This window comes from Micromonospora sp. NPDC049523 (assembly GCF_040676775.1).
GTDB lineage: Bacteria > Actinomycetota > Actinomycetes > Mycobacteriales > Micromonosporaceae > Micromonospora_G.
Genome location: NZ_JBFAPP010000034.1, coordinates 1 through 51,788, shown reverse-complemented (window position 1 = coordinate 51,788; position 51,788 = coordinate 1). Strand labels below are relative to the sequence as shown.

Here is a 51,788-nt window from a genome sequence, read left to right as displayed (position 1 = left end):
CCCGATACGACAAACTCGCCGTCCGCTACCAGGCCGTCCTGACCATCACCGCCATCGGCGAGTGGCTCCGACCGGACTTATAAAACGCGCCCTAGCGGGAACGTCAGTCCCAGTTGTCGATTTTGACGTCGTGGGGATCCGGCGCGCCTTTCCCGGTCTCGATCAGGGACTTGAGGCTCATCAGGTAGAGCGCCCACTTGGTGCTGCAGTGGTGCATGAATTCCACCGGCTCCTTCCAGCCCTGATGCTTGAACAGGACGACGGCGTAGTCGTCGGCCTGGTCGAGGCCCCAGTCCACCTGGGTGCCGATCCATTCCTCGGGTCCGTCGACCACCTCCCACAGCACCCGCTTGCCCGGGTCGAGTTCGAGAACCTTCATGTCGAAACCACCGGCGCTGAACCGGAACTGAAGCAGGCCGCCGAGGTTGTCGCCGTCGCTCTGGGTGTTGGTCGTCCACCAGCCGGCGAGCCCCTCGGCGGTCGTCAGGGCCTCGTAGACCTCGGCCGCCGACGACCTGATTCCGACCCGGTGCAGGATGTCCACCATTTCGATCCTTCTTCCGGTGTTGGCTTTTGATTTCACTGCTGTGAACCGCGCTGCTCCGTGCCGCGCTGGATGGCCTCGGCGATCCGTTTGATGCGCCGGAGCCTGGCGTCCCACGCCGCCCCCACCGAGGACAACTGCGCGACCGCGCGGGCAAGCTGCGCCTCGTCCACCCGGTAGCGCCGCTCGCGCCCGGCCGGCGTGGCGTGCACCAGACCGACACGGTCGAGCACGCCGAGATGTTTCGCGATGGCCTGCCGGGTCACCGGCAGTTGCTCGCTGAGGCTGGTGGCCGTGCCGTCGCCATCGGCCAGGAGCAGGTCGAGCATCCGCCGACGGGTCGGATCCCCGACCGCGGACCACAGGTCGTCGTCGACCGCAGTGGTCACGGGGTCGACACCAGCCGCGCGAGGTACTCCCCGAGCCGGGGAACGAAGGTGTCCCAGCCGTGGATGTGGTCGTCGTAGTGCTCCGCCACCTTCGCGGCCTCCCAGCCCATCTCCCGGAACCCGGTTTCGGTGAGTCGAATCCTGGTGCCGGTGCCCGACGGGGTGAGCTCGAACGTGATCAGCAGCGAGTTCGCGGAATCTTCGACCGTTCCCTCGGGGTAGCACCAGCGGAACGAGAACAGTCGGGGCGGCTCGGCGGTCACCACCCGCATCGGGACGACCGTCGCCCGGTCGCCCCAGACGAGTTCACCGACCGTGCCGGGAGTCACGTCGAACTCGGCGTCGTCAGTCCACCACTGCGAGATGTGCTCGGGGCTGCTGACGACCTCGAAGACCACCTCGGGTGGGGCGTCGACGTGGATCTCCCGTTCGATGCTGCCGTACTCCATGCTGGTCACTCTTCCTCGATGTGCAACGTTTGGTTGCGCATTACGCTAGCCGTCCGCCCAGCTTCCCGCAACCATCGGTTGCCTATCGAGTCGGCCGGAGCGCCGAGCCCCCTGATCGAGGTCGACCGGCGCGGCTAGTGCGAGCGAGGGGAGACGCTGCGGGCGTGGGACACGCTGGGGCACGCGCACCGGCACCCGGCTGGCCCGGCGGCACGACCGGCCCGTGCCGGCGGAGTTGTTCGCCCAGCTCGACGGCGTGCTGTGAGCCTGGGCGGATCCGGGGACCCGACGGACGGAAGATCACCGTAGGGTACGGCGAATGGGTGCAATCAAGCCGTGGCATTTGGTCTTACTGTCGATCGTCTGTCTGCTGCCGCTGTTCGCCGCGACGCTCGGCGGCGTGCTCTGGGCGATGTCCCGTCGCCGCCGCAACCGTTGACCCTGGTAACCGACAGAGGGACGGGGTGATGTCGTGGGCCGTCGAACCCCACCCGCCGAGATCGCGGAGTTGACGGTGGTCCGGCACGGGCAGAGCACCGCCAACGCGGCGTTCGCCCTGGCCGAGGCGGCGGGCAGGGACGAGTCCGGGGTCACCGGGCGGGACGCCGACATCACGCTCTCGCCGCTCGGGCAGGCGCAGGCGGTCGCGCTCGGGCACCGGCTCGGGGCACTCGCGGTGCAGCACCGGCCGCAGGTGGTGCTCTGTTCGCCGTACCTGCGGGCGGTGCAGACCTGGCGGCTGGCGGCGGACGCGGCGCGGGCGGAGGGCGGCCCGGACCTGCCGGCGCCGCGGGTCGACGACCGGCTGCGGGACCGGGTCATGGGCGAGTTGGAGTTGCTGACCGGCGCGGCGATCGCCGCACGGTTTCCGGCCGAGGCGGCCCGCCGGGCCGCCGTCGGCGAATTCCACTGGCGTCCGCCGGGCGGCGAGTCATTGCTGGACGTCGCCGCCCGCCTCCGGGCACTGCTCGCCGACGTACGCCGGGAGCACGCAGGAGTACGGGTGCTGCTGGTGGCGCACGACTCGGTGGTGTTGATGTTGCGTCACCTGGTCGAAGGGCTGTCGCTGGCGGACCTGGAATCGGTCGTCCGGGGCGGGATGGTCGCGAACGCCTCGATCACGCGTTGGGCGGGCGGAACCGGGCGGTTGGTGCTGGCCGAGTACAACTCGGTGACGCACCTGCGCCCGGAGTGAGTCAGCCCCTCGGCGCCTGGGGGCGCAGGCCGTCGAGGGCCATGTCGAGCACCCGGTCGAGCTGGCTGGGCTCGCTCACCTTGATCATCGTGATGCCGCTGACCAGCCGCATCACGTCGTCGATGTTGGTGTCGGTGCGCACCACCCCGGCAGCCTGGGCGCGTACGAGCAGCGGCCGGCCGGCGTCGTATACCTCGGTACGGCACCGCTGGAAGATCTCGGAGTCGTGCAGCAGTTCCTCGGCCAGCGCCCGCTTGGTGGCGATGTATCCGACCAGCCGGTGCAGCCAGTCGACCAGTGCCTCCCACGGCGGTGCGTCGGCCAGGTCGTTGGCGGAGCGGGACAGTGCCTCGACCTCGTCGACGTAGACGGCTTCGAAGAGGTCGCGGCGGGTCGGGAAGTGTCGGTAGAGCGTCCCGATGCCCACCTGTGCCCGCCGGGCGATGTCCTCCAGCGAGGCCGACGACCCGTGCTCGGCGAAGGCGTCGCGCGCGGCGGAGACCAGGTTCTCGTAGTTGCGCAGCGCGTCGGCCCGCTTCGGGCGTCGGGAGAGGGTCTCGGGTACCTGTGCGGCGCTCGTCACAGCCGGGTCTCCCTGCTTCCGTTGCGACCGGAGGTATCCCTCCGGTAATGTTTTCGGAGGCACCCCTCCGGTAACGTCCGGAGGGAACCCTCCACATACTTTACCTCCCCGTCGGAACGGGGTGGGCGTAGCACGTTCGCTCGATGTCCGCCCGCCGGACGACCAGGCGCGCCGGTCGGGCCATCGGCAACATCTATCCCAGCTACTTCGTAAGGAAGTTCTCGTGGCATCGACCACCAGACGTACCCCTCGGCAGTTGACCTTTGCCGTACTCGCGGCCGGCGCCGGCTTCTTCGCGATGATGCAGTCGCTGATCAGCCCGGTGCTCTCCACGATCCAGCACGACCTGCACACCTCACAGAGCACGGTCACCTGGGTGCTGACCGCGTACCTGCTCTCCGCCGCGATCTTCACGCCGATCCTCGGCCGGGTCGGCGACATGGTCGGCAAGGAACGCATCCTGGTCCTCACCCTGGTCGGCCTCGCGGTCGGCTGCCTGCTGGCCGCGATCGCACCGAACATCACCGTGCTGATCATCGCCCGGCTCATCCAGGGCGTCGGCGGTGCGGTCTTCCCACTGTCGTTCGGCATCATCCGAGACGAGTTCCCGGCGTCGCGGATGTCCTCCGCGATCGGCGCGATGTCGGCCATCATCGCGGTCGGTGGCGGCCTGGGCGTCGTGCTCGCCGGGCCGATCGTCGGCCTGCTCGGTTACCGGTGGCTGTTCTGGATCCCGCTGATGATCGTGGCGCTGACGGCGCTGGCGGCGTACCTGCTCGTGCCCGAGTCGCCGGTCCGCAACCGAGGCCGGATCAACCTGCTCTCCGCGGCACTGATGTCGGGCTGGCTCGTCGCGCTGCTGCTGGCGGTCAGCGAGGCACCGAAGTGGGGCTGGACCTCGACGAAGGTGATCGGGCTGCTGGTCGTAGCGGTCGCGGTCTTCGCCGCCTGGGCCGCCACCGAGGTCCGCTCGACCAACCCCCTGATCGACATGCGGATGATGCGACTGCCAGCGGTCTGGGCCACCAACCTGGTCGCGCTCCTGTTCGGCGGGGCGATGTTCGCCCTGTACGGCTTCCTCCCGCAGTTCACCCAGACCCCCGCCGCGGCCGGCTACGGCTTCGGCGCGAGCGTCACCGAGGCTGGCCTGCTGATGCTGCCGATGCTGGTCACCATGTTCGTCGCCGGTCTGCTCAGCGGGCGGCTCGAAGGGGTCTTCAGCGCGAAGGCGCAACTCGTCACCGGGTCGGCGTTCAGCGTCGTGGCCTGCGCCGCGCTCGTCGTGGCACATGACGAGCGTTGGCAACTCGGAGCGGCCGCCGCCGTCTTCGGCCTCGGTATCGGCCTGGCCTACTCGGCGATGACGAACCTGATCGTGAAGAGCGTGCCCGCCCACCACACCGGTGCCGCGGTCGGGATGAACGCCAACATCCGTACGATCGGCGGCGCGATCGGCGCGGCCATGATGAGCAGCATCGTGACCAGCAACCTCCAGTCGAGCGGACTGCCCCGGGAAGCCGGCTACAGCCACGGGTTCGCCCTGCTGGCCGGGCTCTCCGTGCTGGCCGTCGCGGCGGCGCTGCTCGTACCGACCATCCGGCGTACGCCCCGCCCGGTCACCGACCAGACGCCGAACCCGCTGGTATCGCCCACACCGATCGGCGCCGGCAGCCGGTAGACACCGGTGGGAGGGACGAGAAACCGGCTGGCCGTACTACACGGTCGGCCGGTTTTTCCGTACCCGAACCCGGCAGCCGCGGGGATCCCCGTCTACCGCACACCCCGCGCTCGGTACGCCGACGGGCACCTGCCAATGTGGATCGTGGTCAGGAACCGGCCGGGCGGGAATTATGGAACCACCGCCGGACGCCGGGCGGCCACGATCGCCGAGGAGGTCGCCATGCGGACAGCAACCGGGTACCGATCCGGGCGGAGTGCGGGACTGCTCGGCCTGGTCGCGGTGCTGGTGGTCACGCTCGCCTGCGCGATCGGACCCGGTACGACAGGGGAGGAGCCGGCCCCCGCTCCGGCGCCCTCGTCGGGTGAGCCGGTCGACGGCTCGGGCACCGTCGAGGAGTTCGAGCGGGACATCCCGGGCGCGGTCCGGCTCGCCGAGCTGTACTGGGACGCGCGGTTCACCGAGTCCCGGCAGCAGTTCCAGCCGGTGCGACGGGTGTTCGCGTACTCCCGCGACGGCGAGGTTTCCTGTGGTCAGCAGCCGCTGCCACGCAACAACGCGGTCTACTGCCCGGCCGGGGACTTCATCGCGTACGACGTGAACTGGGCGGTGGCCGCGTTCCGGCAGATCGGGGACGCGTTCCTGTTCTTCCTGCTCGGCCACGAGTACGCCCACGCGATCCAGGCGCGGCTCGGCATCTCGCACCAGTTCACCATCCAGGCGGAACTCCAGGCCGACTGCATGGCGGGGGCGTACATCGGTGACTCGGTGCAGGAGCGGCAGCTCGACCTGCAGGACGGTGACCTGGACGAGTTCCGGACCGGGCTGGTCGCGGTCGGCGACGACCCCGACCAGCCGTGGTTCGCCGAGGGCTCGCACGGCACCGCCGAGCAGCGGATCGATTCCTTCTTCCGCGGCTACGAGCGCTCCTTCGCCGCCTGCGATCTGACCTGAACCCGCCCGCACCCTGAGGGATCGGCCACAGTTCACCCCGAGTACGCGCACCGCCCCGACCCGTGCTTGGCATGATCGGGGGATCAGCGCTCGTACCCGGGAGGATCCCCTGACTGGCCAGCATCCAGCCGCCGTGCTCTTCGACATGGACGGCACGCTCGTCGACAGCGAGAAGCTGTGGGACGTCGCCCTGCACGAACTGGCCGCCCACTACGGCGGTCGGCTCTCCGAGCCCGCCCGGATGGCGATGATCGGCTCCAGCATGGCCAGCTCGATGGCGATCCTCAACACCGACCTGGCACAGGACCGGGACCCGGCGTACGGCGCGGCCTGGCTGGAGAAGCGGATGGCCGAACTCTTCGTCGCCGGTCTGCCCTGGCGTCCCGGCGCCGTCGGGCTGCTGGACCTGGTGCGGGCCGCCGGGATACCGACCGCGCTGGTCACCTCCACCGCCCGGCAACTGGTCGAGGTCGCCCTCGAAACGCTCGGACGGGACCGGTTCGACGTGGTGGTCTGCGGCGACGAGGTGCTGGCCACGAAACCGGATCCGGAGCCGTACCTGACCGCCGCCCGGATGCTCGGGGTGCCGATCGAGCGGTGTGTGGCGATCGAGGACTCTCCGGCCGGGGTAACCAGTGCGGTTGCCGCCGGTGCCGCCGTACTCGCGGTGCCCAGTGAGGTGCCGCTGGGCCGGGTGGACGGCGTACACCTGTTGGAGAGCCTGACCGGTGCGGACCTGGACCTGCTCGCCCGCCTGGTGGCCCCGTTGGACCTGCCCACCTCGCCGGCCTGAGACGTGCGGTGGGGGGGGGGGGGCCCCCCCCCCCCCCCCCCCCCCCCCCCCCCGCGCGGGGGGGGGGGGGGGGGGGCGCCCCCCGCCGCCGCCCCACCACCCCCATTCCCCCGGAGCGGCTATTCGTGCGCGATCGCGCCCAACACGTTGATCCGGGCGGCGCGGATCGCCGGCAGCACCGCCGCGACCACGCCGACCACCGCCGCCAGCCCGATCAGTACGCCGAGCTGTGCCCACGGCAGCACCAGATCGGTGATGCCGTCGTCGCGTAGCGCGCGGACCACCGCCGCGCCCAGCCCGGTGCCGACAGCCATCCCGAGCAGCGCACCGAAGACCGAGATCACCACGGCCTCCACGGTCACCATCCACATGGTCCGGGCCCGGTTGAGCCCGATCGCCCGCAGCAGCCCCAACTCGCGGGTCCGCTCCAGCACCGACAGCGCCAGCGTGTTCACGATCCCGAGTACGGCGATCAGGATCGCCAGCGCCAGCAGGATCTGGATCATTCGGAGCAGGGTGTCGAACTGCCCGGTCTGCTGCTCGATGAACAACGCCCGGTCCGCGACCGACACCTCGGGACTGTCCGCGAGCAGCGATTCGACCGCCGGCAGCACCTGCCCGACCGACGTACCCGGATCCAGTTGCAGGTAGCCCTGCGACGGCCGGGGGATGGCGAAGTCCTTCGTCGCGCCGGGAGGCAGCAGGAAGCCGCTGTACAGCTCCGACTCGGCGTAGATGCCGCTGACCGTGTAGGTGTGCGGGTCGCCCCGGGACAGCTGCACCGGTACGGTGGCGCCGACGGTCAGGCCGAGGTCCCGTGCGGTGTCGGCGTCGATCAGCACCTGGTCCGGGGTGAGCGCGTCGACGCTGCCGGCGGTCGCCTTCACCCCGTAGATGTCCCGCACCGCCGCCACGTCGTTGGTGGCGTTGACGAATTCGCGTTGGCCGTCGACCAGCGCCATGTCACCCCAGAAACCGGCGACCGCCTTCACCCCGGGCAGGGCGGCGGCCCGCTCCAGGACCACCGGGTCGAAGGTCGGCGGCCGGGGCCCGGACTGCGCACCGGAGATCACCAGGTCGGCGCTGATGGTGTCCTCGGCCAGGCCGGAGATGCTCGACTTGGCCGAGTCCAGGATGATCGTCACGCCGGTGACCAGCGCGATGCCGATCATCAGGGCGGCGGCGGTGATCGCCGTCCGGCGCGGGTTGCGGCCGGAGTTGAGCCGGCCGAGCTTGCCCGGCACCGACCAGGAGAAGATCCGGCCGAGCAGGGACACCACCGGTCGGCTGATCACCGGGGTCAGCAGGGCCACCCCGATGAACGCGAGCAGTACGCCGCCGAGGATGGTGCCGAGGATCGCGTCGCCGGCCGTACCGGTCAGACCCAGGGCCAGCAGCCCGGCGCCGAGCACCGACACCACCGCTCCGGCCACGGTGAGCTTGGTCAGCGGGCGGTCCGGCGTGGCCACGTCCTGCATCGCCGCGATCGGCGGGATCCGGGACGCGCGCATCGCCGGGATCAGCGCGGCGACCACCGTGATCAGGATCCCGACCGCGAACGAGCTGATCACCGCGGTCGGTGGCACACCCACGCCGGCCAGTTCCAGGCCGCCGCCGAACTGCCCGAACGCGTACGCCAGCAGCGCACCGACCCCGATGCCGGCGCCCAGGCCCAGGATCGAGGCGACCAGGCCGATCGCCACCGCCTCGACCAGGACCGAACGGATCACCTGCTTGCCGCTGGCCCCGATCGCCCGCATCAGGGCCAGCTCACGGGTGCGCTGCGCCACGATGATCGAGAAGGTGTTGAGGATCAGGAAGGTACCGACCAGCAGCGCCACCCCGGCGAAGCCGAGCAGGATCTGGTTGAAGAAGGCGAGTCCCTCCTTCAGCCCGGCAGAGGAGTCGGCGGAGAGCTGCTTGCCGGTCTTCACCTCGTACCCGTCGCCGACCGCCGCCGCGACCCGGTCGCGCAGTGTGGCCTGGTCGACCCCGTCCTGGGCGCGTACGGAGATGTTGGTGAAGACGTTGGTCTCCCCGAGCATCAGCCGCTGGGCGACCGGGTCGGTGAACGCCACCTCGTTGACCCCGCCGAGGCTGTCCCGGTCACCGCTGTAACCGAAGACCCCGACCAGGGTGAACTCCTGTTTCGGGGCCAGGTCGACCAGTACGCCGACCCGGTCGCCGACCTTGACCTTGGCCGCCTTGGCCAGGCCGGCGTTGATCACGATCTCGGTGTCGGCGGTCGGCGCGCGGCCCTCGCGCAACTTCACCAGGTCGTCCTCGCCGGTCCAGTTCTCGCCCAGTTGCGGCGGCCCGAACGAGGTGACGACCTTGCCGTTGCTGCCGATCAGGCGGGCACCGTCGGTCGCCACCACCCCGGTGGCCTCGGCGACACCGGGCACCTTCCGTACGGTGTCCAGCGTCGCCGCCGGCAGCGGGTTCGCGAGCTGTTCGCCCTCGAACTCGTTCACCGCGATCTTCGGTTTCGCCGCCACGTTCACGTCGGTGTTGGCGTACGCGTCGCTGAACACCGAGTCGAAGGAACGCCCGAGCGTGTCGGTGAGCACGAACGAGCCGGAGACGAACATGACGCCCAGCACCACGGCCAGCCCGGACAGGATCAACCTGACCTTGCGGGCGAGCAGGCTCTTCAGGGTTGCGCGCAGCATCAGAGCGCCGCCTCGGCGAGCCCGTCGAGCTTCTTCATCGTGTCCAGCACGGTCTCCGGCGTCGGTTCGATCAGTTCGGAGACGATGGCGCCGTCGGCGAGGAAGATGACGCGGTCGGCGTAGCTGGCGGCGACGGGGTCGTGGGTGACCATGACGATGGTTTGGTGGTGGTTGCGGACGCTGTCGCGGAGGAAGGTGAGGACTTCTGCGCCGGCTCGGCTGTCGAGGTTTCCGGTGGGTTCGTCGGCGAAGATGACGTCGGGTTTGGCGACGAGGGCGCGGGCGCAGGCGACGCGTTGTTGTTGGCCGCCGGAGAGTTGGTTGGGTCGGTGGTGGAGTCGGTCGGCTAGTCCGACGGTTTTGATGACGGTGTTGTACCAGTCGGGGTCTGGTTTGCGGCCGGCGATGGAGAGGGGGAGGAGGATGTTTTCTTCGGCGGTGAGGGTGGGGAGGAGGTTGAATTGTTGGAAGATGAAGCCGACTTTGTCGCGGCGGAGTTTGGTGAGTCCGTTGTCGTTGAGTCCGGTGACGGTGGTGTCGCCGATGTGGATGGTGCCGCGGGTGACGGAGTCGAGTCCGGCGAGGCAGTGCATGAGGGTGGATTTGCCGGAGCCGCTGGGTCCCATGATGGCGGTGTAGCGGGCTTGTTCGAATTCGGCGGTGACTCCGCGTAGGGCGATGACCTGTGCTTCACCGCTGCCGTACACCTTCCACACTTCGTTGGCACGCGCAGCCGCCTGCGTATTCTGGCCTACCGTCGCGGTCACTCGAATTCTCCTTCGATGAAAGTCTGATCCGTCCGGGCACCCTGGTCCGGCCGGCAGTCTCCATCGTCGGTGCCGCCAAAGCCCGACTCGTCCACCCCTGGGTGGAGCCACAGCGGATATTCCGCTGCGGGTCGGCCCGGATGCCACACTCAGGGTTGCCCCTGACTGCTAGCGACCCATTCCGATCGCCCTACCGGATCTTTCCGCAACAGAGCGCTTCGTGTGGTGATTTGACCGGATCGCCGACCGTGCCTCACCCGGTCATCCAGCGCCTTCCAGCGACAGAGACGGCAGTGCGGGGCGGGCGCGAACGCCCACCCCGCACTCGTACCGCCGGTTGTCTACTCGTACGAGATCGCCTGCAGCACGTTGAGTCGCGACGCCCGCCAGGCCGGCCACGCGGCGGCCAGCACCCCGGCCAGCGCGGCCGCGACCAGGAATCCGACGAGCTGCAGGTACGGCAGCGCGACGATCGAGATCGCGTCCAGGTTGCGCAGCACCTCGGTGACCGTCACCCCGAGCGCCACCCCGAGTCCGACCCCGAGCAGGCAGCCGAAGACGGCCATCAGCAGTGACTCCACGCCCACCATCGCCAGGATCTGCGGGCGGCCCATGCCCACCGCACGCAGCAGGCCCAATTCCCGGGTGCGTTCGTAGATGCTCAGCACCAGGGTGTTGATGATGCCGAGGAACGCCACCAGTACGGCCAGCGCCAGCAGCACGTAGAAGATCACCAGCAGTTGGTCCACCGCCGAGGTCTGCTGCTTGATGAAGCTCGCCTGGTCGACCACGCTGACCAGCGGGTAGTCGGCCATGAGCTGCTCGACCTGGCGGGTCACCGCGGCCACGTCGGTGCCCTCGGAAACCTGGACCAGGCCCTGGAAGGCCAGCGGCCCGGCGAAGTACTGCACCTGCGACGGCGGCAGGATCACGCCGTTGGCCACCGCCGTCCGCTGATAGATCCCGGCGATCGTGTACGTCCGGTCGCCCCCAACCGGCATGGTGACCACGAAGGTGCTGCCGAGCTTCCAGCCGTTGGTCTCCGCGGTGCCGTCGTCGACGATCGCCTCGTTGTCCCCGCTCGGGGTCAACGTGCCGGACACCTGCTCCATCGACATCAGGGACCGGGCGGTGGGCAGGTCGGCCGCCTGGACGTACGAGTTCGCGTTGCCGTCCAGCGGCAGCACCGCGAGATGGGTCGCGAGTACCTGCGTGACGCCGGGAATCCGGGCCGCCTGTTCCAGCCGGGCGGGGTCGAACCCCTCCTTGCCGCTCGGTGGCGCCACCACCCCCGTGGTCACGATGACCGCGGCGCTCAGGTCGTTCTCCACCAGGTCCGTGACGCTGGCCTTCAGCGACGCGCCGATCACGCTGACCGCGCTGACCAGGGTCACGCCGACCATCAGCGCCGCCGCGGTCACCGCGGTCCGGCGCGGATTGCGCAGCGTGTTGCGCCGGCCGATCCCGGTCGCGGCGCCCCAGCTCACCAGGAGGCCGATCGTGCCGGCGACCGGGCGGGTCAGCGCCGGGGAGAGCAGCGCCACCCCGACCACCGCGAGCAGTACGCCGCCGCCGAGCGCGACCGCGGTCAGCCCTTCCACCCCGACCAGACCGATGCTGAGCAGTGCGATGCTGATCGCGGTGATCACCCCGCCGGTGATGGTCAGCGCGCGCAGCGATTTGTCCGGCCGGACCACGTCGCGCATGGCCGCGATCGGCGGCACCCCGGCGGCGCGGACCGCCGGGACCAGCGCCGCGATCACCGTCATCACCACGCCGACCAGGTACGACGCGATGATGGCGGTGCTGCTGACGGTGAGTCCACCCTCCGGCAGCGGGAAACCGGCGGCGGAGGCGAGCGCCTGTAGCCCGGCCGCGACCGCGATGCCGGCGCCCAGCCCCAGGGTGGACGCGATCACGCCCACCACCAGCGCCTCGACCAACACGCTGCCGGTGACCTGCCGCCAGCTGGCGCCGAGCGCCCGCAGCAGCGCCAGCTCCCGCGACCGCTGGGCAATGATGATGTTGAAGGTGTTGAAGATCAGGAACATTCCGACCAGCAGCGCGATCAACGCGAAGCCGAGGAAGAACCAGTTCACGAACGTCAGTAGCTGCTTCAGCTGGGAAGCCTGCTCGTCGGCTGCCTCCTGGCCGGTGATCGCCTCGAACCCGGTCGGGGTGACCGTGGCGACCCGCTGCTTCAGCGTCTGCTGCGACACCCCCGGCTCGGCCTCGAGCTGGGCGGCGCCGAACACCCCGGTGGTGCCGTAGAAGAGTCGCTGCGCCTCCGGCACGGTGAAGCCGACCATCGTCTCGCCGCCGAGCGATGTCCGCCCACCGGAATACTCCAGCAGACCGACGACAGTCCACTCCGGGCTGGTCGCGCTCCGCGGCACGTAGATCTTGATCCGGTCACCGATCTGGTGCCCGGTCTGCTCGGCCGTGTAGCGGGTCAGGGTGACCTCGCTGTCGGCCTGTGCCGCCCGACCCTCCGCCACGTGCAGCAGGCCGTCGGCGACGAAGTCGTCGTCGGCCAGCCCGATGCCGAGGTGCGGGGCGCCCGCCGGCAGTGCCTTGCCGTTGTCCTTGCGGAACGGGGTGATCCCCTCCGAGCTGGCGTCCCCGGCGACCGAGCGGACCCCGTCCACCGCGGCCAGCCGATCCAGGTCGGCCTCGGTCAGCAGCGGCGGGGTCACCTCCTCCTGCGCCTCGTCGGTGGCCTGCACCTGGACCGCCACGTCCTTGTTGAGGGTCTGGAACAACTGCTCGAACCGGCCGCCGAGGCTGTCGGTGAGCACGAAGGCACTGGCCACGAACATCACGCCGAGGATGATCGCGAAACCGGACAGGACCAGCCGGAGCTTGCGCGAGAGCAGGCTCTTCAGCGTGGCACGCAGCATCACGCCACCTCGGCCTGGTGGGCCAGCACGTCCAGGTGCTTGAGGGTGTCGAGCACCGCTTCCGCCGTGGGATCGGTCAACTCGTCCACGATGGCGCCGTCGGCGAGGAAGATGACGCGGTCGGCGTAGCTGGCGGCGACGGGGTCGTGGGTGACCATGACGATGGTTTGGTGGTGGTTGCGGACGCTGTCGCGGAGGAAGGTGAGGACTTCTGCGCCGGCTCGGCTGTCGAGGTTTCCGGTGGGTTCGTCGGCGAAGATGACGTCGGGTTTGGCGACGAGGGCGCGGGCGCAGGCGACGCGTTGTTGTTGGCCGCCGGAGAGTTGGTTGGGTCGGTGGTGGAGTCGGTCGGCTAGTCCGACGGTTTTGATGACGGTGTTGTACCAGTCGGGGTCTGGTTTGCGGCCGGCGATGGAGAGGGGGAGGAGGATGTTTTCTTCGGCGGTGAGGGTGGGGAGGAGGTTGAATTGTTGGAAGATGAAGCCGACTTTGTCGCGGCGGAGTTTGGTGAGTCCGTTGTCGTTGAGTCCGGTGACGGTGGTGTCGCCGATGTGGATGGTGCCGCGGGTGACGGAGTCGAGTCCGGCGAGGCAGTGCATGAGGGTGGATTTGCCGGAGCCGCTGGGTCCCATGATGGCGGTGTAGCGGGCTTGTTCGAATTCGGCGGTGACTCCGCGTAGGGCGATGACCTGTGCTTCACCGCTGCCGTACACCTTCCATACGTCATTGGCACGCGCCGCTGCCGTAGCGCCGGCCGCGGGTGTAGTCCCCGTCACGATCTCTCCCTCGTTCGATGACGACGGTTGCCGTCCTGGGTCACGCTAGGTGGCCGGGGCAATCCGGCCATCCTGCCGACGGAGGGTTTTGCGGTACGACCGTCGTACCCTCCGGCTCCGACCACAGGAGGGTACGGGCTCGGCACGCTACGTCGCACGACCGTTATCGGTGCGTCACGCGCCCGGACGGATCAATCCCGATTCGTACGCCAACACGACCGCCTGCACCCGATCCCGCAGACCGAGTTTGGTGAGTACGTGTCCGACATGCGTCTTGATCGTGGTTTCACTGATCGACAACGTGCGCGCGATCTCCGCGTTGGACAGTCCCCGGGCAATGTGCACCAGCACCTCACGCTCCCGATCGGTGAGCACGTCGAGCGCCTTCGGCGGGGTTGCCGACGGGTCGGGCAGCACACCGGCGAACTGGTCCAGCAGCCGCTTGAGGATGCGTGGGGCGACCACCGCCTCACCGGCGGCCACCGTACGGATCGCGGTCACCAGGTCGTCGGCCGGTACGTCCTTGGCCAGGAAGCCACTCGCACCGGCCCGCAACGCCCCCACCACGTACTCGTCCAGGTCGAACGTGGTCAGGATGAGCACCCGTACCGGCAGCCGGGACTCGACGATCACCCGGGTCGCCGCCACCCCGTCCATCCGTGGCATCCGGATGTCCATCAGCACCACGTCGGGCAGCAGCCGACGGGCCAGGTCGACCGCCTCGGCACCGTCACCCGCCTCGCCCACGATGTCGAGGTCACTCTCGGCGCTGAGCACCATCCGGAACCCGGTACGCAGCAACGGCTGGTCGTCGGCGAGCAGGATCCGTACCGGACGCGCACCACCCCGCGTATAGCCAACCTCGCGGTGCTCGGTCACGCCGTCTCCTCGTTGCTCGGTACGCCGAGGCGTTCCATCGGTACCTTCGCGTACACCCGGAAGCCGCCGCCCGGGCGGGGGCCGGTACGCAGGGTTCCACCGTAGAGGGCGACCCGCTCCCGCATCCCGACCAGGCCGTGTCCGGCCAGGTTGGGGTCGAGCGAAGGGCCCCGCCCGGTGTCGAGGATCTCGACCACCAGCCAGTAGACGCCGAAGGTCAGCCGGACCTGTGCGGTGGCCGTACCAGCGTGCTTGAGCGCGTTGGTGAGCGCCTCCTGCACGATCCGGAAGACGGTCAGGGCGAGGCTGGGCTCCAACGGTGCCGGCACGCCGTCGATCCGCAGGGTGACCGGCAGACCCGCCTCGCGTACCTGGTCGACCAGCGACTCGAGGCCGGCGAGTCCGGGCTGAGGGGTGAGGTCGGCGGCCGGCTCGGCGTCGGTACGCAGCACGTCGAGCAGCCGGCGCAGCTCCCGCAGGGTGGTCCGGCCGGTCTCCGCGATGCTGTCCAGGGCCTCGTCCGCGGCGGCCGGGTCGCGGGGCAGCACCCGCCGGGCGCCGGTCGCCAGCACGCTCATCACGCTGACGTGGTGCGCCACCACGTCGTGCAGCTCCCGGGCGATCCGACGCCGCTCGTCGGCGACCGCCTGGTCGGCCATGGAGCGCTGGTTCTCCTCGGCGACCCGGGCACGTTCCTCCAGCGCCCGGATGGTCGCCCGGCGGGCGTGCACCGTACGTCCGACGAAAAAGCAGACCAACGCGATCAGCACGTTGGTGAAGAGCAGGTAGCCGCCGGAGACCCCGATCTGGTCCCGAGCTACGGGCAGCGCCAGGGCGGTGACCAGGATCGGCACCCAGAGCGCGGTGGCCACGAGTATTGCCCGGCGCAGGGTGAGCCCGGCCGCCGCGGTGTACGTCAGCAGGATGAACGCCACCACCGCGGTCAGCGGTTGGTGCCCGTCGACCACCGCGGCGGCAAAACCGGTCAGCGCGAGTGCCACCGCGGCCGGCAGCCACACCCGGTGCAGCACGATCGGCACCGCGCAGACCAGACTCCAGGTGATCGTTCTCGGCCATCCGTCGGTTACGGCCCCCGGTGGTCCGGTCGCCACCAGCAGCACCTCTACCAGCACCACCAGTCCCGCGAGCAGGACGTCGCGGCCGAGCACGACCGGGTCGTACCCGGTGGGAAGCAGGCCCCGCCAGCGGCCGGTGGGCGGGGGCGGCCCGGCGTCCGGCGCGGTCCGACCCGGCGGCCGGTCGAGGGCGGCCGGGACGTCGATGCGGGTCATCTCCGCACGGTAGCCGCTGTCGGGGCGGTGTCGTCCGGACCCGGAGGTGGAGCGCGCCTCCTCCTCCGGGAGGAGGGCGCCCCGTCCCGGGAGGAGGGCGCCCCGTCCCGGGAGGAGGGCGCCCCGTCCCGGGAGGAGGGCGACCCGTCTTGGGAGGAGGCCTACTCGTCCACGGCGGGCCCTGCGGCCCGGCTCGGTTGCTCCGGCACGACCGCGGTGATCGTCAGTTCCGGGAACGGCGGCGGCGTGCCGCCGAAGGCGGGACAGAGCGCTTGGTGGCTGCACCAGTCGCAGAGCCGGCTCGGCTTCGGCCGGAAGTCCTGCTTCGCGGTGGCCTGCTCGATCGCCCGCCAGAGGGCGACCAGTGTGCGTTCGAACCGGGCGAGTTCGTCGGCGTCCGGCGCGTAGTCGCAGATCTCGGCGTCCTTGAGGTAAAGCAGCCGGAGCACCTTCGGCACCACCCCGCGGGTACGCCAGAGCACCAGCGCGTAGAACTTCAGCTGGAACAGCGCACGTGCCTCGAACGCCTCCCGGGGCGCGCCGCCGGTCTTGTAGTCGACCACCCGCAGCGCCCCGTCCGGGGCGACGTCGAGCCGGTCGATGTAACCCCGGATCAGCAACTCGTCGTCGACGACCGTGGAGATCAGCGTCTCCCGCTCGGCGGGCTCGAGCCGGCGCGGATCCTCCACGGTGAAGTAGCCGTCGAGCAGCCGGCGGGCCGAGCCGAGGAACTCGGTCACGTCGATCGCCGCATCCTCGGGGAACAGGTCGGTCAGCTCCGGCTCCCGGGCCACCAACTCGTCCCACTGCGGTATCACCAGGTCGCCCGCGGCCGCCGGCGTGCGGTCCACCGCGGGCAGGTCGAAGAGGCGTTCCAGCACCGCGTGCACCAGGGTGCCGCGGATCTGGTCCAGGCTGGTCCGCTCGGGCAGCCGGTCGATGCTGCGGAACCGGTAGAGCAGCGGGCAGGTCTTGAAATCCGCCGCCCGCGACGGCGAGAGGGAGGGCCCGGGGGGCCGCTCGGTCACCGGGGATCGCCCGGCCGTCTGCTTCGTCACCATCTCCGCCACCATGACCGGAAGGCTAGGCCACCGGTACGACGGTTACGCGGGCACGGGGCCCGCAAGCATGCCGCGGGCGAGCTTGCTCCGCGCAGTTACGTAGCATCGACACGGTGCAGCAGAGTTCAAGACGGCAAACCCGGCCGGACCGCCGTCCCGGCCTCGCCGTCGGGCGGGTGCTCGGGGTACCGGTCTACGTCAACGCCTCGATGGTGCTGCTGGCCGTCCTGGTGACCGTGGTGTACGGCGAGTTCGTCCGTCGTGAGCTGGAGCTGTCGCAGGTCACCGGCTACCTGGTGGGCTTCGGATTCGTGGTCTGCCTGCTCGGTTCGGTGCTGTTGCACGAACTCGGCCACGCGGTGACCGCCCGCCGGCACGGCATCGGCGTACGCGGGATCACGCTGGAACTGCTGGGCGGCTACACCGAGATGGACCGCGACGCCCCGACGCCCCGGGTGGACCTGCTGGTCTCGCTCGCCGGCCCGGCCGTGTCGCTGGTGCTGGGCCTGGCCGCGGTGGTGGCCACCGTACTGTTGCCCGATCGCACGCTGCCCGACCAGTTCGCCCTGCAACTGGCGGTGAGCAACCTCATCGTGGCGGTCTTCAACATCCTGCCCGGTTTGCCGCTCGACGGCGGCCGTGCGTTGCGTGCCCTGGTCTGGGCGGTCAGTCGGGATCGGCACCTCGGCACCGAGGTCGCCGGCTGGGCCGGCCGGGCCGTCGCGGTTGTCACCGCTGTGCTGGTCGGCGTACTGACCTGGGTCGGGCTGATCGCACCGCTGGGGCTGGCCCTGATGGTGCTGGTTGCCTTCACCCTCTGGCAGGGTGCCGGCCAGTCCATCCGGATGGCCCGGATCAGCCGTCGGTTCCCCCTGATCGACCTGCACCAACTTGCCCGACCGGTGTTCCGGGTGCCCACCGGAACACCGCTGGCCGAGGCCCAGCGGCGGGGCTTGGACGCCGGGCCGGCGCCGGTGGCGCTGGGCGTCGACGACTCGTCGGGTCGGCTGGTCGCCCTGGTCGACCGGGCCGCCGCCGAGGCGGTGCCGGTGGACCGGCGGCCATGGGTCGCGGTCGACACGGTGGCCCGTGGCCTGGACGGACTCCCGACCCTCCCGGTCGGGCTGGACGGCGAGGAGGTCATCCAGGCCGTGCAGACCGACCCGGGCGCGCAGTATCTCGTGACGTCAGGCGAAGATGTCGTCGGCGTTTTGCACATCGCCGATCTGGCGCAGCTCCTGGAGCCGAAACGAAAGATGACTCAGTGACCGCACAGCCCACCACCGCCCACCCCACCGACGCCGAACCGGTACCGGCCCACCGTGGCCCGTTCCGGCCGGGTGACCGGGTGCAGTTGACCGATCCGAAGGGTCGGATGCACACGATCACGTTGGAGGGCGGCAAGTCGTTCCACACCCACCGGGGTGCGCTCGAGCACGACGACCTGATCGGGCTGCCCGACGGCAGTGTGGTCACCTCCGCGGGCGGGACCGCCTACCTCGCGCTGCGTCCGCTGCTCTCGGACTACGTGCTCTCGATGCCCCGTGGCGCCCAGGTGATCTACCCGAAGGACGCCGCGCAGATCGTCGCCATGGGCGACATCTTCCCCGGTGCGAAGGTGCTCGAGGCCGGTGCCGGTTCCGGTGCGCTGGCCTGCTCCCTGCTGCGTGCGGTCGGCCCGACCGGTGAGCTGCACTCGTACGAGTTGCGCGACGACTTCGCCCAGATCGCCCGGCGCAACGTGGAGGCCTTCTTCGGCGGCCCGCACCCGTCCTGGCACCTGACCGTGGGCGACGTGGCGACCTGCCAGGAGCCGGAGTTCGACCGGATCATCCTCGACCTGCTCGCCCCGTGGGACGTGCTCGACCTGGTGGCGCGCACGCTGGTGCCCGGTGGTGTGTTCATCGGTTACGTGGCCACCACCACCCAGCTCTCCGACCTGGTGGAGGCGTTGCGTGAGCGCGGCGGCTTCACCGAGCCCCGGGCCTGGGAGTCGCTGGTGCGCGACTGGCATCTGGAGGGGCTGGCGGTGCGCCCCGACCACCGGATGATCGCGCACACGGCGTTCCTGGTCTCCGCGCGCAAGCTGGCACCCGGCGTGACCGCGCCGCCGCGGCGTCGCAAGCCCAGCAAGGGCGTCGAGGCGTACGCGGCGCGCAAGGCGGGACTGCGGGCGGCAGAGCAGGCCGCTCGGGACGCGGAGTCGGCGACGCTCGCCCCGGCGGGTGGCGTGGACGAGGCGGGGTAGAGGGACGTGCAGTGATCATCAACCTCGGGAGGTCCGCATGAGCAGGCCCACCTTCGGCGGCGGGGACCTCCCCGCCGTCTTCCCGGACTGGTCGCCGTACCAGGACCTGGAGTCGGCGGCGCGGGCGTACCTCCGCGACCCCGAGGTGGCGCTGGAGGCGTTGGGCGGCGTGCTGCGTGGCGCCTCCGTGCTGGGTTTCACCCTGGAGCGGTTCGTCAACGAGGTGAACGGGGTCTGGCAGGAGGTGGCGGTCTGCGACGGCAGCCGGCTGATCCTCTGGCACGGCGAGGACATCCCGCCGGACGACGGCCCGGCCGGGTCGATGACCTCGTCGCTGCGGGTCGTGCCGGTTTCGACGGTGACCGAGGTGGGATGCCGGCGGCGGCTGACCCGGACCCCGAGCGGCGGCGTACGCGTCGACAGCATCGACGTGTACCTGCTGCTCAGCTCGTTGGACGAGGGGGTGCCGGCGGACGAGGTGGTGGGTTCGCCCCGGCACGACGCACTGCGTTTCGGCAAGACGTTCGACGACGGCGGTGCGGGGCAGATCGCCCGGCTCGAGGAGTTTGCCCGACTGGTCGCGTCGGTGCTCGGTCGTCCCATGCTGTGACCGGTCCGGCTGGGTGTTTCCCCCGGCCGAGCCGGCTAGAACCGCCGGATCCCGATCCGCCGCGCCGCGCGGTCGCGCGCCCGGGTCGGTGAACCGGTCGTCCGCGCCCGGATCAGTCCTCGGCGTCCGGACCGGCGACCTCGACGTCGTCCCGGCTGCGCAGCACGTGGATGCAGTCGCCCGGGCACTCCTTGGCCGCGTCGATCACGTCGAGCCGCAGATGGGCGGGTACGTCGACCCGGCTGCCCGGGGCGAGCAGCATCTCGCCCGAGCCGTTCTTGACGTACGCCAGGCCGTCGATGTCGAACTCGAACACCTCCGGGGCGTACTGGACGCACAGGCCGTCGCCCGTGCAGAGGTCCTGGTCCACCCAAACGCGCAGCTCATCGGTCTCGGTCTGGGTTACCACGATGACCCCTCCATCCGTTCGTCCGGCACGTACCCGACGGTACCCGAACGCCCCCGTACGACCCCAGCGGCGTCCCCCGTGACGATCAAGGTTCGGTGACGAGGGTGTTGCATGGGACCGAATCGGCGTCATAGCGGCTAGTGTTAGGGCAGAACGTTCAAGCCCCCCGGGGAGGTGGGACGTGGCACGCAGCGACGACGCGGACTCGCGCGCCGCACGGTGGGAGAAGGAGGCCCACGATCTCTCCACCCAGGTCGCGTTCCTTCAAGAGGAACTGGCCTTGGTGCGGCGCAAGCTGACCGAAAGCCCCCGACACGTCCGGCAGCTCGAGGAGCGACTGGCGGCTACCCAGGCGCAGCTAGCTCGACTGACCGAGAACAACGACCGGCTCGTGAGCACCCTCAAAGAGGCACGGGCCCAGATCGTCACGCTCAAGGAAGAGATCGACCGGCTGGCTCAACCACCCAGCGGGTACGGCGTCTTCCTCGCGCGGCACGACGACGGCACGGTGGATGTCTTCACCGGCGGTCGGAAGCTGCGCGTGGCGGTATCTCCGTCACTGGAGGTCGACGAGCTACGACGTGGTCAGGAGGTCCTGCTCAACGACGCGCTCAACATTGTTGACGCGTTCGGCTTCGAGCGGGTCGGAGAGGTCGTGATGCTCAAGGAGGTGTTGGAGAGTCCCACCGGCGGTCCGGGTGACCGGGCCTTGGTGATCTCCCACGCCGACGAAGAGCGGATCGTGCATCTCGCCGAGACACTGATCGGCTCGTCGATTCGAGCCGGCGACTCGCTCATGATCGAACCGCGCTCGGCGTACGCGTACGAGCGCATCCCAAAGAGCGAGGTGGAGGAACTCGTCCTCGAGGAGGTGCCCGACGTCGACTACAGCGACATCGGTGGCCTCCAGTCCCAGATCGAGCAGATCCGGGACGCGGTCGAGTTGCCGTTCCTGCACGCCGAGCTGTTCCGGGAGCACCAGTTGCGCCCGCCGAAGGGCATCCTGCTCTACGGTCCGCCGGGCTGCGGGAAGACCTTGATCGCCAAGGCGGTGGCAAACTCGCTGGCGAAGAAGATCGCCGAGCGGCGTGGTGAGCAGAAGCACACCAGCTACTTCCTGAACATCAAGGGTCCGGAGCTGCTCAACAAGTACGTCGGCGAGACCGAGCGGCACATCCGGTTGATCTTCCAGCGAGCTCGGGAGAAGGCCGGCGAGGGCACTCCGGTGATCGTGTTCTTCGACGAGATGGACTCGGTGTTCCGCACCCGCGGCTCCGGTGTCTCCTCGGACGTGGAGAACACGATCGTTCCACAGCTGCTCAGCGAGATCGACGGCGTGGAGGGGCTGGAGAACGTCATCGTGATCGGCGCCTCCAACCGGGAGGACATGATCGACCCGGCCATCCTGCGCCCGGGCCGACTCGATGTGAAGATCAAGATCGAGCGGCCGGACGCCGAGGCGGCCCGGGACATCTTCTCCAAGTACATCCTCACCGGGCTGCCACTGCACTCGGACGACCTCACCGAGCACGGGCAGGATGCCCAGGCGACGGTGGCGGCCATGATCGAGGCCGTGGTCCTGCGGATGTACTCCGAAACCGAGGAGAACCGGTTCCTCGAGGTCACCTACGCCAACGGTGACAAAGAGGTGCTCTACTTCAAGGATTTCAACTCCGGCGCGATGATCCAGAACATCGTCGACCGGGGCAAGAAGATGGCGATCAAGGAGTTCCTCTCCTCCGGACGCAAGGGGCTGCGCCTGCAGCACCTGCTCGACGCCTGCGTCGACGAGTTCCGGGAGAACGAGGACCTTCCCAACACCACCAACCCGGACGACTGGGCTCGGATCTCCGGCAAGAAGGGCGAGCGGATCGTGTACATCCGTACGCTCGTCTCCGGGGGCAAGGGCGCCGAGGCCGGCCGCTCCATCGAAACCGCCAGCAACACCGGTCAGTACCTCTGACCTGATCAGCGATGAACGGGGGGCGACGCAGCACGCGTCGCCCCCCGTTGCCGATCGTGCCGGTGGTACCCGGACTCAGCCGAGCTTCCGGTCCGCCGCCGTCGCGGTCGGGTCGCGGAAGACCCAGGCCCGGTAGACGACGAAGTTGAGCGTGGTCAGCACCACCAGCGCCACGCACTTGGCCACGAGATAGTTCAGCCCGAGCCCCGCCAGCGCCGCCACCATGAGCACGGTGAGCACCCAGTTGACGCCGACCAGGATGAGGTAGCGGACGAGCTGCCCGCCGGCCCCGCCGGTCGAGGAGAAGACCCAGCTCCGGTTGAGCAGGAAGTTCAGCCCGGTCGAGGTCACCACGCCGACGAACGTCGCCAACGGCAGCCAGACGTTGAACGCGCCGTGCAGGAGCCACAGCAGGCCGGTGTCGAGCGCCGCGCTCCCACCGCCCACCACCAGGTACCGGACGAAACCGGTGTTGAGGAGTCGGCGTACCAGGCCGCTCGGCCGGGTGGATCCGGACGCGGGCACCCGGGTGTCGGGAGTGCTCTGGTCGGCAGTCGTCGTCACGACCGGTGAGCATAGCCGCGTACGCGCCGCGGTGCGCTTGCACCCGAACCCGCTCGTGGCCGGACATCGAGTACCCTCGGCACCCGTGACCACCCCCATGGCCGCACCCGTACGGCCACACCCGTCAACCCGGCATTCCACAGGTCTGCTACTGCGGGTGATGCTGCCGTTCGCCGGCTTCTTCCTGTTGTTCGCGGCCTGGGCTGTCGCCACGCCCTACGACGGCACGCCGGACGAGATGCGGCACATCCAGCACGCGTACGGGGTGGCCTCCGGCGACATCGCCCCCGCACCGGCGAAAGAGGGCAAATTTCCCGGCGCCTACCACGAGGTGCCGAAGAGCCTGATCCGGAGCAACTGCTTCGCGCACCACCCGGACCAGGACGCGAGCTGCGTCCGGGGGCCCGGCGGCGACGACACCCTGGTCCGGGTGCTCACCCCGGCCGGTCGCTACAACCCGGCGTACTACCTGACCGTCGGCTGGCCGCTGGTGCTCTCCCCGAACATGGCCGGCGTCCTGCTCGCCCGGCTGGTCAGTGCCGCCCTGGTGGCCGCCCTGTTCGCCTGGGCGACCTCGGTGGCCCTGACCCTGCGTCACCGCCTGGCGTTCGGCGGCATCCTGGTCGCGGTCACCCCGATCACCGCGCACCTCGCCGGAGCGGTCAACCCGAACGCGATCGAGATCGCCGCAGGTGCGGCCATGGTCGTGGGACTGATCGCCGTCCTGCTGGAGCCGGACGGTGCCGGCCGGCGACGGTCCGCCTGGTGGCTCACCGGCGTGGGCGGCGCGGTGCTGCTCACCGTACGGTCGGGTGGACCCGCCTGGTTCGCGGTCATCGCCGCGGTTCTGCTCGTCGGGCTGAGCCTGCCGGCGTACCGCGCCCTGCTGCGGTCCCGGCGGTTCTGGATCTTGTCCGGCGCGCTCGCCGCGACCGGGATCGCCTCGGTCGGCTGGACCCTCTGGAAGAAGACCGCCGAGATCACCCCGAACGGCGTGGGTAGTCGGCACCTGAGCCTGGTCGGCGCGATGAAGATCGAGATTTTCGACCGGTGGAACAGCTACATCCAGGAACTGGTCGGGGTGCTCGGCTGGCTGGACACCCCGCTGCCCATGCTGATCAACCTCGCCTGGTACTTCTCGGTCGGCACCCTGGTCCTGCTGGCGCTCGCCCTGGGTGGGAACGCCGCCCGCTGGCGGGTCGCCGGACTCGGCGCGCTGGGCATGCTGGTGCCGAGCGTGATCGAGGCGATCAACGTCAACGAGTACGCGTTCATCGGCCAGGGGCGGTACTTCCTGCCGCTGCTGGTCGGGGTGCCGATCCTGGCCGCGTACACGGTGGCCGAGAGCGGCCTGGTCGACCCGTTGCGCAAGCTGATCCGGCTGTTCGTCGTCCTGCTGGTCCCCGCCCACCTCGGCGCCCTCGCCTACACGATGGTGCGGTTCCAGAAGGGGTTGCCGCCCCGGCGAGGGGTGATCTCGTTCAACGTCCTGGGCGGTGAGTGGCACCCGGCGCTCGGATCGGTCACCCCGATCCTGCTCGCCATCGTGGCCGGCGCCATCCTGATCGCCTCCCACTGGCGTCTCACCGCGCCGGACCGGGTGCTGCCCGCCGGCCCCGCCGCCGAGCCGGTCGGGCTCCGACCCGATCTGCAGCCCGCGGAACGGGAGCTGGTCGACGTCGTCACCGCCCCGCGTGCGCGAGAGGAACGGACCAACTGATGCGACTCACCCTGCTGACCGGAATCACCGGGCTGGTCCTGCTGGTGGTCGTGGTCGAGTTGATGCGCCGCCGCCAACTGCGGGAGAAGTACGCCGCACTCTGGATCGGCGTCGCGCTGGTGGCGCTGCCACTGGCCTTCTTTCCCCGGCTTCCGGACGAGATCGCCGGCGCGCTCGGCGTGGTCAGCGGTGTCAGCCTGGTGCTCTTCGGCGGCGTGGTCTTCCTGCTCCTGATCAGCATCCATCTGAGCTGGGAACTCAGCCGCCTGGAGGAGGAGACCCGGGTGCTGGCCGAAGACGTGGCGCTGCTGCGGGCCGAGGTCCGCCGGGAAGAGGTGGAACGGTGATCGCGGACCAGCGGATCCTGATCGTCATCCCGGCCTGGAACGAGGCCGGCTCCATCGCCGACGTGGTACGCGAGGTCGGCACCGCCCTGCCCACCGTCGACGTGCTCGTGGTCGACGACGGTTCGCGGGACCGGACCTCGGCGCAGGCCCGGTCCGCCGGCGCGGCGGTGCTGCAACTGCCGTACAACCTCGGAGTCGGTGGGGCGATGCGGCTCGGCTACCGCTACGCCCGCGACCACGGTTACGACGTGGCCATCCAGGTCGACGCGGACGGCCAGCACGACCCGCTGTTCGTGCCCGAACTGGTGGCTGCCCTGGACCACGCCGACCTGGTGATCGGCGCCCGGTTCGCGGGGGTCGGCGACTATGCCGTACGGGGTCCACGTAAGTACGCGATGTCGTTGCTCGCGGGCGTACTGAGCCGGATCACCGGGTCGCGGCTGACCGACACCACCTCCGGGTTCCGGGCCGCCAACCGTCAGGTGATCGAGCTGTTCGCCCGCGCCTACCCGGTGGAGTACCTCGGCGACACCGTCGAGACCGTGGTGCACGTGGCCCGGGTCGGCCTGCGGGTGGTGCAGGTCCCGGTCGCCATGCGGGCCCGGATGGCCGGTACGCCGAGCCAGTCCGTCGCCAAGGCCTCGTTCTACCTCGGACGGGCGATGGTGGTGCTGGGCCTGGCACTGGTGCGCCGCTACGAGCCGATCCCGACGCCGACGCCCCGCCCGCTGGTGCCGAGCCAACGGCAACCGGTCGACGCGGAGTCGTACCCGGTGCCTGTTCGGGGCGAGTAGCGCGGACCCGGCTCCCGGCGGCGGTCCGCAAGGGCGCACAACCGCGCGCAACGGGGTGACACCGGCCAATAGGTGCATTCCGCGGCCGTGTCGTCACATCGGGCGAACGGATGAGCCTGAAAGCGGACTACGCTCGCCTCATGGAAGAGGAAAGTGGGGCAGCGGCATGAGCGTACGGCGGATCATGGGCGCCGAGGTTGAATACGGTATCTCGGTTCCCGGGCAGGCCGGGGCCAATCCGATGGTCACCTCGTCACAGGTGGTCAACGCCTACGGCGCACGTCCCGAGCTGACCCGTGGCGGTCGTGCTCGGTGGGACTACGAGGAGGAGTCACCGCTGCGCGACGCGCGCGGTTTCACCTACTCCGGTGCGGCCTACGACCCGGCTGAGGCACTCGCCGACGAGGACCTGGGCCTGGCCAACGTGATACTGACCAACGGTGCCCGGCTCTACGTCGACCACGCCCACCCGGAGTACTCGACTCCCGAGGTGACCAACCCGATGGACCTGGTCCGCTGGGACAAGGCGGGGGAGCGGGTGATGGCCGAGGCGGCCCGGCGGGCCGAGACGATTCCCGGCACCCACCCGATCCATCTCTACAAGAACAACACCGACAACAAGGGCGCCAGCTACGGCGCGCACGAGAACTACCTGATGCGCCGGCAGACCCCGTTCGCCGACATCGTCACGTACCTCACCCCGTTTTTCGTGACCCGGCAGATCTTCTGCGGGGCGGGCCGGGTCGGTGTCGGTCAGGACGGTTCGCAGCCGGGCTTCCAGATCTCCCAACGTGCGGACTTCTTCGAGGTCGAGGTCGGCCTGGAGACCACGCTGAAGCGGCCCATCATCAACACTCGCGACGAGCCGCACGCGGATGCCGACAAATACCGCCGGCTGCACGTGATCATCGGCGACGCCAACCTCTCCGAGATCTCGACGTACCTCAAGGTCGGTACGACCGCCCTGGTCCTGACCATGATCGAGGAGAAGGCGCTCAGCCCCGACCTCGGCATCGCCGATCCGGTGGCGGAGTTGCGCTCGGTCAGTCACGACCCGTCGCTGTCGCATCTGATGCGACTGCGCGACGGCCGCCGGCTCACCGCGCTCGACCTGCAGTGGGCGTACTACGAGCGGGCGCGCGCGTTCGTCGAGGACCGGTACGGCGCCGACGCCGACGAGCAGACCCTGGACGTGCTGGAACGTTGGGAGGGTGTGCTGGACCGCCTCGGCCGCGACCCGATGCTCTGCGCCGGTGAGCTGGACTGGGTGGCGAAGCTGCGGTTGCTGGAGGGCTACCGGGAGCGGGAGAAGCTCGGCTGGGCCTCGCACAAGCTGCAACTGGTCGACCTGCAGTACTCCGACGTACGTCCGGAGAAGGGCCTCTACCACCGGCTGGTGGCCCGGGGCTCGATGGCCACGCTGCTGCCCGACGAGCAGACCCGCCGGGCGATGGTCGAGCCGCCCGAGGACACCCGCGCCTACTTCCGTGGCCGCTGCCTGGCCCAGTACGCCTCCGAGGTGGTCGCGGCGAGCTGGGATTCGGTCATCTTCGACGTCGGCCGGGAGTCGCTGGTCCGGGTGCCGATGATGGAGCCGGAGCGGGGCACCCGCAAGCACGTGGGGGCGTTGTTCGACCGCTGCGCGAGCGCCAAGGACCTGTTGGAGACCATCACCGGCAACTGAGCGGATGCCCGTCGGGCGACCCGGCGGCACCGGACCGAGGTCGCCTGCCGGTCGCCGTGCACGTCGTCCACCCGGCCCGGGCCCGATCGCCGACCGCCCTCGGTGGAAGCGGCCTCCGTCGTGCCCGTGGCGCCGGACGCGAATCGGGCAGGCGAGCGGTAAAGGTCGCGGTCGTCGCCCCGTACTGTCGCTCTTCCGAGGTAAGTTTCTTGCAAGCGATCGTGGAGGAGGCACCAGATGGCTACCCGTGACACCGGCGGTCAGTCCCAGTCCGGCAAGGCGCGCCGCGACGAAGAGGTCGAGGACGTCACCACCGAGGCGAATCCCGAGGTCGCGGAGCGGCATGCCGAGATCACCGAGGACGTCGACGACCTGCTCGACGAGATCGACTCCGTACTCGAGGAGAACGCGGAAGAGTTCGTCCGGGGTTATGTCCAAAAGGGTGGCGAGTAGCCTCCGGTCGGGCTCCGGTAAGCCGCCCGCGTACGTCGCACCACGCCGGTACCGCGATCATCGCGCGCGCCGGAGGCAGACGATAGTCTGCTTCAACCGCAACGGTGGTCGTGGCCGGTTCGGCGGCGGCGCAGGGCGTTGGGCATTGGCGATCACGTACTGAGAGGAACCACGTGGCAGCGGGTTTTGATCCATCCGGGCGGCTACCAGATGTGTTCACCAACGCGGGGACGTCCTCCTTCACACAGTTCCTGAGCAAGGTGGCACCCGAGCTGCTGCCGGGCCGTCGGCCGCTGCCGCCGGGGCTGGCCGCCGACATAGCGCCGCACGCGACCACCATCGTGGCCATCACCAGCGCCACCGGCGTCGTGATGGCCGGTGACCGCCGGGCCACCATGGGTAACATGATCTCCAGCCGGGACATCCAGAAGGTCCACCCGGCGGACCGGCACTCGCTGGTGGGCATCGCCGGCACCGCCGGCATCGGCATCGAGATGATGCGACTGTTCCAGGTCGAACTCGAGCACTACGAGAAGATCGAAGGCGCGGTCCTCTCCCTCGACGGCAAGGCCAACCGGCTCGCCTCGATGATCCGCGGCAACCTCGGTGCCGCGATGCAGGGGCTGGCCGTGATCCCGCTCTTCGCCGGCTTCGACCTCGCCGTCGCGGACCCGGCCAAGGCCGGCCGGATCTTCAGCTTCGACGTCGCGGGCGGCCCCTACGAGGAGACCGGCTACGACGCCATCGGGTCCGGATCGCTGTTCGCCCGTTCCGCGCTGAAGAAGCGCTACCGGCCCGGTCTGAGCACCGACGAGGTGGTCCGGCTCGCCGTCGAGGCGCTGTACGACGCGGCCGACGACGACACCGCCACCGGCGGCCCCGACCTCACCCGCCGGATCTACCCGGTGGTGATGACCGCGACGGCCGAGGGGACCAACCGGCTCACCGAGGCCGAGACCGCGGCGGTCGCCGAAGCGGTCGTCGCGGCCCGGATGGAGAACCCCGGCGGCTGAGGCCGACCACCGACCAAGCCGTACGCCGTCAGCTCGTTACCTCGCCAGACCAGCTTGTAAGGAGAACCGCCGCCGTGGCCATGCAGTTCTACGCCTCGCCAGAGCAGATCATGCGCGATCGCTCCGAGCTGGCCCGCAAGGGCATCGCCCGGGGTCGTAGCGCGGTGGTACTCAGCTACGAGGGTGGGATTCTCTTCGTCGCGGAGAATCTTTCCAGCGCCCTGCACAAGGTCAGTGAGATCTACGACCGGATCGGCTTCGCCGCCGTCGGCCGCTACAACGAGTTCGAGAACCTCCGGCGCGCGGGCGTACGGATGGCCGACCTGAACGGGCTCAGCTACGACCGGCGGGACGTGACCGGTCGGGCCCTGGCCAACGCGTACGCACAGACGTTGGGCGCGATCTTCACGGAGCAGTCCAAGCCGTTCGAGGTGGAGATCTGTGTCGCCGAGGTCGGGGTCACCCCGGGCGACGACGAGATCTACCGGCTCACCTACGACGGCTCGGTCAACGACGAGCCGGGCCGGATGGCGATGGGTGGGCAGAGCGAGGCGATCACCGCCGCGCTGCGCGACAACCACCGCAACGACATGTCGCTCAGCGAGGCCGTACGGCTTGCGGTGCAGGCCCTGCGCAGTGTCGGCGGCGAGAACGGTGCGGCCAGGACGATCGCGGCGAACCAGCTCGAGGTCGCGGTGCTGGACCGCAACCGGATCGGGCGTACCTTCCGCCGGATCACCGGGGCGGCCCTGACCAGCCTGCTCGACGGGGAGGCGGAGCCGAAGGGCTCGGAGGCCCCCGAGCCCACCCCGGCCGGCCCGGCGACTCCGGCCACCGGCCCGGACAAGCCCGCCGTGTCGGCAGCCTCGGCCGACCTGGAAACGAAGGACACCGAGCAGCCAGAGGGCTGACCCGGTGTCCGGCGGGGCGGGTGGTGTCAGACCCAGCGTCGAACCACCCGCCAGTACGCCGACATCACCACGTTCAGCACGCCCACCCCGGGCGGGCTGATCAGCGGAGTGTTGAACCGGTCGGTCAGCACCCGCATCCAGACCCGGTCCGGCACGGTCCGCTCGGTCTGCAACTGCCGGCGGCGTTCGCCCAGGTGCCGCCGGTGCCGCCAGAGCCAGCCGTAGCCGCGCAGCTTGTCCCGGAACCAGCCCTCCTTCAGCGCGAGCAGCAGCATGACCAACTCCAGGGCGAGCAGCGGCGGCGCGAGCAGCAGCAGCGAGCGGCGACCCCAGAGGGTGGACACGAACATCAGGCGGTTCCGCTCGACCAGGTAGTACTTGAAGCTGTTGCGGCTGAACTCGTAGCGGTGCAGGGCGACCGCGTCCGGCACGTTGAGGACCCGCAGACCCACCCGCCAGGTACGGATGGAGAGGTCGGCGTCCTCGTGGTACGCGAAGTAGTGCGGGTCGAAGCCACCCAGCCGGTCCCAGTGGCTGCGTGAGGTCACCAGGCAGGCGCCCATCGCCCCGGCGGTCTCGGTCGGTTCGGACCGGGTTTCCCGCTCCCGGAAGCCACCGATCCAGCTCACCCCGAGCACGTGCACCTCGTTGCCGGAGGAGTTGAGCAGGTCGGGCTCGTCGGCCAGGCGTATCGCCCCGGCGGCGATGCCCACGTCCGACTGGTCCACCACCTCGACCAGCCGGGCCAGGGTGTTCGGCTCGACGATCGCGTCCCCGTTGACCAGGGCGACGTAGTCTCCGCTGGCGGCCGTCACGCCCAGGTTGCAGCCGGCGGAGAAGCCGATGTTCTCACCCTCGCCGACCACTACCACGCCGGGCAGCTTCGCCAGCACCTCGACATCGTCGGTGGTGCAGCCGTTGTCGACGAGAACCACCTCGACCTCCACCTTCGCCGAGGCCAGCAACGTCTCCACGGAGCGGCGAAGCAGTGGCTCGGCCTTCCAGGCGAGCACGATCGCGCTGACCCGCGGGAGGCGGGAGTGTTCGACGAAGGAACCGGCGTTCGGGTCGTGCATGTCGGCGTGGTCTCCCGGGGTCGGATTTCGCTCGGCAGTGCGGGATGGAATCAGGCTGCGCGATGAATTGCGCGGGACGGATCAGGTTGCGCAGGATGGATCAAGCGGTGGGGATCGATCAGGTGGCCGGGACGAGGCCCCGGTCGGCGAGCGCCCCACCGAGCATCTCGTGCCAGTCTGGCATGGGCGCCAGGCCCGCCGACCGCCACCGATCGTGTCCCAGCACGCTGTAGGCCGGGCGGGGCGCCGGCAGGGGGTAGTTCTCGCTGGTGGTGGGCCGGACCCGGTCCGGGTCGAGGCCGCTCAGCGCGAACACCGCGCGGGCCAGGCCGAACCAGGTGGTCTGGCCGGACGCGGTGCCGTGGTAGATCCCGGCCGGCGCGGCACCGGCGCGGGCGGCGTCACCCAGCTCGACCAGCCGGGACGCCAGCGCGTAGGACCAGGTCGGCTGGCCGAGCTGGTCGTCGACCACGGTGAGCTGTTCGCGCTCGGTGGCGAGCCGCAACATGGTGTTGACGAAGTTCCGGCCGTGGGTGCCGTAGAGCCAGGCGGTACGGACCACGTAGCCGGTTTCCGGGAGCAGCCGGGTCACGGCCCGCTCGCCGACGAGCTTGCTGCGCCCGTACGCGTTGATCGGGGCGGTGGGGGCGTCCTCCTGGTAGGGCTGGCTGGCGTCGCCGGGGAACACGTAGTCGGTCGAGACGTGCAGCAGCCGTACGCCGGCCTGCGCGCAGGCCCGGGCCAGGTTCTCGACGCCCGCCCCGTTGACGGCGGTGGCCTCGTCCTCCCGGGTCTCGGCGCCGTCGACGTCGGTCCAGGCGGCGGCGTTGATCACTACGTCGTGCCCGGTCACCGCGGCCCGCACTGCTTCCGGGTCGGTAAGGTCCAGCTCTGCCCTGGTGGCTGCGGTGAACCGCCGGGCGGGATCGGCACCGAGGACCGTCACCAGGTCTTGGCCGAGCATGCCGCCAGCGCCGGTGACCAGCCAGTTGCCGTTCTTGTCGGTCATTCCCCGCCTCGCTTCGCCGGCCGAACCCCTGGGATCCGGCCCGTCGACGGGGGATCCGTACGGGTTGGTGAGTCTACGCGACGAGTGGGCGGAACAAGCCGGCACGTGGGCGCGCCGCCATCACCGAAAGTCGGTACTCTCCCCGAGTGCGTGGAATCCTGCTCGCCGGTGGCACCGGCTCCCGACTCTGGCCGCTGACCAAGGCGGTGTCGAAGCAGCTGATGCCGGTCTTCGACAAGCCGATGATCTACTACCCGCTCTCCACGCTGGTGATGTCCGGCATCCGGGAGATCCTGGTCATCACCACGCCCGACGACCAGGACCAGTTCCGACGTCTGCTGGGTGACGGGAGCCAGTTCGGCCTGCGGCTGGAGTACCGCGCCCAACCCCGACCGGAGGGCATCGCGCAGGCGTTCGTCCTCGGCGCCGACTTCATCGGCGACGAATCGGTGGCGCTGGTCCTCGGCGACAACATCTTCCACGGCGTCGGTCTCGGTCGGCAGCTCGCCGAGCAGAACGACCTGGTCGGCGGGCGGGTCTTCGCCTACCAGGTGGCCAACCCGGAGGAATACGGCGTGGTCGACTTCGACGAGCACGGGCAGGTGCTCTCGATCGAGGAGAAGCCGGCCACCCCGAAGTCCCGTTACGCCGTGCCCGGCCTCTACTTCTACGACAACCGGGTGGTCAAGATCGCCCGCGACCTGCGTCCCAGCGACCGCGGCGAGTTGGAGATCACCGCGGTCAACGAGGCGTACCGCGAGCTCGGGGAGCTGAGTGTGACGGTGCTCGACCGGGGGACCGCCTGGCTCGACACCGGCACCTTCACCTCGATGATGCAGGCGGCCGAGTTCGTCCGGGTGATCGAGGAACGCCAGGGCATGAAGATCGGCTGTGTGGAGGAGGTCGCCTGGCGGGCCGGCCTGATCGACGACGATCAGCTCCGCACGCTGGCCCTGCCACTACTCAAGAGCGGGTACGGCGAATACCTGCTCAATCTGCTCCGCTGACGTACCCGCATCAGCCGTTCCGCGGGGAGTTTCGGCGCCGACGCGCGGAATGTGCGACCCGAGGGCGACCATTCCGCGCCTCCGGGCGGCTAGTGTCTGTTCATGGAGCGGCGAATCTTCGGTCTCGAGACCGAGTACGGCGTCACCTGCACCTACCGCGGTCAGCGGCGACTCTCCCCGGACGAGGTCGCGCGCTACCTCTTCCGTCGGGTGGTGTCCTGGGGACGATCCAGCAATGTCTTCCTGCGCAACGGAGCCCGGCTCTACCTCGACGTCGGGTCCCATCCGGAGTACGCGACGCCGGAGTGCGACTCGGTCACCGACCTGGTCGCGCACGATCGGGCCGGCGAGCGGATCCTCGAGGGGTTGCTCGTCGACGCCGAGAAACGGCTGCACGACGAGGGCATCGCCGGTGAGATCTACCTGTTCAAGAACAACACCGACTCGGCCGGCAACTCGTACGGCTGCCACGAGAACTACCTGGTCTCCCGGCACGGGGAGTTCGGCCGCCTGGCCGACGTACTGATCCCGTTCCTGGTGACCCGGCAGTTGATCTGCGGCGCTGGCAAGGTGCTGCAGACCCCGCGTGGCGCGGTGTACTGCCTCTCCCAGCGGGCGGAGCACATCTGGGAGGGTGTCTCGTCGGCGACCACCCGGAGCCGGCCGATCATCAACACCCGGGACGAGCCGCACGCCGACGCCGAACGCTACCGCCGGCTGCACGTGATCGTCGGCGACTCCAACATGAACGAGGTCACCACCCTGCTCAAGGTCGGCACCGCGGACATCGTGCTGCGGATGATCGAGGCCGGGGTGGTGATGCGGGACCTGTCGCTGGAGAACCCGATCCGGGCGATCCGCGAGGTGTCGCACGACATCACCGGCCGGCGCAAGGTCAGGTTGGCCTCCAACAAGGAGGTCAGCGCGCTGGAGATCCAGCAGGAGTACCTGGCCAAGGCGACCGAGTTCGTCGAGCGTCGAGGCGGCGACCAGACCGCGAAGCGGGTCGTGGAACTCTGGGGCCGGGTGCTGAACGCGGTGGAGAGCGGCGACCTCGAACCGGTCTCGCGGGAGATCGACTGGGTCAGCAAGCTGAAGCTGATCGAGCGCTACCAGGCCAAGCACGACCTGCCGCTGTCCCACCCCCGGATCGCCCAGATGGACCTGGCCTACCACGACGTCCGCCGGGGCCGCGGCCTCTACGGGCTGCTGGAGCGGCGCGGCCAGGTGGACCGGATCGCCACCGACCCGGAGATCTTCGAAGCCAAGGAGACGCCTCCGCAGACCACCCGGGCGCGGCTGCGCGGCGAGTTCATCCGGCACGCGCAGGAGAAGCGCCGGGACTTCACCGTCGACTGGGTACACCTGAAGCTCAACGACCAGGCGCAGCGCACCGTGCTGTGCAAGGACCCGTTCCGGGCGTACGACGAGCGGGTGGAGCGGTTGATCGCGAGCATGTGAGCGGGGCCGGAGCCGGCGTACGCGGCGACGCCGGCTCCGGGTAGTCTCGGGGGTGTTATGACACCTCCTGACCCTTCCGCCGAAGAGCCGCCCGAGCGCAACGTCGACCAGGTGCGCCAGGGGTGGGTCAACCGGCGCCGCGAGAAGATCGTCGAAGAGATCGCGCGCAACCGGCGGGGCGAGTACACCGTACCGACCTGGGTGCTGGTGACGGCGCTGGTGCTGCTCGTCGCCGGTTGGATCTCGGTCGTGGTGTTCAGCTAGGTCGGCTGGTACAGGCTCACCCGACGAGGGTGACCGCGTGCCGGCCGGCCGCCGCCGCGGCGAGGAAGTAGGCGTGGTCGGCGTCCAGTCCCCGGCCCATGGTCGACAGCGTGACCGGGGCCGCCCGCAGTGCGGCGTCCAGCCCGTCGGTGTCGACCCGGATCACCCGGTGCCGCCGCGTCAGCGGGGCCAGCGACTCCTCCACCTCGGCGGCCAGTGCCGGCTCCAGGCCGTTCGGCACCACCAGGTCCGCGGGCGTGAGCGCCACCCGCCCGTACGCGGTGAGACTGTGGTGGGACACGCCACGGTGCCGGTCCCGGGCGTCGGCGCCGGAGATGCGCAGCGAGCCGACCGGCCGTCCGCCCAGCGCGGTGACCGCGTTGACGGCCTCACCGACGGCGACCCCGGAGAAACCCCAGCGGGTCCCGGTGCCGAGGTTGCCCGGGCCCTGGGCCACGATCGCGATGTCCGCGTGGAGCACGTGCCGGGCGGCGAGCAGCCCGCCGTGCAGGTTGGTGGCCTCCAGGTCACCGCCGAACGCCTGTCCGACGGTCACCGTGCCGGCGAGTTCACCGTCGAGAGCGGCCAGGGTACGGGAGAACCACGCCGGCAGCGCCCCGCCGTCGGTCATCAGGTAGGCGATCCGCACCCGGGACGCGTCGGCCCGGATGCCGGCCACGATCGCCGGCAGGGCGGAGTGCAGGTCGGCGGTGACCACCGGCAGGCCGGCGAGGTCGTCGGCGTCGACCAGGGCGGCCCGGTGCGGTGAGGCCTCCTCGTCCGCGCCGAGCAGGATCGGTTGCAGCGGGGTGTAGCGCGCCTTCACCAAGTGTCCACCGTCGCGGTTGTCCAACGCATCCGGCGGATCGGCGGGCAGCCGGTCGGGGAGCGCGACCACGAGGGCGTACCCGCCGGTGCCCAGCCCCATCAACAGCGCGCCGACGTTGAGCAGCACCCGGTCGCCGGGTTCCGGGGTGCCGACCAGCGCGGGATAGGCCAGCGCCCGGACAGCCGCACCGTCGGGCAGCGTCACCTCGAGTTCGATCGCGCCGCGCCACTGCCGTCGTACCGCCGTCACCGTGCCGGACCGCCATCGCACCATGTCCGGCACGGTAGCCGGGTCGGTGGCCGCCGGGGCGGCGGGGGCGGGTCAGCCCGGTCCGGTGTCGGGGCGGTCCGGCGCCTTGGAGCCGGTCGGGTCGAGGAAGACGAACCGTACGGCGGGATTCCGGGTGATCAACCGCCGCTCGGCCTCGTCCGCGGCGGCCTCGATCGCGGCGCCGGTGGCGTCGTCGGCGAAGTCGACCTTCGCGGCGACGAGGATCTCGTCCGGGCCGAGTTGCAGGGTCAGCAGGGTGTTGATCCGTACGACCGTCGGCACCCCTACCAGTTCCTCGTAGATCTCCCGCCGGGTTGCCGGCCCGGCCGCGCGGCCGAGCAGCAGGGAGAGATTGCTGTGGGCCAGCGTCACGGCCACCACCAGGAGCAGCAGGCCGATCATGATCGAGGCCAGTCCGTCCCAGAATCCGTCGTCGGTGATCTGCGACAGACCGACGCCGGCCCCCGCCAGCACGAGCCCGATCAGCGCCGCGCTGTCCTCGAAGAAGACCGCCTTGACCGTGGTGTCCGGGGTACGGCGCACCACCAGCCAGGGGCTGATCGAGAACCTTCGCGCCCGGCCCTTGATCTGCCGGCTCGCCCGTCGCCAGGAGATTCCCTCGGCGACGGCCGAGATCGCCAGCACCGTGTACGAGATGAGGTTGTCGTCCTGGCGCTGGTCGATCATGATGGCGTGCACCCCCTGGGTGATAGAGAAGACGCCGCCGCCGACGAAGGTGAAGACCGCGGCCAGGAACGCCCAGGCGTAGCTCTCCCGCCCGTGTCCGAACGGCCGCTCCTCGTCGGCGGGCCGGGCGCCCCGGCGCAGCGCGACGAAGAGCAGGACCTCGGTGGTGGTGTCGGCGAACGAGTGCGCGGCCTCCGACAGCACCGCGGCCGAGCCGCTGAGCAGGCCAGCCACCACCTTCGCCGCGGCAATCGCCAGGTTGGCCGCACCGGCGATGATCACCGTGCCGACACTCTGCGCACCCTCCGGCGATCTCGCCATGAAGGCAGCCTATGGTCCTCGTGGACGACATAACCGATGGATCGGATTGCTGCCCGCACCCGTGTGGGTGCGTACGCGGCGGGCCAACACTGCTAGCGTCTCAGGCGTGTCGCGGAGCCGCACCGAACGCCTGGTCAACCTGGTGATATGTCTGCTGTCCACGCGGCGGTTCCTGACCGCCGCGCAGATCGCCGCGACCGTGCCCGGTTACGAGCACGATCCGGACGATCCGCGCGATCATGAGGCGTTCCAACGCAAGTTCGAACGCGACAAGGCGGAACTGCGTGAACTCGGCGTACCGCTGGAGACCGGCACGGCCAGCGTGTTCGACACCGAACCCGGCTACCGGATCGCGCACCGTGAGTACGCCCTGCCCGAGATTCCGCTCGAACCGGACGAGGCCGCCGCGGTGGGGATCGCCGCCCGGCTCTGGCAGCACGCCGGCCTGGCCGCCGCCGCCTCCTCCGGCCTCGCCAAGCTCCGGGCCGCCGGCATCGACGTCGACCCGCAGGCGACCCTCGGCATGGAACCGGTGGTCACCGTCGACCCGGCCTTCGCGCCGCTGACCGCCGCCGCCCGGGATCGTCGGGCGGTCACCTTCGACTACCGGGTGCCCGACGACGACGTGCCGACCGGTCGGCGGCTGCAACCGTGGGGCGTGGTGTGCTGGCGGGGCCGCTGGTACGTGGTCGGCCACGACCTCGACCGGGCGGCAACCCGGTGCTTCCGGCTCTCCCGGGTCGTCGGGACGGTCCGGATGGTCGGCCGTGCGGGCGGCTACGCCCCGCCGGAGGGCGTCGACCTGATCAGCCACGTCGCTCGCTGGTTCGGCCCGGTCGAGCGGACCGGCCGGGCGACCGTACTGGCCCGTCCCGGTCGGGCCGCTGGACTGCGGCGCTGGGCGAAGGAGATCGTTTCCGGTCCGGACGGCGACCGGCTGGTGCTGCCGTACGCGGACCCGGAGGCGCTCGCCGGCACGCTGGTGGGCTACGGTCCCGACGTCCGGGTGCTCGACCCGCCGGAGGTCCGGGACGCGGTCATCCAGCGACTCAAGGAGATCGCCGCCCAGCACGACGTGATGGTGGGCGGGAGCACCGCATGAGTACGCGACGGAGTGACGCAATGAGTGGTTCGCGGGCTTCGGCCGACCGGCTCGCCCGGCTGCTCAACCTGGTGCCGTACCTGTTGGCACGGCCGGGGATCGAGTTGGCCGAGGCGGCCGGCGACCTCGGCGTCAGCGAGCGGCAGCTGCGCGAGGACCTGGAACTGCTCTGGGTCTGCGGGCTGCCGGGTTACGGTCCCGGTGACCTGATCGACATGGCCTTCGACGGTGACCGGGTCACCATCACCTACGACGCCGGCATCGACCGCCCGCTGCGGCTCACCCCGGACGAGGCGCTGGCGCTGGTGGTGGCCCTGCGGATGCTGGTGGAGACGCCGGGGATCGCGAACCGCGACGCGATCGAGCGGGCCCTGGCGAAGATCGAGGATGCCGCCGGGGACCTCGCCGACGCGCCGGTGGAGGTCCGGATGGCCGGTGACGGCGATCAGGCCGAGGCGCTGCACGGTGCGGTCCGGCGTGGGCGGGCGCTGCGGATCACCTACTACACCGCGGCCCGCGACGAGACCACCGAACGGACCATCGACCCGATCCGGGTGCTGATGGTCGGCGGCCGGGCGTACCTGGAGGCGTGGTGCCGGCGGGCCGAGGCGGTACGGCTGTTCCGGGCCGACCGGATCGACGCGCAGACCGAGCTGGACGAACCCGCCGTGGTGCCGCCGCAGGCCACCCGGTTGCACGACTTCAGCGCCGGTGTCTTCCAGCCCTCGCCCGAACTGCCCCTGGTCACCCTGCGGGTGGGCCGAGGCGGCCGGTGGATCACCGAGTACTACCCGTGCGAGCAGATCGAACCGGGCGACGGTGAGCAGTGGCTGGTCTCGCTGCGGGTGACCGACCTGGACTGGGCTCGCCGGTTCGTTCTCGGACTCGGCCCGGAGGTGACCGTGGTGTCCCCGATCGACCTGGTCGAACAGGTACGCGACTCGGCCGCCGCCGCGCTGGACGCGTACGCCGTTCCGGCGCCCGCCGTCGCCGGGCACTAGGCTGACCGACGTGGTGACCTGGATCGTCCTCGCGGTGGTGCTGTTCGCTCTGCTCGTGCTCGTACTGGCCGCCCGGCCGGTGCTGGCGCGGCTGCCCCGACTGGAGCGGGCGGCGCTCGCCCTGCTGCAGCGGCAGGGGCAGGCCGAGGCACTCGCCTCGCGCGCCGAGACGCTCCAGGAGCGGTTGGTCGTCCTGCAACGGCAGGCGGAGGTCACCCAGCAACGTCTCATTTTGATCAAGGCCAAACACGGGGAGTGATCGGCTCCGTGCTCCGCTCCGGTCCCCGACCGGAGCGTTCGGGCAGGAAGAGCCCGTTGTACGGGTTGACGGGGCGCCTGCGTTGGTCAAGACTTCACCGACCGGATGCAACTGGCATCATCCCGTCGGGTGGCACGGGCCGGTAACACACGTACGATAGGCCCCGACACTCGCAATTCCACGAAGACCGACTGGAGCTTCCCATGGGTGCCCTCAAGCCGTGGCATATCGCCGTACTTGTGGTCGTGCTGATCCTGCTCTTCGGCGCGAAGCGGCTCCCGGACGCGGCCCGCTCGCTGGGCCGTTCGCTGCGGATCATCAAGGCCGAGACCAAGAGCCTCACCGACGATGACAAGGACCTCGCGGAGAAGGCCGACGCGCAGCACAGCCGGCAGCCGTACACGCCGGACCCGGTGATCCAGCCGAGCAGCGTGCACCAACCGGGTTACCAGCCGCCCGCGCCGCCGGTCACCGACCCGGTGCAGCGCGTCCGCGACAACTGACCCGGAGGCCCGAGCATCGTGGCCTTCGCACTTCGTAAGCGTGGACCGAGCCAGTTCGAGCGGGCCGCCGACGGCTCGATGACCCTGATCGAGCATGTCCGTGACCTTCGTACGCGGCTGTTCCGGGCGTCGCTGGCGATCGTGATCGGGTTCGCCGTCGGTATGTGGTTGGCCGACGCGGTCTTCGAACTGCTCAAGGCGCCCTACTGCGACCTGCCGGGGATGACAGAGCCCGACGGCAGTTGTCAGATGACACAGCTCGGTCCGGCCGACGGCTTCCTGCTCCGCCTGAAGATCGCACTGTGGGTGGGTCTGGTCGTCGCCGCGCCGGTCTGGCTTTACCAGCTCTGGGCGTTCATCGCACCCGGCCTGCACCGGCACGAGCGCCGCTACGCGTACGCGTTCACCGGTCTGGCGGCGCCGCTGTTCGCCGGTGGCGCGTTCCTGGCCTACTTCGTGGTGCACAAGGGACTCCAGTTCCTGCTCGAGTCCGGGGTCACCGGACTCGACACCCAACTGGAGGTCACCCGCTACATCTCGTTCGTCACCAGCATGATCCTGATGTTCGGGGTGGCGTTCGAGTTCCCGCTGGTGATCCTCATGCTCAACTTCGTGGGCATTGCCAGCGCCAAGCGGTTGCTGAGCTGGTGGCGGGTCGTCATCTTCCTGTTCTTCGCCTTCTCCGCGGTGGTCACCCCGACCCCGGACCCGTTCGGCATGACCGCGTTGGCGATCTGCCTCTCCGCGCTCTACTTCGCCGCGGTCGGGGTCGCGTTCATCAACGACAAGCGACGCGGGCGGGGCAAGGAGGTCTACGCCGGGCTCGACGACGACGAGGTTTCCCCGTTGACGCACGAGCCGGAGCCGGTCGAGGCCGGGGCACGGGTCGAGACGGTGACACCGGTGGCGCCTCCGAAGCCGATCGACAGCCGCTACGACGACATGACCTGACCGGTCACAGGACGGACGACCTGAGGCTCGATCACCGCCCGGCGAACGAGGGATCGGCATCCTCGGCGCCGGGCGGTACCGTGCTCGCCGTGAGCGCACCCGAGCATCGTGATCCGATCGGTTCCGCCACCGTTCCGATCGGGGACGGACCGGTGGCCGTGCTCGCCAATCCGACCGCCGGCCGGGGCCGGCACGGGGACCTGCTGCCCGCCGTACTGGAACGGCTGGGTTCGACCGGGCGGCCGGTACGCGTACTCGATGCCCGTACGGCCGCACAGGCCCAGGCCGGTTGCCACGCCGCGGTCGCCGACGGCGTCGCCGCGCTCGTCGCGGTGGGCGGCGACGGCACGGTGCACCTGGCCCTGCAGGCGGTAGCCGGCACACCGGTCGGGTTCGGGCCGGTGCCGGTCGGGACCGGCAACGACTTCGCCCTGGAAACCGGCTTCCCGGCCGACCCGATCGCCGCCACCGACGTGATCACCGACGCGTTGCGCGCCGGCCGGGCCCGCCCGGTCGACCTGGCCCGGATCACCGGGGCGGACACACCACCGCGCTGGTACGGCGCGGTGCTCGGCGCCGGCTTCGACGCGATCGTGAACGAGCGGGCCAACCGGATGCGCTGGCCGCGCGGCCCACGCCGCTACGACCTGGCCATCCTGGTCGAACTCGCCCGGCTCCGGCCGCGGTCCTACACCCTGCGCCTGGACGGCGTGGCACACGAAATCGAGGCTGTGCTGGTGGCGGTCGGCAACTGCGCGAGTTACGGCGGCGGGATGCGGATCTGCCCGGCCGCCGACCCGACCGACGGGCTGCTCGACGTGGTGGTCGCCGGAGCGGTCGGTCGGGGCACGCTGATGCGGATCAAACCGCAGGTCTACCGGGGCACCCACGTCGAACATCCGCTGGTGCACGCCTACCGGGCCCGGACGGTGCAACTGCACGACGCCGAGGGCATCGTCTGCTACGCCGACGGGGAGCGGATCGGCCCGCTGCCGGTGACGGTGGAGGCGGTGCCGGGCGCGGCCCGCCTGCTGCGCTGAGCGGGCCGGCACCGACGCGAATCCGACGCAGGGCGGCAGCGGCCCGGCTCACCTCGCCCCAGACCTCGACGACCGATGCTCAGCCGTTGCCGGCGTCGCGGATCGCCAGGTCGAGGACCGCGCCCAGACCGTTCGGTCGGCCGGCCTCGGCCGCCGGCAGCAGCAGCGCGGCGCACCCGGCGCGGACCGCGCCTGCGTCCGCCGGGCTGTCGCCGACCATCAGCGCACGCTCCGGGTCTACCCGAAGGGCGCCGCAGGCGCGCAGGAAGATGTCCGGATCGGGCTTGCAGCGGCCCACCTCGTACGACAGCACGTAGGTGTCGATCAGGTCGGCGAGTCCCCAGGCGGTGAAGAACGGCCGGATGTCGAAGCCGATGTTGCTGACCACCGCCACCGGCACCTTGGCCGCCCGCAGGGCCTGGAGCGTGGCCGCGGTGTCGGTGTACGGCACCCAGCCCTCCGGTCGCAGCAGCCGCTCGTAGAGCGCTTCGGCCAGCCCGTCCACGCCGGTGTTCACGGTGCTGGCGAGCCCCGTGTACGCGGCCCGGTGGGCGTACTCGTAGAGATCACGGTTGGCCCACACCTCGGCCAACTGTGGCGGTACCCGGTTCGGCAGGGGTCCACCAGCCCGTCCGGCAGTGATCAACCGGTCGGCGAGCACCGTCGCCCGGCCCCGGTCCAGTGCGGTCCCGCACTCGGCCGCCCCGGCGACGACCCAGCTGACCGGGTCCTCCACCTGCGCGAGTGTGCCGTGGAAGTCGAACAGCACCGCGTCGACCGGCCGACGTGGCGGTGCCGGGAGCGTGTTGGCGGCTCCGCTCGGCGTACGGGGGTTGGGCGGTTCGGCATGGTCCGGCACGTCGTGCACCCTACCGACCGGGTGAGACCCGTCTGCTCGACGGCCTCACCGCATGGGTGGTGCCGGCACGCATTAATCTTGACCCTATGTCGAGCCCCGCCGAGCGGTACGCAGCGGCGCGCCGCCGGGCCGCGCAGGTCACCATGTTTCCCGCGTTGGACGAGTTCGCCCTCGATCTTGGGTTCGACCTCGACGACTTCCAGCGTGAGGCGTGCCAGGCGCTGGAGCGCGGCAGCGGGGTGCTGGTGTGTGCGCCGACCGGCGCGGGCAAGACCGTGGTCGGAGAGTTCGCGGTCCATCTGGCGCTGCGGGGTCGGCCGGCGGCCGACGGTGCGCCGCTGCCGGTCGAGCCGACGCCGGTGCGCAAGTGCTTCTACACCACGCCGATCAAGGCGCTGTCGAACCAGAAGTACCACGACCTGGTCGACCGGTACGGCGCCGACCAGGTCGGCCTGCTCACCGGCGACAACGCGATCAACGGCGACGCCCCGGTGGTGGTGATGACCACCGAGGTCCTGCGCAACATGCTCTACGCCGGCTCCGCGACCCTGGCCGGGCTGGCGTACGTGGTGATGGACGAGGTCCACTACCTCGCCGACCGGTTCCGGGGCGGGGTGTGGGAAGAGGTGATCATCCACCTGCCGGAGTCGGTGACCCTGGTGTCGCTGTCGGCCACCGTCTCCAATGCCGAGGAGTTCGCGGACTGGCTGGTCACCGTACGGGGCGAGACCGAGGTGGTGGTCAGCGAGCACCGACCCGTACCGCTCTGGCAGCACATGCTGGTCGGTCGGCGCAACTTCGACCTGTTCCACGACGCCGACGCCGCCCGCAAGCACGACGTACACCCGGAACTGCTGCGGTACACCCGCGAGATGCTGCGCCGGTTGGAACTCGGCGACGGGCGTACGCACGGGCCGGGCTGGGGGCGCAGCGGTGGCCGGGGACCACGGTGGCGCGGCCCGCTGCGGCACGAGATCGTCGAGCGGCTGGAACGCGAGGACCTGCTGCCGGCGATCCTGTTCATCTTCAGCCGCGCCGGTTGCGACGCCGCCGTACAGCAGTGCCTCGCCGCCGGCCTGCGCCTGACCACGCCGGACGAGCGGACCGAGATCCGCCGGGTGGTGGAAGCACGGATCACCAGCCTCGCCGCCGAGGATCTCGCGGTGCTCGGCTACTGGGAGTGGCTCGACGGGCTGGAGCGCGGGCTGGCCAGCCACCATGCCGGCATGCTCCCCGCCTTCAAGGAGGTGGTCGAGGAGCTGTTCGTCCGTGGCCTGGTCAAGGCGGTCTTCGCCACCGAGACCCTGGCACTGGGCATCAACATGCCGGCCCGCTGCGTGGTGCTGGAGCGGCTGGTGAAGTTCAACGGCGAGGCCCACGTGGACCTGACGCCGGGGGAGTACACCCAGCTCACCGGGCGGGCCGGGCGGCGGGGCATCGACGTCGAGGGGCACGCCGTCGTGGTCTGGTCGCCGGAGGTGGATCCCCGGCACGTGGCCGGGCTGGCGTCCACCCGCACCTATCCGTTGCGGTCGAGCTTCCGTCCGTCGTACAACATGGCGGTCAACCTGGTCGGTTCCGTGGGTGCGGAATCCGCCCGGGTGCTGCTGGAGTCCTCGTTCGCGCAGTTCCAGGCGGACCGGTCGGTGGTCGGCCTGGCCCGGCAGGTGCAGCGCAACGTCGAGACGATCGAGGCGTACGGGGTGGAGGCGGAGTGCCACCACGGGAACTTCGACGAGTATTTCGCGCTCCGGTCGATGATCGGGGAGCGGGAACGAGCGCTCAACCGGCAGGGTCAGACCCAGCGGCGCAACGCGGCGATCACCGCCCTGGAGCGGCTGCGGGTCGGTGACGTGATCCGGGTTCCGTCCGGGCGCCGGGCCGGGCTCGCGGTGGTGCTGGAGCCGGGGGCGCCGGGGTTCGGCGAGCCCCGACCGCTGGTGCTCACCCAGGACCGGTGGGCCGGCCGGATCACCCCGGCGGACTTCACCACCCCGGCCGAGGTGCTGGCCCGGATCAGGGTGCCGAAGAACTTCAACCACCGCTCGCCCGCCGCCCGCCGCGACCTGGGGGCGGCACTCAACGGGCTGGGTCTGGACCGGCACTCCCGCCGGGGCAGCCGGGGCCGGGGCAGCGGCGAGGACGACCGGCTCACCCAGTTGCGCGCCGAGCTGCGCCGGCACCCGTGCCACGCCTGCGCCGACCGGGAGGAGCACGCCCGCTGGGCGGAGCGGCGCCGCCGGCTGGAGCGCGACACCGACGAGCTGAGGGAGCGGGTGGCGGGCCGTACCGGCTCGTTGGCGCGTACGTTCGACCGGATCTGCGGGCTGCTCGCCTCGCGCGGATATCTCACCCCGGAGGGCGAGGTGACCGACGCGGGCCGGATGCTGGGTCGGATCTGGACCGAGGCGGACCTGCTGGTCGCCGAGTGCCTGCGCCGGGGGGTCTGGGACGGGCTCGCCCCGGCCGAGTTGGCGGCGGCGGTCTCGGTGGTGGTGTTCGAGGCCCGGCGTGACGCCGAGGAGCGGGCCTCGGTACCCCGTGGCGGGGTTTCCGACGCCGTCGAGGCAACCCTGCAGCTCTGGGCCCAGTTGGAGGCCGACGAGGCGGCCCAGGGGCTGGAGTCGACGCGTGAGCCGGACCTGGGGTTCGTCTGGCCGATCTACCGGTGGGCCCGTGGCGAGGCGCTGACCAAGGTGCTGGGCAGCGGGCACAATCTCGACGGGGACATGCCGGCCGGTGATTTCGTCCGCTGGACCCGGCAGGTGGTCGACCTGCTCGGCCAGCTCTCCAACGCCAGTGGCGCGAGCGCCGACCTGCGGGCCACGGCCCGGCAGGCGATGGTGGCGATAAACCGAGGAGTTCTCGCGTACCACGCGACGGCCTGAATCGACGATCAGCTCTCCGGGCCTCGGTGGTCATCGCCGTGGTCGCTGCCACCGTGGTGCTCTGGCTCGCGGTGACCGTACGCAGTCCGCTGGCCATCGTCGGCTCCGCGCTGGTGACGGGTATCGCGGCAGGTCCGCGATGGGCTCAGCGATCCGCGGCCATCGCGTCGACCAACCGCCGGCAGGACCCGGCCAGGTTCCACTTCTCGGCCAGCGCGAACAACCGCTCCGGGTCCGCCGGGACTGTCCGCAGCCGGGTGTCGAGGGCGGGCAGCGGCACGTCCAGCGCCACGCGTACGACCTGTGGGGCGACCGCGAGGTAGTCGTGGGCGGCGACGAGCTTCGTACGCAGCCCAGGTGCGAAACCGGATCCGGGCTCGTCGAGCGCGGCGAGGATGCCGTCCAGGCTGCCGTACCGGTCGATGAGCCGGGCAGCGGTCTTCTCTCCCACCCCGGCGACGCCGGGCAGGCCGTCGCTCGGGTCACCGCGCAGCGCGGCGAAGTCGGCGTACCCGGCGGCCGGGACGCCGTACTTGGCGCGTACCGCCGCGTCGTCGCAGTCCTCCAGCTTGGCCACGCCCCGGCCGCAGTAGAGCAGCCGTACGCCTCGGCTGTCGTCGATGAGCTGGAACAGGTCCCGGTCACCGGAGGCCACCTCGACCGGGCCGGGCTGGGTGGCGGACAGGGTGCCGAGCACGTCGTCCGCCTCGTACCCGTCCGCGCCGATCGCCGGGATCCCGATCGCCGCCAACACCTCCAGCAGCAGCGGCACCTGCGGGGCCAGGGTGTCCGGCACCACCTCGCCACCGGCCGGCGCGACCCGGTGCGCCTTGTACGACGGCAGCAGCGCCACCCGGAAAGCCGGCCGCCAGTCGTAGTCCAGCGCGCAGACCAGCCGGTCCGGCCGGCGGCTGCGGATCAGCGAGGCGATCATGTCCAGGAAGCCCCGGACGGCGTTGACCGGGCTGCCGTCCGGAGCCCGCGCGGCGGACTCCGGGATGCCGAAATAGGCCCGGAAGTAGAGGCTGGGAGCGTCGACGAGGAGCAGGGGGCGTCGGTCGGTCACACCCGACAGCCTGGCACAGTCACGGCCCGCGCCGGAGCCGACGCCCCGGCACGGGCCACGACGGGCCGTACGCTCAGGAATGTCCTCGGACCGGGTGCGGCCGGTACGGCGCCTCCAGCGCGGCGCGCTCGTCGTCGTCGAGGCGGAGCCCGACCGCCGCGACCGCGTCCTCGATATGGCCGGGCTTGGTCGCGCCGACGATCGGGGCGGTGACCGCCGGCTGGTGCAGCAGCCAGGCGAGGGCCACCTGCGCGGGTGGCAGACCGCGCCGGTCGGCGACCCGGCCGACCGCGTCGACCACGGCGAAGTCCGACTCGTCGTAGAGCGAGTCGGCGAAGGTGTCCGAGTGGGCCCGGGTGGTACGCCGTTCCCCGCCCCGGCTCCGGGTGCCGGCGAGCACCCCGCGGGCCAGCGGGCTCCACGGGATGACCCCGATCCCCTGGTCGAGGCAGAGCGGCAGCATTTCCCGCTCCTCCTCCCGGTAGACCAGGTTGTAGTGCGGCTGCATGGAGCTGAACGGGGTCCAGCCGTTGACCCGGGCGACGTGCTGGGCCTTGGCGAACTGCCAGGCGTACATGCTCGACGCGCCGAGGTAACGGGCCTTGCCGGCGCGGACCACGTCGTGCAGCGCCGACATGGTCTCCTCGATCGGGGTGTCGTAGTCCCACCGATGGGTCTGGTAGAGGTCGACGTGGTCGGTGCCGAGCCGGCGCAGCGAGTCGTCGATCGAGGCGAGGATGTGCTTGCGGGACAGGCCCCGGTCGTTCGGCCCGTCACCCATCTGGTTGTAGACCTTGGTGGCCAGCACGTAGTCGTCGCGGCGGTCGAAGAGCGTACGCAGCAGCTTGCCGGTGACCTCCTCGCTGGCGCCGAGGGAGTAGACGTCGGCGGTGTCGAAGAAGGTGACGCCCAGTTCGACCGCGCGGCGGACCAGCGGTTCGGCGTCGCTCTCGTCGAGCACCCAGTCCCGCCAGGTGGGCGAACCGTAGCTCATCATCCCCAGGCAGACCCGCGACACCCGCAGGCCGGTGCCACCGAGCCGTACGTATTCCATTGTCATGGTGGCGAGCCTATGCGGCGCCGGAGGTCGGCCCGGACCCACGCCGACCGCCCGGCGGCGGTGTCCGGGGCGATCCACCGGATGTAGCCCTTGGGTGACGCCCCTCACCCGAACGACCGTTAAGCTAGTGGGGTGCGCATAGACGACCTCTACCCACCGCAGCGGCTGGCCGCCGCCCAGCGGGCCACCGCCCGGGCCGGCCTGGACGCGCTTTTGATCACCCCCGGTTCCGACCTGCGCTACCTCACCGGTTACCACGCGCATGCGCAGGAGCGGCTCACCTGTCTGGTGCTGCCCGCCCACGGCGAGCCGACGCTGGTCGTACCGGCTCTGGAGCGACCGGCGGCGGAGGCGTCCCCGGCGCCCGGCACCGGCGTACGCATCGTCGACCACGCCGACGGCACCGACCCGTACCCGCTGGTCGTGGCCGCGCTCGGCGGACCGGTCGGCAACGTGGGCCTGGGTAACCGGATGTGGGCCGAGCAGGTGCTGGCCCTGCGGGACGCGCTGCCCGGCAGCACCCAGCGGCTGGCCGGCGAGGTACTGCGCGAACTGCGGTTGCGCAAGTCGCCGGCCGAGGTGGCCGCGCTGCGCGAGGCCGGCGCGGCGATCGACTCCGTACACGCCCGGATGGGGGAGTGGCTGCGGCCGGGGCGGACCGAGGCCGAGGTCGGCGCCGACATCGCCGCCGCGATCCGGGCCGCCGGCCACGCGACCGTGGACTTCGTCATCGTCGCCGCCGGAGAGAACGGCGCCAGCCCGCACCACGCCACCTCCGAGCGCCGGATCGCCCCCGGCGACCCGGTGGTGGTCGACATCGGCGGCACGATGCCCACCGGCTACTGCTCCGACGCGACCCGGACCTACGTCGTCGGGGACGCGCCGACGGACTTCGCCGACTACTACCGGGTGCTGTACGCCGCCCAGCGCGCCGCCGTCGCGGCCGTCCGCCCCGGCGTACCGGCCGAGGCGGTCGACGCCGCCGCCCGTGACCTGATCACCGACGCCGGGTACGGGCCGGAGTTCCTGCACCGTACCGGCCACGGCATCGGCCTGGACGGACACGAGGACCCCTACCTGGTCACCGGCAACGGCCGGGCACTGGAGCCAGGCATGGCCTTCTCCATCGAACCGGGCATCTACCGGGCCGGGCGGCACGGCGCCCGGATCGAGGACATCGTCGTCTGCACCGTGGACGGCGTCGAACGACTCAACACCATCCCGACGGAGCTGGTGCAGCTATGACGGTCGACCGCATCCTCCCGACCGAAGAGGCGTACGAGCTGCTCGCGCTCGTCACCGAGATGGCCGACCGCGAACTCGCCCCCCGCGCCGCCGACTTCGAGGCCCGCGGCGAGTTCCCTCGCGAGGTGCTGCGCACCCTCGGGCGCAGCGGTCTGCTCGGCCTGCCCTACCCGCAGGAGTACGGCGGATCCGAGCAGCCGTACGAGGTCTACCTGCAGGCACTGGAGATTCTCGCCAGCCGCTGGCTCGCGGTCGCCGAGGCGGTCAGCGTGCACACCCTCTCCTGCTACCCGACCGCCGCGCACGGCACCGAACAGCAGCGCAAACTCCTGCCGGACCTGCTCGGCGGCGAACTGCTCGGCGCGTACTGCCTCTCCGAGCCGCAGGGCGGTTCGGACGCCGCCTCGCTCACCACCCGGGCGGTCCGCGAGGGCGAGTGCTACCGGGTCACCGGCACCAAGGCGTGGATCACCCACGCCGCGACCGCCGACTTCTACAACGTCTTCTGCCGGACCGGCGGGCCGGGCGCAGGCGGCATCTCCTGCCTGCTCGCCCCCGCCCGAGGCGCCGGGATCGAACCGCAGCGCGCGGAACGCACGATGGGGCTGCGATCCTCACCGGTCGCCCAGATCGTCTTCGACGACGCCCGGGTGCCGGCCGACCGGCTGATCGGGGAGGAGGGTGACGGTTTCCGGATCGCCATGGCCGCGCTCGACTCGGGACGCCTCGGTATCGCCGCCTGCGCGGTGGGGCTTGCCCAGGGCGCGCTTGACTACGCCGTCGCGTACGCCCGCGAGCGGCAGCAGTTCGGCCGCTCGATCATCGACTTCCAGGGGCTCGGGTTCCTGCTCGCCGACATGGCCACCCAGGTGGCCGCGGCGCGGGCGTTGACGCTGGCGGCGGCCCGGCTGCGTGACGCCGGGCGGCCGTACCGGATCGAGGCGGCCAAGGCCAAGCTCTTCGCCACCGACACCGCGATGCGGGTGACCACCGACGCGGTGCAGGTGCTCGGCGGCGCCGGCTACGTCGCCGACCACCCGGTCGAGCGGTACTTCCGCGAGGCGAAGGTGTTGCAGATCGTCGAGGGGACCAACCAGATCCAGCGGATGGTGATCGCCCGCTCGTTCTCCCGCTAGCCGCGGGCGGAGCGGCATCGCTGCCGGGTCGAGGGTGGCTTGTAGCATCGGCGGACCACCGCGGGTCGGGTGTGGCCACGTTGCTGCTTGCCGAGGCCGAGCGACTTGTTGCCGGCTCCGGCGCGGGCCGGGCCTGGCTGTCCGTGGTCGACGGCAACACACGGGCCCGGCGGTTCTACGAGCGGTGCGGGTGGGTCGACGACGGCCCGTTCGACTATGCGGCCGAGGTGTCGGGCGGCACGATCACGGTGCCGGTTCGCCGTTACGTCAAGACACTCTGAAGCCGCCCACACCGAGCACAGGCGACCTGAGCACGGTGTCGCGGTAGGTCCGGTTCCACCGCGGGCCAGCGGGCCAGCGGGGACGTCCACCGGCCGGTGGACACCTGCCGCCGAGAACGTCATGCTGGATCGCATGGACGAAAGCAAATGGACTGTTGGTCGTATTCCCGATCAGACCGGGCGGACCTTCATCGTCACCGGTGCCAACAGTGGCCTCGGTCTGGCCACCTCCAGACAGCTTGCCCTGCGCGGGGCCCACGTCGTCATGGCCGTGCGCAACGAGACCAAGGGCCGGCAGGCCGTTGCCGATCTCACCGCCGCGCAGCCGGACGCCAGCCTGGAACTGCGCCACCTCGACCTCGCCGATCTCGACTCGGTGCGGGCGTTCGCCGACCGGGTCCACGCCGACGGGCTACCGGTGGACGTACTGGTCAACAACGCCGGCGTGATGATGCCGCCGCGCGCGCTCAGCCCCCAGGGCCACGAGATCCAGTTCGCCGGCAACCACCTCGGCCACTTCGCACTCACCGGCCTGCTGCTGGACATCCTCCAGCGGGGCAACGACCCGCGGGTGGTCACCGTCAGCTCGGGCATGCACCGTCGCGGCCGCATCCACTTCGACGACCTGACCGGCGCCCGCAGGTACTCGCCGACCGCCTTCTACTGCCAGTCCAAGTTCGCCAACGTCCTGTTCGGGCTGGAACTCGACCGGCGGCTGCGGGCAGCCGCCAGTCCCGTACGCAGCCTGCTGGCCCACCCCGGTTACGCCGTTACCAACCTGCAGAGCAGCGGGCCGACGGGCGTGATGAAACTGCTGCTGACGAGCGTGGGTAACCGGCTGCTCGCCCAGGACGTCGAGATGGGGGCGCTGCCGCAGTTGTACGCGGCCACCGATCCACTCGCCGAGGGCGGTCAGTTCATCGGCCCCGACGGGCAGGGTGAGTACAAGGGACATCCGACGACGGTCCGACCGGTCGCGTCCGCCGAAGACCCGGCCACGGCCGCGCGACTGTGGACGCTCTCGGAGGAGCTGACCGAGGTCCGCTACGACCTGCCCGCCGCCGTGTGACGCTACGGCGTCCCGCACGGCATGGTCCGTGCCGGACGGCAACGCGTACGGTCAACGGCTCCCGGCGTCGACCTCGTAGATGACCTCCAGGCCGTCCTCGTCGTCCCACTGCTCGCCGACCTCGGCGAAGCCGTACTGCGATGCCAGAGTGCGAGAGGCGACGTTGTCGGGGCTGATCGTCACCCGGACCGTGCGCACCTGCGGTTCACGGGCGGCCCGGTCGAGCAGGAACTCCAGGGCGGCGCGGGCGTATCCCCGTCGACGGTACGCCGGATCGACCGCATAGCCGATCTCGACCATCCCCGACGGATCCGGAGGCCCGTGGTAACCGGCCCGGCCGACCGCCACCCGCTGCCGTTCATCCCAGATGACACCCGTGACCCACGCCGCGCTGGCCGGATCCTCCTCGACCTGCCTGCTGCGCCGCCGCCATGTCCCCCGCCACTCGGGGCCGGCGAAGTACGCCGAGAGGGGCACCGGACTCACCGCGTTCGCGGCCGCCAGGTCGCCGTCGGCCAGGGCACGGAACACCGGCGCCGTTAGCTGGACGATGCGTACCTGCTGCGGTGGACGCCGCTCGGGCTGGTCGACCTGCTCCTCGGGTTGCACCCGGCAAGCATGCCAGTCGGGCCCCATCGGCGGCGCTGGGACCGGTGCGGGTGAGCGTCGGGGTGGGACGGGCCGCTGGTACGCCCACATCACCCCGCCGGAGCACCCGAGGTGGGACGAAAGGGATCGTTATCGCCAAGATCACTT

50 protein-coding genes are annotated in these 51,788 nt (G+C 70.6%); 29 read left to right on the top strand and 21 right to left on the bottom strand.

The window, feature by feature from the left end:
• Positions 1-103 precede the first annotated feature (103 nt).
• Genes AB0J90_RS33275 through AB0J90_RS33265 form a run of 3 tightly spaced genes read right to left on the bottom strand, consistent with a single transcriptional unit; the run spans position 104 to position 1,382 of the window.
• Positions 104-547, bottom strand: a complete 444-nt coding sequence (locus AB0J90_RS33275; RefSeq protein WP_363602832.1) for an SRPBCC domain-containing protein — start codon at positions 545-547, stop codon at positions 104-106.
• A gap of 32 nt (positions 548-579) precedes the next feature.
• A complete protein-coding gene (locus AB0J90_RS33270; RefSeq protein ID WP_363602830.1) occupies positions 580-933 on the bottom strand; it encodes a metalloregulator ArsR/SmtB family transcription factor in 354 nt (117 codons plus the stop codon).
• Positions 930-1,382, bottom strand: a complete 453-nt coding sequence (locus AB0J90_RS33265) for an SRPBCC family protein (protein ID WP_363602844.1) — start codon at positions 1,380-1,382, stop codon at positions 930-932. The genes AB0J90_RS33270 and AB0J90_RS33265 overlap by 4 nt, the downstream gene beginning before the upstream one ends.
• Before the next feature lie 472 nt (positions 1,383-1,854).
• Here AB0J90_RS33265 and AB0J90_RS33260 point away from each other — a divergent pair, with 472 nt between their 5' ends.
• Positions 1,855-2,577 (top strand): histidine phosphatase family protein, encoded by a 723-nt coding sequence (locus AB0J90_RS33260; protein WP_363602828.1) that lies wholly within the window; start codon positions 1,855-1,857, stop codon positions 2,575-2,577.
• A gap of 1 nt (position 2,578) precedes the next feature.
• Here AB0J90_RS33260 and AB0J90_RS33255 read toward each other — a convergent pair whose 3' ends face one another.
• On the bottom strand, positions 2,579-3,160 hold the full coding sequence (locus AB0J90_RS33255; protein WP_363602826.1) for a TetR family transcriptional regulator: 582 nt from the start codon (positions 3,158-3,160) through the stop codon (positions 2,579-2,581).
• 223 nt (positions 3,161-3,383) lie between these two features.
• Here AB0J90_RS33255 and AB0J90_RS33250 point away from each other — a divergent pair, with 223 nt between their 5' ends.
• The 3 genes from AB0J90_RS33250 (at position 3,384) to AB0J90_RS33240 (ending at position 6,585) form a co-directional block, all read left to right on the top strand.
• Positions 3,384-4,838 carry an MFS transporter gene (locus AB0J90_RS33250; protein WP_363602824.1) on the top strand — a complete coding sequence of 485 codons (1,455 nt, stop codon included), beginning with the start codon at positions 3,384-3,386 and terminating at the stop codon, positions 4,836-4,838.
• 222 nt (positions 4,839-5,060) lie between these two features.
• A complete protein-coding gene (locus AB0J90_RS33245; RefSeq protein WP_363602822.1) occupies positions 5,061-5,792 on the top strand; it encodes a neutral zinc metallopeptidase in 732 nt (243 codons plus the stop codon).
• Positions 5,793-5,925: 133 nt separating this feature from the next.
• A complete protein-coding gene (locus AB0J90_RS33240; protein ID WP_363602820.1) occupies positions 5,926-6,585 on the top strand; it encodes an HAD family phosphatase in 660 nt (219 codons plus the stop codon).
• A gap of 119 nt (positions 6,586-6,704) precedes the next feature.
• Here the strand turns inward: AB0J90_RS33240 and AB0J90_RS33235 are convergent, their stop codons facing one another.
• The 7 genes from AB0J90_RS33235 to AB0J90_RS33205 form a co-directional block, all read right to left on the bottom strand.
• A complete protein-coding gene (locus AB0J90_RS33235; RefSeq protein ID WP_363602818.1) occupies positions 6,705-9,257 on the bottom strand; it encodes an FtsX-like permease family protein in 2,553 nt (850 codons plus the stop codon).
• Complete coding sequence (locus tag AB0J90_RS33230) at positions 9,257-10,024, bottom strand: ABC transporter ATP-binding protein (protein ID WP_363602816.1); 768 nt, start codon at positions 10,022-10,024, stop codon at positions 9,257-9,259. Before AB0J90_RS33230 ends, AB0J90_RS33235 begins: the two co-directional genes overlap by 1 nt.
• Positions 10,025-10,365: 341 nt before the next feature.
• The gene (locus AB0J90_RS33225) at positions 10,366-12,924 is read right to left on the bottom strand and encodes an FtsX-like permease family protein (RefSeq protein WP_363602814.1); all 2,559 of its coding nucleotides are present in this window, start codon (positions 12,922-12,924) and stop codon (positions 10,366-10,368) included.
• Positions 12,924-13,700 carry an ABC transporter ATP-binding protein gene (locus AB0J90_RS33220; protein ID WP_363602812.1) on the bottom strand — a complete coding sequence of 259 codons (777 nt, stop codon included), beginning with the start codon at positions 13,698-13,700 and terminating at the stop codon, positions 12,924-12,926. Before AB0J90_RS33220 ends, AB0J90_RS33225 begins: the two co-directional genes overlap by 1 nt.
• Positions 13,701-13,874: 174 nt before the next feature.
• Entirely contained in the window at positions 13,875-14,579 is a 705-nt protein-coding gene (locus tag AB0J90_RS33215; protein ID WP_363602809.1) for a response regulator transcription factor, read from the bottom strand.
• Entirely contained in the window at positions 14,576-15,871 is a 1,296-nt protein-coding gene (locus AB0J90_RS33210) for a sensor histidine kinase (protein WP_363602807.1), read from the bottom strand. Before AB0J90_RS33210 ends, AB0J90_RS33215 begins: the two co-directional genes overlap by 4 nt.
• A gap of 161 nt (positions 15,872-16,032) precedes the next feature.
• Entirely contained in the window at positions 16,033-16,932 is a 900-nt protein-coding gene (locus AB0J90_RS33205; protein ID WP_363602842.1) for a PD-(D/E)XK nuclease family protein, read from the bottom strand.
• A 176-nt stretch (positions 16,933-17,108) separates the two neighbouring features.
• Between AB0J90_RS33205 and AB0J90_RS33200 the strand changes: the two genes are divergently transcribed.
• From AB0J90_RS33200 to AB0J90_RS33190, 3 genes are read left to right on the top strand one after another with little or no spacing between them, the layout of a single operon-like run.
• A complete protein-coding gene (locus AB0J90_RS33200) occupies positions 17,109-18,200 on the top strand; it encodes a M50 family metallopeptidase (RefSeq protein WP_363602840.1) in 1,092 nt (363 codons plus the stop codon).
• Positions 18,197-19,180 carry a tRNA (adenine-N1)-methyltransferase gene (locus tag AB0J90_RS33195; RefSeq protein ID WP_363602805.1) on the top strand — a complete coding sequence of 328 codons (984 nt, stop codon included), beginning with the start codon at positions 18,197-18,199 and terminating at the stop codon, positions 19,178-19,180. The genes AB0J90_RS33200 and AB0J90_RS33195 overlap by 4 nt, the downstream gene beginning before the upstream one ends.
• 37 nt (positions 19,181-19,217) lie before the next feature.
• On the top strand, positions 19,218-19,790 hold the full coding sequence (locus AB0J90_RS33190; protein WP_326558585.1) for a hypothetical protein: 573 nt from the start codon (positions 19,218-19,220) through the stop codon (positions 19,788-19,790).
• 112 nt (positions 19,791-19,902) lie between these two features.
• Here AB0J90_RS33190 and AB0J90_RS33185 read toward each other — a convergent pair whose 3' ends face one another.
• Positions 19,903-20,199, bottom strand: a complete 297-nt coding sequence (locus tag AB0J90_RS33185) for a ferredoxin (RefSeq protein WP_363602803.1) — start codon at positions 20,197-20,199, stop codon at positions 19,903-19,905.
• 181 nt (positions 20,200-20,380) lie between these two features.
• Between AB0J90_RS33185 and arc the strand changes: the two genes are divergently transcribed.
• On the top strand, positions 20,381-22,162 hold the full coding sequence (gene arc, locus AB0J90_RS33180; RefSeq protein WP_363602800.1) for a proteasome ATPase: 1,782 nt from the start codon (positions 20,381-20,383) through the stop codon (positions 22,160-22,162).
• A 75-nt stretch (positions 22,163-22,237) separates the two neighbouring features.
• Here the strand turns inward: arc and AB0J90_RS33175 are convergent, their stop codons facing one another.
• Positions 22,238-22,726 (bottom strand): GtrA family protein, encoded by a 489-nt coding sequence (locus AB0J90_RS33175; protein WP_363602798.1) that lies wholly within the window; start codon positions 22,724-22,726, stop codon positions 22,238-22,240.
• A gap of 85 nt (positions 22,727-22,811) precedes the next feature.
• Here AB0J90_RS33175 and AB0J90_RS33170 point away from each other — a divergent pair, with 85 nt between their 5' ends.
• From AB0J90_RS33170 to prcA, 7 genes are all read left to right on the top strand, one after another.
• The gene (locus tag AB0J90_RS33170) at positions 22,812-24,446 is read left to right on the top strand and encodes a DUF2142 domain-containing protein (protein WP_363602794.1); all 1,635 of its coding nucleotides are present in this window, start codon (positions 22,812-22,814) and stop codon (positions 24,444-24,446) included.
• Positions 24,446-24,793, top strand: coding sequence for a DUF2304 domain-containing protein (locus AB0J90_RS33165; protein WP_326558580.1), 348 nt, complete (start codon positions 24,446-24,448; stop codon positions 24,791-24,793). The genes AB0J90_RS33170 and AB0J90_RS33165 overlap by 1 nt, the downstream gene beginning before the upstream one ends.
• Positions 24,790-25,587, top strand: a complete 798-nt coding sequence (locus tag AB0J90_RS33160; protein WP_363602792.1) for a glycosyltransferase family 2 protein — start codon at positions 24,790-24,792, stop codon at positions 25,585-25,587. The genes AB0J90_RS33165 and AB0J90_RS33160 overlap by 4 nt, the downstream gene beginning before the upstream one ends.
• Positions 25,588-25,753: 166 nt before the next feature.
• Positions 25,754-27,271: a depupylase/deamidase Dop gene (dop, locus tag AB0J90_RS33155; protein WP_363602790.1), complete on the top strand. Its 1,518-nt coding sequence runs from the start codon at positions 25,754-25,756 to the stop codon at positions 27,269-27,271.
• A 237-nt stretch (positions 27,272-27,508) separates the two neighbouring features.
• Entirely contained in the window at positions 27,509-27,724 is a 216-nt protein-coding gene (locus tag AB0J90_RS33150) for a ubiquitin-like protein Pup (protein ID WP_326558577.1), read from the top strand.
• A gap of 173 nt (positions 27,725-27,897) precedes the next feature.
• A complete protein-coding gene (gene prcB / locus AB0J90_RS33145; protein WP_363602788.1) occupies positions 27,898-28,737 on the top strand; it encodes a proteasome subunit beta in 840 nt (279 codons plus the stop codon).
• A 74-nt stretch (positions 28,738-28,811) separates the two neighbouring features.
• Positions 28,812-29,648, top strand: coding sequence for a proteasome subunit alpha (gene prcA, locus AB0J90_RS33140; RefSeq protein WP_363602786.1), 837 nt, complete (start codon positions 28,812-28,814; stop codon positions 29,646-29,648).
• Between the two features lie 26 nt (positions 29,649-29,674).
• On the opposite strand, the gene AB0J90_RS33135 is transcribed toward prcA, so the two are convergent.
• On the bottom strand, positions 29,675-30,724 hold the full coding sequence (locus tag AB0J90_RS33135; RefSeq protein WP_363602784.1) for a glycosyltransferase family 2 protein: 1,050 nt from the start codon (positions 30,722-30,724) through the stop codon (positions 29,675-29,677).
• 118 nt (positions 30,725-30,842) lie between these two features.
• Positions 30,843-31,733: a dTDP-4-dehydrorhamnose reductase gene (gene rfbD / locus AB0J90_RS33130; protein WP_363602782.1), complete on the bottom strand. Its 891-nt coding sequence runs from the start codon at positions 31,731-31,733 to the stop codon at positions 30,843-30,845.
• A 146-nt stretch (positions 31,734-31,879) separates the two neighbouring features.
• Here rfbD and rfbA point away from each other — a divergent pair, with 146 nt between their 5' ends.
• From rfbA to AB0J90_RS33115, 3 genes are all read left to right on the top strand, one after another.
• Positions 31,880-32,740 (top strand): glucose-1-phosphate thymidylyltransferase RfbA, encoded by an 861-nt coding sequence (rfbA, locus tag AB0J90_RS33125; protein ID WP_363602780.1) that lies wholly within the window; start codon positions 31,880-31,882, stop codon positions 32,738-32,740.
• A 102-nt stretch (positions 32,741-32,842) separates the two neighbouring features.
• Entirely contained in the window at positions 32,843-34,201 is a 1,359-nt protein-coding gene (gene pafA / locus AB0J90_RS33120; protein WP_326558571.1) for a Pup--protein ligase, read from the top strand.
• Between the two features lie 57 nt (positions 34,202-34,258).
• Positions 34,259-34,465 carry a hypothetical protein gene (locus AB0J90_RS33115; RefSeq protein ID WP_363602778.1) on the top strand — a complete coding sequence of 69 codons (207 nt, stop codon included), beginning with the start codon at positions 34,259-34,261 and terminating at the stop codon, positions 34,463-34,465.
• Positions 34,466-34,481: 16 nt separating this feature from the next.
• Here the strand turns inward: AB0J90_RS33115 and AB0J90_RS33110 are convergent, their stop codons facing one another.
• On the bottom strand, positions 34,482-35,567 hold the full coding sequence (locus tag AB0J90_RS33110) for a DUF3866 family protein (RefSeq protein ID WP_363602776.1): 1,086 nt from the start codon (positions 35,565-35,567) through the stop codon (positions 34,482-34,484).
• 48 nt (positions 35,568-35,615) lie between these two features.
• Entirely contained in the window at positions 35,616-36,572 is a 957-nt protein-coding gene (locus AB0J90_RS33105) for a cation diffusion facilitator family transporter (protein WP_363602774.1), read from the bottom strand.
• A gap of 106 nt (positions 36,573-36,678) precedes the next feature.
• On the opposite strand from AB0J90_RS33105, the gene AB0J90_RS33100 reads away from it, so the two are divergent.
• The 6 genes from AB0J90_RS33100 (at position 36,679) to AB0J90_RS33075 (ending at position 41,428) form a co-directional block, all read left to right on the top strand.
• A complete protein-coding gene (locus AB0J90_RS33100; RefSeq protein ID WP_363602772.1) occupies positions 36,679-37,674 on the top strand; it encodes a WYL domain-containing protein in 996 nt (331 codons plus the stop codon).
• Between the two features lie 20 nt (positions 37,675-37,694).
• On the top strand, positions 37,695-38,675 hold the full coding sequence (locus AB0J90_RS33095) for a YafY family protein (protein WP_363602770.1): 981 nt from the start codon (positions 37,695-37,697) through the stop codon (positions 38,673-38,675).
• 10 nt (positions 38,676-38,685) lie between these two features.
• Positions 38,686-38,934 (top strand): hypothetical protein, encoded by a 249-nt coding sequence (locus tag AB0J90_RS33090; RefSeq protein WP_363602768.1) that lies wholly within the window; start codon positions 38,686-38,688, stop codon positions 38,932-38,934.
• Between the two features lie 203 nt (positions 38,935-39,137).
• A complete protein-coding gene (gene tatA / locus AB0J90_RS33085; protein WP_326558564.1) occupies positions 39,138-39,437 on the top strand; it encodes a Sec-independent protein translocase subunit TatA in 300 nt (99 codons plus the stop codon).
• An 18-nt stretch (positions 39,438-39,455) separates the two neighbouring features.
• Positions 39,456-40,388, top strand: a complete 933-nt coding sequence (gene tatC, locus AB0J90_RS33080) for a twin-arginine translocase subunit TatC (RefSeq protein WP_363602766.1) — start codon at positions 39,456-39,458, stop codon at positions 40,386-40,388.
• A 116-nt stretch (positions 40,389-40,504) separates the two neighbouring features.
• Complete coding sequence (locus AB0J90_RS33075) at positions 40,505-41,428, top strand: diacylglycerol kinase family protein (RefSeq protein WP_363602838.1); 924 nt, start codon at positions 40,505-40,507, stop codon at positions 41,426-41,428.
• A gap of 79 nt (positions 41,429-41,507) precedes the next feature.
• Here AB0J90_RS33075 and AB0J90_RS33070 read toward each other — a convergent pair whose 3' ends face one another.
• Positions 41,508-42,287, bottom strand: a complete 780-nt coding sequence (locus tag AB0J90_RS33070; protein WP_363602764.1) for an HAD-IA family hydrolase — start codon at positions 42,285-42,287, stop codon at positions 41,508-41,510.
• Between the two features lie 86 nt (positions 42,288-42,373).
• On the opposite strand from AB0J90_RS33070, the gene AB0J90_RS33065 reads away from it, so the two are divergent.
• Positions 42,374-45,175: a DEAD/DEAH box helicase gene (locus tag AB0J90_RS33065; protein WP_363602762.1), complete on the top strand. Its 2,802-nt coding sequence runs from the start codon at positions 42,374-42,376 to the stop codon at positions 45,173-45,175.
• Positions 45,176-45,320: 145 nt separating this feature from the next.
• Here the strand turns inward: AB0J90_RS33065 and AB0J90_RS33060 are convergent, their stop codons facing one another.
• Both AB0J90_RS33060 and AB0J90_RS33055 read right to left on the bottom strand, forming a co-directional pair.
• Positions 45,321-46,241 carry a 5'-3' exonuclease gene (locus AB0J90_RS33060; RefSeq protein ID WP_363602760.1) on the bottom strand — a complete coding sequence of 307 codons (921 nt, stop codon included), beginning with the start codon at positions 46,239-46,241 and terminating at the stop codon, positions 45,321-45,323.
• A 73-nt stretch (positions 46,242-46,314) separates the two neighbouring features.
• A complete protein-coding gene (locus tag AB0J90_RS33055; RefSeq protein ID WP_363602836.1) occupies positions 46,315-47,295 on the bottom strand; it encodes an aldo/keto reductase in 981 nt (326 codons plus the stop codon).
• Positions 47,296-47,433: 138 nt separating this feature from the next.
• On the opposite strand from AB0J90_RS33055, the gene AB0J90_RS33050 reads away from it, so the two are divergent.
• From AB0J90_RS33050 to AB0J90_RS33035, 4 genes are all read left to right on the top strand, one after another.
• Positions 47,434-48,546, top strand: coding sequence for a Xaa-Pro peptidase family protein (locus AB0J90_RS33050; protein WP_363602756.1), 1,113 nt, complete (start codon positions 47,434-47,436; stop codon positions 48,544-48,546).
• Complete coding sequence (locus AB0J90_RS33045) at positions 48,543-49,682, top strand: acyl-CoA dehydrogenase family protein (RefSeq protein ID WP_363602753.1); 1,140 nt, start codon at positions 48,543-48,545, stop codon at positions 49,680-49,682. Before AB0J90_RS33050 ends, AB0J90_RS33045 begins: the two co-directional genes overlap by 4 nt.
• A gap of 20 nt (positions 49,683-49,702) precedes the next feature.
• The gene (locus AB0J90_RS33040) at positions 49,703-49,963 is read left to right on the top strand and encodes a GNAT family N-acetyltransferase (protein WP_363602834.1); all 261 of its coding nucleotides are present in this window, start codon (positions 49,703-49,705) and stop codon (positions 49,961-49,963) included.
• 133 nt (positions 49,964-50,096) lie between these two features.
• Complete coding sequence (locus tag AB0J90_RS33035) at positions 50,097-51,032, top strand: oxidoreductase (RefSeq protein WP_363602748.1); 936 nt, start codon at positions 50,097-50,099, stop codon at positions 51,030-51,032.
• Positions 51,033-51,083: 51 nt separating this feature from the next.
• Here the strand turns inward: AB0J90_RS33035 and AB0J90_RS33030 are convergent, their stop codons facing one another.
• Positions 51,084-51,641 (bottom strand): GNAT family N-acetyltransferase, encoded by a 558-nt coding sequence (locus AB0J90_RS33030; RefSeq protein WP_363602746.1) that lies wholly within the window; start codon positions 51,639-51,641, stop codon positions 51,084-51,086.
• Positions 51,642-51,788: the final 147 nt, after the last annotated feature.

Coding starts and splice junctions, on each gene's coding strand:
- AB0J90_RS33275 (WP_363602832.1), bottom strand. CDS start 547: ATGGTGGACATCCTGCACCGGGTCGGAATCAGGTCGTCGGCGGCCGAG.
- AB0J90_RS33265 (WP_363602844.1), bottom strand. CDS start 1,382: ATGGAGTACGGCAGCATCGAACGGGAGATCCACGTCGACGCCCCACCC.
- AB0J90_RS33245 (WP_363602822.1), top strand. CDS start 5,061: ATGCGGACAGCAACCGGGTACCGATCCGGGCGGAGTGCGGGACTGCTC.
- AB0J90_RS33235 (WP_363602818.1), bottom strand. CDS start 9,257: ATGCTGCGCGCAACCCTGAAGAGCCTGCTCGCCCGCAAGGTCAGGTTG.
- AB0J90_RS33225 (WP_363602814.1), bottom strand. CDS start 12,924: ATGCTGCGTGCCACGCTGAAGAGCCTGCTCTCGCGCAAGCTCCGGCTG.
- AB0J90_RS33210 (WP_363602807.1), bottom strand. CDS start 15,871: ATGACCCGCATCGACGTCCCGGCCGCCCTCGACCGGCCGCCGGGTCGG.
- AB0J90_RS33205 (WP_363602842.1), bottom strand. CDS start 16,932: ATGGTGACGAAGCAGACGGCCGGGCGATCCCCGGTGACCGAGCGGCCC.
- AB0J90_RS33190 (WP_326558585.1), top strand. CDS start 19,218: ATGAGCAGGCCCACCTTCGGCGGCGGGGACCTCCCCGCCGTCTTCCCG.
- AB0J90_RS33165 (WP_326558580.1), top strand. CDS start 24,446: ATGCGACTCACCCTGCTGACCGGAATCACCGGGCTGGTCCTGCTGGTG.
- dop (WP_363602790.1), top strand. CDS start 25,754: ATGAGCGTACGGCGGATCATGGGCGCCGAGGTTGAATACGGTATCTCG.
- AB0J90_RS33150 (WP_326558577.1), top strand. CDS start 27,509: ATGGCTACCCGTGACACCGGCGGTCAGTCCCAGTCCGGCAAGGCGCGC.
- AB0J90_RS33135 (WP_363602784.1), bottom strand. CDS start 30,724: ATGCACGACCCGAACGCCGGTTCCTTCGTCGAACACTCCCGCCTCCCG.
- rfbD (WP_363602782.1), bottom strand. CDS start 31,733: ATGACCGACAAGAACGGCAACTGGCTGGTCACCGGCGCTGGCGGCATG.
- pafA (WP_326558571.1), top strand. CDS start 32,843: ATGGAGCGGCGAATCTTCGGTCTCGAGACCGAGTACGGCGTCACCTGC.
- AB0J90_RS33115 (WP_363602778.1), top strand. CDS start 34,259: ATGACACCTCCTGACCCTTCCGCCGAAGAGCCGCCCGAGCGCAACGTC.
- AB0J90_RS33110 (WP_363602776.1), bottom strand. CDS start 35,567: ATGGTGCGATGGCGGTCCGGCACGGTGACGGCGGTACGACGGCAGTGG.
- AB0J90_RS33105 (WP_363602774.1), bottom strand. CDS start 36,572: ATGGCGAGATCGCCGGAGGGTGCGCAGAGTGTCGGCACGGTGATCATC.
- AB0J90_RS33095 (WP_363602770.1), top strand. CDS start 37,695: ATGAGTGGTTCGCGGGCTTCGGCCGACCGGCTCGCCCGGCTGCTCAAC.
- tatA (WP_326558564.1), top strand. CDS start 39,138: ATGGGTGCCCTCAAGCCGTGGCATATCGCCGTACTTGTGGTCGTGCTG.
- AB0J90_RS33065 (WP_363602762.1), top strand. CDS start 42,374: ATGTCGAGCCCCGCCGAGCGGTACGCAGCGGCGCGCCGCCGGGCCGCG.
- AB0J90_RS33055 (WP_363602836.1), bottom strand. CDS start 47,295: ATGGAATACGTACGGCTCGGTGGCACCGGCCTGCGGGTGTCGCGGGTC.
- AB0J90_RS33045 (WP_363602753.1), top strand. CDS start 48,543: ATGACGGTCGACCGCATCCTCCCGACCGAAGAGGCGTACGAGCTGCTC.
- AB0J90_RS33035 (WP_363602748.1), top strand. CDS start 50,097: ATGGACGAAAGCAAATGGACTGTTGGTCGTATTCCCGATCAGACCGGG.